At 37.5% G+C, this 57,671-nt stretch carries 44 protein-coding genes, 1 tRNA gene and 1 pseudogene (2 of these 46 only partly in view); 27 read left to right on the top strand and 19 right to left on the bottom strand.

All coding sequences use genetic code 11. The features are described from left to right. On the top strand, nt 1-369 hold the 3' portion of the coding sequence (locus AOLE_RS14010; RefSeq protein WP_005303451.1) for a GGDEF domain-containing protein. 894 nt of this gene lie to the left of the window's left edge; only the last 369 of its 1,263 coding nucleotides appear in the window; its start codon lies off the left edge, out of view; the stop codon is at nt 367-369. 62 nt (nt 370-431) lie between these two features. On the opposite strand, the gene argG is transcribed toward AOLE_RS14010, so the two are convergent. Continuing rightward, nucleotides 432-1,790: an argininosuccinate synthase gene (gene argG / locus AOLE_RS14005; protein WP_009390370.1), complete on the bottom strand. Its 1,359-nt coding sequence runs from the start codon at nt 1,788-1,790 to the stop codon at nt 432-434. Between the two features lie 263 nt (nt 1,791-2,053). Between argG and AOLE_RS14000 the strand changes: the two genes are divergently transcribed. The 5 genes from AOLE_RS14000 to AOLE_RS13985 all read left to right on the top strand — a co-directional run bounded on the left by AOLE_RS14000 (nt 2,054) and on the right by AOLE_RS13985 (nt 7,463). Then, nucleotides 2,054-4,084, top strand: a complete 2,031-nt coding sequence (locus tag AOLE_RS14000) for an NADPH-dependent 2,4-dienoyl-CoA reductase (protein ID WP_013198573.1) — start codon at nt 2,054-2,056, stop codon at nt 4,082-4,084. 85 nt (nt 4,085-4,169) lie between these two features. Continuing rightward, nucleotides 4,170-4,259: transfer RNA gene (locus AOLE_RS13995), tRNA-Ser, on the top strand. 743 nt (nt 4,260-5,002) lie between these two features. Continuing rightward, on the top strand, nt 5,003-6,454 hold the full coding sequence (locus AOLE_RS13990) for an FAD-dependent oxidoreductase (RefSeq protein WP_013198571.1): 1,452 nt from the start codon (nt 5,003-5,005) through the stop codon (nt 6,452-6,454). Further along, nucleotides 6,445-6,777, top strand: coding sequence for an aromatic-ring hydroxylase C-terminal domain-containing protein (locus AOLE_RS20920; protein WP_449682632.1), 333 nt, complete (start codon nt 6,445-6,447; stop codon nt 6,775-6,777). The genes AOLE_RS13990 and AOLE_RS20920 overlap by 10 nt, the downstream gene beginning before the upstream one ends. 368 nt (nt 6,778-7,145) lie before the next feature. Beyond that, nucleotides 7,146-7,463, top strand: a complete 318-nt coding sequence (locus AOLE_RS13985) for a hypothetical protein (protein WP_081399348.1) — start codon at nt 7,146-7,148, stop codon at nt 7,461-7,463. Nucleotides 7,464-7,616: 153 nt separating this feature from the next. On the opposite strand, the gene AOLE_RS13980 is transcribed toward AOLE_RS13985, so the two are convergent. Together AOLE_RS13980 and AOLE_RS13975 are read right to left on the bottom strand one after the other, a co-directional pair. Beyond that, on the bottom strand, nt 7,617-8,708 hold the full coding sequence (locus AOLE_RS13980; protein WP_013198570.1) for a M48 family metallopeptidase: 1,092 nt from the start codon (nt 8,706-8,708) through the stop codon (nt 7,617-7,619). A gap of 20 nt (nt 8,709-8,728) precedes the next feature. Continuing rightward, on the bottom strand, nt 8,729-9,817 hold the full coding sequence (locus AOLE_RS13975) for a YjgN family protein (protein WP_013198569.1): 1,089 nt from the start codon (nt 9,815-9,817) through the stop codon (nt 8,729-8,731). A 916-nt stretch (nt 9,818-10,733) separates the two neighbouring features. Between AOLE_RS13975 and AOLE_RS13965 the strand changes: the two genes are divergently transcribed. Together AOLE_RS13965 and AOLE_RS13960 are read left to right on the top strand one after the other, a co-directional pair. Next, entirely contained in the window at nt 10,734-11,300 is a 567-nt protein-coding gene (locus AOLE_RS13965) for a TetR/AcrR family transcriptional regulator (RefSeq protein WP_013198567.1), read from the top strand. 201 nt (nt 11,301-11,501) lie between these two features. Beyond that, nucleotides 11,502-12,425: a hypothetical protein gene (locus AOLE_RS13960; RefSeq protein WP_005303516.1), complete on the top strand. Its 924-nt coding sequence runs from the start codon at nt 11,502-11,504 to the stop codon at nt 12,423-12,425. 74 nt (nt 12,426-12,499) lie between these two features. Here the strand turns inward: AOLE_RS13960 and AOLE_RS13955 are convergent, their stop codons facing one another. Beyond that, nucleotides 12,500-12,970 carry a hypothetical protein gene (locus AOLE_RS13955; RefSeq protein WP_013198565.1) on the bottom strand — a complete coding sequence of 157 codons (471 nt, stop codon included), beginning with the start codon at nt 12,968-12,970 and terminating at the stop codon, nt 12,500-12,502. A 256-nt stretch (nt 12,971-13,226) separates the two neighbouring features. Between AOLE_RS13955 and AOLE_RS13950 the strand changes: the two genes are divergently transcribed. The 4 genes from AOLE_RS13950 (at nt 13,227) to AOLE_RS13935 (ending at nt 19,156) form a co-directional block, all read left to right on the top strand. Next, nucleotides 13,227-15,854, top strand: a complete 2,628-nt coding sequence (locus AOLE_RS13950) for a type VI secretion system Vgr family protein (protein WP_013198564.1) — start codon at nt 13,227-13,229, stop codon at nt 15,852-15,854. Further along, nucleotides 15,855-16,760, top strand: a complete 906-nt coding sequence (locus AOLE_RS13945) for a DUF4123 domain-containing protein (RefSeq protein WP_013198563.1) — start codon at nt 15,855-15,857, stop codon at nt 16,758-16,760. 288 nt (nt 16,761-17,048) lie between these two features. Then, complete coding sequence (locus tag AOLE_RS13940; protein ID WP_013198562.1) at nt 17,049-17,474, top strand: hypothetical protein; 426 nt, start codon at nt 17,049-17,051, stop codon at nt 17,472-17,474. Then, on the top strand, nt 17,474-19,156 hold the full coding sequence (locus AOLE_RS13935) for a T6SS phospholipase effector Tle1-like catalytic domain-containing protein (protein ID WP_013198561.1): 1,683 nt from the start codon (nt 17,474-17,476) through the stop codon (nt 19,154-19,156). The genes AOLE_RS13940 and AOLE_RS13935 overlap by 1 nt, the downstream gene beginning before the upstream one ends. Nucleotides 19,157-19,286: 130 nt before the next feature. Here the strand turns inward: AOLE_RS13935 and AOLE_RS13930 are convergent, their stop codons facing one another. The 9 genes from AOLE_RS13930 to AOLE_RS13890 form a co-directional block, all read right to left on the bottom strand. Then, nucleotides 19,287-19,646: a C1 domain-containing protein gene (locus tag AOLE_RS13930; protein ID WP_005303542.1), complete on the bottom strand. Its 360-nt coding sequence runs from the start codon at nt 19,644-19,646 to the stop codon at nt 19,287-19,289. 379 nt (nt 19,647-20,025) lie between these two features. Beyond that, nucleotides 20,026-21,384, bottom strand: coding sequence for an amino acid permease (locus AOLE_RS13925; RefSeq protein ID WP_081399183.1), 1,359 nt, complete (start codon nt 21,382-21,384; stop codon nt 20,026-20,028). A gap of 147 nt (nt 21,385-21,531) precedes the next feature. Further along, on the bottom strand, nt 21,532-22,977 hold the full coding sequence (locus AOLE_RS13920) for an NAD(P)/FAD-dependent oxidoreductase (RefSeq protein WP_013198559.1): 1,446 nt from the start codon (nt 22,975-22,977) through the stop codon (nt 21,532-21,534). An 18-nt stretch (nt 22,978-22,995) separates the two neighbouring features. Continuing rightward, a complete protein-coding gene (locus AOLE_RS13915; RefSeq protein WP_013198558.1) occupies nt 22,996-24,327 on the bottom strand; it encodes an APC family permease in 1,332 nt (443 codons plus the stop codon). Between the two features lie 187 nt (nt 24,328-24,514). Next, nucleotides 24,515-25,222, bottom strand: coding sequence for a cache domain-containing protein (locus tag AOLE_RS13910; protein WP_013198557.1), 708 nt, complete (start codon nt 25,220-25,222; stop codon nt 24,515-24,517). A 65-nt stretch (nt 25,223-25,287) separates the two neighbouring features. Further along, entirely contained in the window at nt 25,288-26,007 is a 720-nt protein-coding gene (locus AOLE_RS13905; protein WP_005303556.1) for a FadR/GntR family transcriptional regulator, read from the bottom strand. A gap of 55 nt (nt 26,008-26,062) precedes the next feature. Next, entirely contained in the window at nt 26,063-26,833 is a 771-nt protein-coding gene (locus AOLE_RS13900; RefSeq protein WP_013198556.1) for a nuclear transport factor 2 family protein, read from the bottom strand. A gap of 28 nt (nt 26,834-26,861) precedes the next feature. Further along, a complete protein-coding gene (locus AOLE_RS13895) occupies nt 26,862-28,292 on the bottom strand; it encodes a gamma-aminobutyraldehyde dehydrogenase (RefSeq protein WP_013198555.1) in 1,431 nt (476 codons plus the stop codon). Nucleotides 28,293-28,619: 327 nt separating this feature from the next. Further along, the gene (locus AOLE_RS13890; RefSeq protein WP_002001056.1) at nt 28,620-29,042 is read right to left on the bottom strand and encodes an Lrp/AsnC family transcriptional regulator; all 423 of its coding nucleotides are present in this window, start codon (nt 29,040-29,042) and stop codon (nt 28,620-28,622) included. A 136-nt stretch (nt 29,043-29,178) separates the two neighbouring features. Here AOLE_RS13890 and AOLE_RS13885 point away from each other — a divergent pair, with 136 nt between their 5' ends. From AOLE_RS13885 to AOLE_RS13845, 8 genes and pseudogenes are all read left to right on the top strand, one after another. Beyond that, entirely contained in the window at nt 29,179-30,414 is a 1,236-nt protein-coding gene (locus AOLE_RS13885; RefSeq protein ID WP_013198554.1) for an aspartate aminotransferase family protein, read from the top strand. Then, on the top strand, nt 30,411-31,505 hold the full coding sequence (gene astA / locus AOLE_RS13880; protein WP_013198553.1) for an arginine N-succinyltransferase: 1,095 nt from the start codon (nt 30,411-30,413) through the stop codon (nt 31,503-31,505). The genes AOLE_RS13885 and astA overlap by 4 nt, the downstream gene beginning before the upstream one ends. Before the next feature lie 399 nt (nt 31,506-31,904). Further along, complete coding sequence (locus AOLE_RS13875; RefSeq protein WP_023274294.1) at nt 31,905-33,368, top strand: amino acid permease; 1,464 nt, start codon at nt 31,905-31,907, stop codon at nt 33,366-33,368. Nucleotides 33,369-33,494: 126 nt separating this feature from the next. Continuing rightward, complete coding sequence (locus AOLE_RS13870; RefSeq protein WP_013198551.1) at nt 33,495-35,234, top strand: ShlB/FhaC/HecB family hemolysin secretion/activation protein; 1,740 nt, start codon at nt 33,495-33,497, stop codon at nt 35,232-35,234. A 24-nt stretch (nt 35,235-35,258) separates the two neighbouring features. Next, entirely contained in the window at nt 35,259-41,534 is a 6,276-nt protein-coding gene (locus tag AOLE_RS13865; RefSeq protein ID WP_013198550.1) for a two-partner secretion domain-containing protein, read from the top strand. Beyond that, nucleotides 41,535-41,870: a hypothetical protein gene (locus AOLE_RS13860; protein ID WP_013198549.1), complete on the top strand. Its 336-nt coding sequence runs from the start codon at nt 41,535-41,537 to the stop codon at nt 41,868-41,870. Nucleotides 41,871-42,018: 148 nt separating this feature from the next. Then, nucleotides 42,019-42,387, top strand: a pseudogene (locus AOLE_RS20515) (putative toxin); the annotation flags it as partial. A 619-nt stretch (nt 42,388-43,006) separates the two neighbouring features. Next, on the top strand, nt 43,007-43,324 hold the full coding sequence (locus AOLE_RS13845) for a LytTR family DNA-binding domain-containing protein (protein ID WP_013198545.1): 318 nt from the start codon (nt 43,007-43,009) through the stop codon (nt 43,322-43,324). A gap of 70 nt (nt 43,325-43,394) precedes the next feature. Here AOLE_RS13845 and AOLE_RS13840 read toward each other — a convergent pair whose 3' ends face one another. Continuing rightward, on the bottom strand, nt 43,395-43,889 hold the full coding sequence (locus tag AOLE_RS13840; RefSeq protein ID WP_013198544.1) for a GNAT family N-acetyltransferase: 495 nt from the start codon (nt 43,887-43,889) through the stop codon (nt 43,395-43,397). A 222-nt stretch (nt 43,890-44,111) separates the two neighbouring features. Here AOLE_RS13840 and AOLE_RS13835 point away from each other — a divergent pair, with 222 nt between their 5' ends. Both AOLE_RS13835 and AOLE_RS13830 read left to right on the top strand, forming a co-directional pair. Beyond that, nucleotides 44,112-44,417 (top strand): AHH domain-containing protein, encoded by a 306-nt coding sequence (locus AOLE_RS13835; RefSeq protein WP_013198543.1) that lies wholly within the window; start codon nt 44,112-44,114, stop codon nt 44,415-44,417. 9 nt (nt 44,418-44,426) lie between these two features. Continuing rightward, nucleotides 44,427-45,011, top strand: coding sequence for an imm11 family protein (locus tag AOLE_RS13830; RefSeq protein ID WP_013198542.1), 585 nt, complete (start codon nt 44,427-44,429; stop codon nt 45,009-45,011). Between the two features lie 147 nt (nt 45,012-45,158). On the opposite strand, the gene AOLE_RS13825 is transcribed toward AOLE_RS13830, so the two are convergent. After that, nucleotides 45,159-46,619 carry a coniferyl aldehyde dehydrogenase gene (locus tag AOLE_RS13825; protein WP_013198541.1) on the bottom strand — a complete coding sequence of 487 codons (1,461 nt, stop codon included), beginning with the start codon at nt 46,617-46,619 and terminating at the stop codon, nt 45,159-45,161. A 129-nt stretch (nt 46,620-46,748) separates the two neighbouring features. Here AOLE_RS13825 and AOLE_RS13820 point away from each other — a divergent pair, with 129 nt between their 5' ends. Then, nucleotides 46,749-47,819 (top strand): AraC family transcriptional regulator, encoded by a 1,071-nt coding sequence (locus AOLE_RS13820; protein WP_013198540.1) that lies wholly within the window; start codon nt 46,749-46,751, stop codon nt 47,817-47,819. Between the two features lie 15 nt (nt 47,820-47,834). Here AOLE_RS13820 and AOLE_RS13815 read toward each other — a convergent pair whose 3' ends face one another. The 3 genes from AOLE_RS13815 to AOLE_RS13805 all read right to left on the bottom strand — a co-directional run bounded on the left by AOLE_RS13815 (nt 47,835) and on the right by AOLE_RS13805 (nt 51,841). Then, a complete protein-coding gene (locus tag AOLE_RS13815; protein WP_013198539.1) occupies nt 47,835-48,731 on the bottom strand; it encodes a DMT family transporter in 897 nt (298 codons plus the stop codon). Nucleotides 48,732-48,856: 125 nt separating this feature from the next. Continuing rightward, a complete protein-coding gene (garD, locus tag AOLE_RS13810; RefSeq protein WP_013198538.1) occupies nt 48,857-50,404 on the bottom strand; it encodes a galactarate dehydratase in 1,548 nt (515 codons plus the stop codon). A 72-nt stretch (nt 50,405-50,476) separates the two neighbouring features. Beyond that, entirely contained in the window at nt 50,477-51,841 is a 1,365-nt protein-coding gene (locus tag AOLE_RS13805; protein ID WP_013198537.1) for an MFS transporter, read from the bottom strand. A 285-nt stretch (nt 51,842-52,126) separates the two neighbouring features. On the opposite strand from AOLE_RS13805, the gene gudD reads away from it, so the two are divergent. The 4 genes from gudD to AOLE_RS13785 all read left to right on the top strand — a co-directional run bounded on the left by gudD (nt 52,127) and on the right by AOLE_RS13785 (nt 57,214). Further along, nucleotides 52,127-53,461 (top strand): glucarate dehydratase, encoded by a 1,335-nt coding sequence (gudD, locus tag AOLE_RS13800; protein ID WP_005299387.1) that lies wholly within the window; start codon nt 52,127-52,129, stop codon nt 53,459-53,461. Between the two features lie 269 nt (nt 53,462-53,730). Then, nucleotides 53,731-54,642: a 5-dehydro-4-deoxyglucarate dehydratase gene (gene kdgD / locus AOLE_RS13795; RefSeq protein ID WP_013198536.1), complete on the top strand. Its 912-nt coding sequence runs from the start codon at nt 53,731-53,733 to the stop codon at nt 54,640-54,642. Between the two features lie 30 nt (nt 54,643-54,672). Continuing rightward, on the top strand, nt 54,673-56,259 hold the full coding sequence (locus tag AOLE_RS13790) for an aldehyde dehydrogenase (NADP(+)) (protein ID WP_013198535.1): 1,587 nt from the start codon (nt 54,673-54,675) through the stop codon (nt 56,257-56,259). A gap of 241 nt (nt 56,260-56,500) precedes the next feature. Continuing rightward, nucleotides 56,501-57,214, top strand: a complete 714-nt coding sequence (locus tag AOLE_RS13785; RefSeq protein WP_009387748.1) for a FadR/GntR family transcriptional regulator — start codon at nt 56,501-56,503, stop codon at nt 57,212-57,214. A gap of 65 nt (nt 57,215-57,279) precedes the next feature. Here the strand turns inward: AOLE_RS13785 and AOLE_RS13780 are convergent, their stop codons facing one another. After that, a protein-coding gene (locus AOLE_RS13780) for a tannase/feruloyl esterase family alpha/beta hydrolase (RefSeq protein ID WP_013198534.1) crosses the window boundary here: on the bottom strand, nt 57,280-57,671 show its final stretch. The gene runs 1,360 nt beyond the window's last position; only the last 392 of its 1,752 coding nucleotides appear in the window; its start codon lies beyond the right edge, outside the window; the stop codon is at nt 57,280-57,282.

Below are 57,671 nucleotides of genomic sequence, written 5' to 3'. Positions count from 1 at the left end.
CACCAGATGGGGGACAAGGTCATCTCGTCTATTGCCTCTGCAATTAAGAATTCGATTCGTCATGTGGATTTTGTTGCCCGATATGGCGGAGAAGAGTTTGTGGTTCTTTTGCCAAAAACACCTGCTCAAGGTGCATATGCTGTGGCTGCCAATATTTATAAAGCGATTGAGCGCCAAGCGATTCCTCATGCTGCATCTTTGGTCTCTACGCATGTAACGATTAGTTTGGGTTTTACTGTTTACACAGAGGGCTTGAAAGTTACTCAGGAAAATTTAATTCATGCTGCCGATCAAGCTTTATATCGGGCTAAGCAGCTTGGGCGTAACCAGATTTATTATCAGCCTTTACAAGTCGCCGAAATTGCCTAAATAAATTATTAAAAATAAAAAGGCCACCTTAATAGGTGGCCTTTTTTGACGCTATAAGAAAATTATTTTTTCTTACTGTCTAATTGAGGAATAGCAGAACCTTGACCGATTGAAAGTAAACCAGCATCTGTATAGATACCAAGTTTTGCACGTGTATCGGTAATGTCGAGGTTACGCATAGTCAACTGACCAATACGGTCCATAGGCGAGAACATTGAATCACCTTTTTCCATTGTTAAACGTTCAGCTTCGTACGTTAAGTTTGGAGATTCAGTGTTCATGATGGTGTAATCATTACCACGACGAAGTTCAAGAGTCACTTCACCTGTAACGGCTTTAGCAACCCAACGCTGAGCCGTTTCACGCAACATAAGCGCTTGAGAGTCGAACCAACGACCTTGGTAAAGTAAACGACCTAAGCGTAAACCGTTAATGCGGTATTGTTCGATCGTATCTTCGTTATGAATACCAGTAACCAAACGCTCATAAGCAATATGAAGAAGGGCCATACCCGGTGCTTCATAAATACCACGAGATTTCGCTTCGATAATACGGTTTTCGATTTGGTCAGACATACCTAAACCATGACGACCACCAATACGGTTTGCTTCAAGAATAAGCTCAACTGGATTGTTAAAAGTTTGACCGTTTAACGCAACAGGTACACCTTCTTCAAAACGTACAGTTACTTCTTCTGGTTTGATTTCAACTTCTTCTTTCCAGAAAGCAACGCCCATAATTGGGTCAACGATTTTGATACCAGCATTTAAGTATTCAAGATCTTTTGCTTCGTGAGTTGCGCCCAACATGTTTGAGTCAGTTGAATACGCTTTTTCTTTTGACATTTTGTAGTCAAAACCGTTGTCGATCAGGAACTGTGACATTTCTGCACGGCCACCGAGTTCATCGATGAAGTTTTGATCTAACCAAGGCTTATAAATTTTAAGATTCGGGTTGGTCAACAAACCATAACGATAGAAACGTTCAATATCGTTACCTTTGTAAGTTGAACCGTCACCCCAGATGTTTACGTCATCTTCTTTCATTGCAGTAACTAACATTGTACCTGTTACTGCACGACCTAATGGAGTCGTATTGAAATAAGGAACACCACCTGTACTGATATGGAATGCACCACACTGAATTGCAGCAATACCTTCAAGTGCAAGTTGTAAGCGGCAGTCAATTAAGCGAGCTTTTACAGCGCCGTATTGTTCTGCTTTCTTTGGAATTGCATCGTAGTCATCTTCATCAGGCTGGCCTAAGTTTGCAGTATATGCATAAGGCTCTGCGCCCTTTTGTTTCATCCATAATAAAGCAGCTGAAGTGTCTAGGCCTCCGGAGAAGGCAATCCCAACTTTTTTGCCTACTGGTACATGCTGCAAGATAGTTGCATTATCAGTCATTGCTAATCCTAACATTTATAAAAAAGACCCCGTTGAGGTGGTCTCGAGAATTCTGAATGGCGGCTATTGTAGCACTATTCATGGTGGTTTTTTTGGCAAAAAAAGCATTAATTCACTTGTTCTGATTGGTATTTATTATTTGAAGAAAATAAGGGATTGTCTTCTTTATATATAGATTGACCATAATCTCGAATAAAAAATAATTCTGGGTCATCCAAAATTATCAAAAAAGTATTAAAGTACTATGCAACAAGTTGCAAAAACTATTGGGACGCAGCATGACAAGTTACGCCAATTTATTAAAACCATTACATTTAGGCTTTACCACCATTAAAAACCGTGTGGTGATGGGATCCATGCATACGGGACTTGAAGACCGTTTTTTTAACTACCCAAAACTGGCAGCTTATTTTGAAGAGCGTGCAAAAGGCGGGGTTGGCCTGATTGTGACAGGTGGTATTTCTCCGAACCGTCAGGGATGGTTGGCACCTGCGGGTGGAACCATGAACAGTCTCTTTGATGTTCCTCAGCACCGTTTGGTAACCCATGCTGTTCATAAACATGGCTCTAAAATCTTAATGCAGATTTTGCACGCTGGCCGATATGGCTATCAACCGTTTGTTGTGTCTTCAACAGCCATTAAATCTCCAATTTCGCCATTTAAACCACGTCAGCTTTCTGAAAAAAATATTCTCAGCACAATTGAAGATTATGCTCAGTGCGCTGACATTGCCAAAAAAGCAGGCTATGACGGTGTCGAAATTATGGGCTCGGAAGGTTATTTAATTAACCAGTTTTTAAGTAGTCACGTGAACCAGCGTACTGACCGCTGGGGCGGTGGCATTGAAAACCGTATGCGTTTTCCGGTCGAGATTGTTAAAGCGATTCGTGCCAAAGTCGGCGAGAAATTTATTATTTGTTTCCGCTTGTCTTTACTGGATTTAGTTCATGACGGTAACACCATGCAAGAAGTGGTGACTGTTGCCAAAGCTCTAGAAAAGGCAGGTGTAACGTTATTAAATACAGGCATTGGTTGGCATGAAGCCCGTGTTCCGACCATTGTAACGTCTGTGCCTCGCGCAGCTTTTGTCGATTATACGGCTCATGTAAAACAACATATTTCTATTCCGATTATTGCGTCGAATCGTATTAACATGCCTGAAACTGCCGAAGAAATTTTGGCAACAGGTAAAGCAGATATGGTTCAAATGGCACGTCCATTATTGGCCGATGCTTTTTGGGTAAATAAAACAGCGACTAACCGCGTTGATGAAATTAATACCTGTATTGCTTGTAACCAAGCCTGTTTAGACCATGCTTTTAAAAATAAGCGTGTGTCTTGTTTAGTGAACCCACGTGCAGGCCATGAAACAGAACTGGTTTATTTAAAAACCAAGCAGCCTAAACGTATTGCTGTTGTAGGCGGTGGTGTAGCAGGTATGTCCGCGGCAACTGTTGCGGCAAGCCGTGGTCATGCAGTGACGCTATTTGAAGCAACTTCAGATGTGGGTGGTCAATTTAACTTTGCCAAAGTTGTGCCGGGTAAAGAAGAATTCCACGAAACGATTCGCTACTTCAAAGTACAACTCGAAAAAACAGGGGTGGATGTACGTTTAAATACTCGCGTGAATCGCGAGCAGCTTGAACGCGAAGGTTTTGATGAAGTAATTGTTGCAACAGGTGTAATTCCACGCGCATTAAAAATTGAAGGAAGCAATGCACCACAAGTTCTTTCTTATGCTCAAGTTTTAAAAGGGGCAGAAGTTGGGCAAAAAGTTGCAGTGATTGGTGCAGGCGGTATTGGTTTTGATGTATCTGAGTTTTTACTTAAACCTCCACATCAACCACAGCCTCAACCTTTAGCCGAGTGGCAACGTGAATGGGGTGTAGACCCAGATCCGAATTATGTTTCTGAAGGTGGTATGCAGCCACCAGTGGTTGAACCAGCAATACGCGAGATTTATTTACTACAACGTAAAACAACACCTCTCGGTATTGGCCTTGGCAAGACTTCAGGTTGGGTACACCGTGCACAGCTTAAAAAGCATGGTGTGCGTATGTTACGTGGTGTGCAATATAAAGCTGTCACTGATGAAGGGCTTTGGATTGAGCACAATGGTCAAGATCAGCTTTTACGCGTAGACACTATTGTAGTGTGTGCAGGTCAAGAGTCGGTAAAAGACTTGATGCCAAAAGAAGGTGAGTCGACTATAGCGAACTACCATATTATTGGTGGAGCAAAGCTCGCAGCAGAGCTAGATGCGAAGCGTGCGATCAAAGAAGGAGCAGAATTAGCTGCTCGATTGTAAAATTGATGAAACAATATGCACTTGAACACAAAGCAATGATATTTTTCTTGAATAAAATGAATAAGCTTTGTATTCTTACGCACATGGAAGCGTGGCAGAGCGGTTTAATGCACCGGTCTTGAAAACCGACGAGGGTGTGAGTCCTCCGTGAGTTCGAATCTCACCGCTTCCGCCAAATTCGAAAAGCCCCTGTTAAAAGCAGGGGCTTTTTTTATGTCTATATTTTCAATATTGATTAAATATAAATTGGTCAATATAAAACTTGAATATGGCTCTCTTCAGCAAATAGTTCTCTTTAATGAATCTGTAATTGTTAGAAGAAAGATCAAAAGAAAACCTTCTTCTACCTATGAGTGATTCACTAGATTATTTTGAACAATGAAATTATCTATATGTAGTTAATGTAAGAGAAGAAGGTCTAATGATGGATTAATGAATAATCGGATAATTTGTAACCTTTGTATTATTAAAAAATTAATATTATAAATAACTGCATTCATCATATTTTTAGCAGAATTTTTTAGTTTTATTTAATAATTATCTGATTTTAAGTCTAGTAATATCGAAAGAAATTTTAAAATTGATAATATAAATTTTATTTTTTCAAATTATAAAATATGCAGAGATTTGCCAATGCTACCAATAAAATATAAATGTTATATTTATTTTAGACTCTAGATCATTTGGTTTTTAAATTTTCCTTTATTTATTAGAATCTTGAACTGTGAAGATATATCAATTTTATTAAAAATCTGCTTTATAACTTTTATAGACTTATTTAATACTTAATGTTGTGAAGTTTTTACCTCCATGATCTAAAAGAGTTTTTAGAAGCAATATTATATTCAAAATGGTTATTTGCTTTAAAAAAACGTAATAACTATTTAGCTGTCAAAATATGTAAGTAATAGGATAAAAATGTTAGAAACTGATGTTTTAATTGTTGGAAGTGGTCCAGCTGGTTCTTCTGCTGCACTTATGTTAAGTAGTTATGGAATTAGAAATATCATAATAACTAAATATAGATGGCTGGCAAACAGCCCTCGTGCTCATTATATCAGTCAAAGAACTATGGAAATTGTTCGAGACTTGGGGATCTCAGATGAAGTAATCGCAAAAGCAGCACCAAAAGAAGTCATGGGAGATGTTGTTTATTGCACATCTTTAACGGGTGATGAAATTGGACGCTTTCCTTATGGAATGAATCATCCTGAAAGAATGTCAGAATATGCTAAAGCGAGTCCTTGTGAACAGTGCGATCTTCCTCAACACCTATTTGAACCTATTTTACTTTCAAATGCAGCATCACGAGGCAGTCATCCAAGATTTGATACGGAATACTTATCTCATGTACAAGATGAGGATGGCGTAACAGTCACTGTTTTAGATAGATTAACTAAACAAACATATTTAATCCGATGTAAGTATTTAATTGGAGCTGATGGTGCAAGTAGCCAAGTCGTAAAAGATTTAGATTTACCTATGGCAGGTAAAATGGGGAAAAGTGGCAGTATCAGTATTATTTTTAAAGCCGATTTAGCCAAATACGTCTCGCATCGACCTGGTTACCTGTGGTGGATTATACAACCCGGAGCAAACATTGGTGGGATTGGCCTAGGGTTGTTGCGGATGGTCAGACCTTGGAATGAATGGCAGATTGTTTGGGGGTATGACATTGAAAAAGAAGAGCCATCTCTTACCGATGATGAGGCGATTGCGATTTGCAAACAGCTTATTGGTGATAACGACATTGAAATAAACATAAGTAGTAAGTCGTTATGGACAGTAAATGAAATGTATGCAGAACAATACTCGAAAGGTCGAGTTTTCTGTATTGGCGATGCTGTCCATCGTCATCCTCCTTCGAATGGATTAGGTTCAAACTCATCTATACAAGACGCTTATAACTTATGTTGGAAATTAGCATTTGTATTAAATGGCAAAGCCGGTAGTGGTTTATTAGACAGTTTTAATGAAGAAAGAGCACCTGTTGGTGAGCGAATTGTTAAACGAGCAAATCAAAGTGTTAGAGAGTTCTCTACAATATTTTCTGCTTTAGAGTTAGATGGAAAGTACAGTACAGAGACGATGCAGGGAAGCATAAATGCCTTAAGCGAAGGTAATGAAAAAGGTGCTGTTAAACGCCGTGATTTAAGATCTGCAATTGAATATAAAGCTTATGAATTTGCTGCCTTAGGCGTAGAAACTAACGTAAGGTATCATTCATCTGCAATTGTTGGAGCAGAGTCTGCTATTGAAAATAAAATAGATTCTAGTAGAGATGAAGATCTTCATTATTATCCCTCATTTACCTCTGGTCATAAACTTCCTCATTTACCTCTGGTCATAAACTTCCTCATATATGGCTAGTCAAAAATCATAAAAAAATATCAACCTTAGACTTAATCGGAAATGGAAAGTTTACGCTTTTCTGTTGGCTACAAGGCGATAAATGGAAACTTGCTGTAGACAACCTGAATAAACAGCTTAACTTGGATATTAACGTTATACAGGTAGGTCCAAAAAGAGACGTTGAAGACTCTTATGGAGAACTTTCTCGCTCTTGGGGTAATGATGAAAATGCTTGCATAATGATCAGGCCAGACGGCTATATTGCTTGGCAAAGCAACAAAATTGAATCAGCGGACAATGAGTTGCACAAAGCCATATCATCAATACTTAGTTTGAATTAGAATTTCACTGCTTCACCAAATTCGAAAAGTCTCTGTTAAAAGCAGGGGCTTTTTTATTACTTAGCAATCCATATAAAAATTTGGATTGAGTTGGGTGGAATTAAGTTTCAGTTTAATTTTATATTTTGTAGTTAATTGCACTTTCATAATGGTCAATATCTTGTAATTGTTTGAAGAATTCTTTCGGGTCAACTGTTGCTGCTATATGTATAATTATGAGTAAAATGGCTACTTATAATATAAACCCCTTTGCATCACTAACTTGCAAAGTAAAATCGCCTGATATGTACCAAATTTAAATTAAGAGATATGGATAATTCATGAATTTAATAAAACCTAGTAGTAAGTTATTTCTTGCAATTTTTCTTATGATGAATCTTTCAAATACATATGCAGCAAAAATACAGGCTGTAGATGCTGAAGTACAAGAGAGTGCTGTAGATGTAATGGAAGCTGCTGGAGCAGAAGCTGTAGGTGGGCAAGAGGATATGTGCCGTGTTGACGAGGCATGTGATGTTGCATCTGCTGTTTCTGAGGATGAAATGTACGGTGGCATTCAACAAGAATATGTCGTAAAAGGCTGTAAGGTAACAATCTACAACGATGGGCCTGTGAAAATGGTCAATGTAAAGACGGATCAACCATGTGATGCTCCACTTCCTAAAGACCATAAATTTTCTAGATAGACTCTGTGAGCCTATAAATTATTTTGAGTGCCTTTAAAAAGTTTTAGTACTTGGCAACTCATATGGAAATTTGGATTGAGTTAAGCAGATTGAGATTTCAGCTTAACTTTATATTTCATCGTGTCTTAGGCATGAATCTTCATTTTCTACTATTTAATCTTTAGCATGTTGTTTTTTCTCAAAATCATGAACCATTCGAATACGCTCTTCAGTTGCAGGATGAGAGGATAAAGTATCAAGAACAGCTGTAGATAATTTATTAGCTGAAGATTCTTCTTGAGAAGTTGGTAGGTTGGACTGATTTTTTTTATCAATACCTTCTTCTGTTGTATCGCTTAAACGTTGTAAGAAATTTGCGAAGTGCGAGACTTCTATATGCTTCCTATCCATCAGCTGTAAAGCATATAGATCGGCTTCTGACTCAAATTTACGTGAGTAATTTGCACCTATCATAGCAGCAGGTAATGACGTAAATAAGTCTGAATTATCTCCGGTCATTGCAATGTATAATATACTTAAGCCTAAACTAGTTAACCCTTGTTGCAAACTATGGCGATAAACCAAATGGCCTTGTTCATGGGCTAATACGCCTAAGATTTCCTGATTAGTATGGGCCATTTTGATCAGTTCATCTGTGACGATAATTGTATTATTGGGTAGCGCTACAGCATTTGCCCCTAAATGATCGCCTTTACGGAAGACTAATTTGGCTGGTCTGTTTTCAGCAACAGTATTCAAATATTGTTTAGTAATTTGGTCTTTTTGAGTTTGTGCTAATTGGCTGGGTGCAGTCCAATTATTTAATACATAATTCTCGGCTTCATCACCTAGTTTCTTTAAAGTATTCTCAGGTAATTGAAAAGCAAGATAATGGGATGTGGCTGGAACACCCCATTTCACTAGAATGATCGCAAAAGTAATCACAAAAATTACACTAAAAAGAATAAGATTCGGAGAGCGTTCAAGTTTCCAAATCGAATGTTGAACCTTTTTAGTTGTGTAATTAAACCATTCTGGTAATGCACTATGAAATTCAATCCGTGCATCATCAGATAATTCAATCACTGGGTGTAACTGTCCCAGCGCACCAATCAATTTCATATCAGTATATTGATAATGACGTTGTTGTTCTAATTGCTCACCATACCGAATGAGAACTTCAGATTTAGATTGAGCTGAAATCTGAGCATGGTGAGGTTTAGACACTATGCCATCATAGAAAATGATATCTACTGCTTGGGACATAAATAAGTAAACTCAGATTATTATAGAGAGATGTCAATATCAAAAATGTCACTGATTTCTTCAGCTAAAGCACTTTGTTCTTGCTGAGCGAGATTCATCATTTGATCTGGATCATCTAATAAAATTAAACTCATCGATTCAATCTGATATTTGTGAATACGAACTGCAGCCCAAGCAGACATTAAACCTATGGTTAAGATTTTTACAATCCAGTTTGAAGCTACAATCCATGCAAAACGCCATTGATTACAGTCTGTTTTAAATTGACTGTTTCCAACTGTAGTATTGTTCCATGTCGTAATAAAAATACGTGCAGCAATTAATGGATAAATAAATAATCCAATAAATGCATATACCATAACTATTCCGAAGACTGCAACGTTCGGTGAGAACCCAGCAATTGTTCCTGCCATGGCAAAGTAAATGATTGAAAAAATAGCAATTATACCAATAGCAATAAAAACTGGTATATAAACTGCAGCCATATATGCAGACCATTTTGCGTTTAATTTAAAATTTAATTGTCCAGCATATAAGTTGTTTAGATAATATTTTTTATATAGCCAAATAGCTACAGGTGTAAAAATTCCTAATGTGAAAATATATACCAATATACTCAAAAGAAAGACTTTATAAGATTCTTTTATGGTTCCACCAAAATAAAAACGTGCGTTGCCGAACTTACTATTTCTTGCAGTAAAACGCAAAGTAGCGCGAATTAGCCAAGGTATTGCTGTATATAATGCAACTAGTCCAACCACAGTCGCAATCATTGAATACTGTGATGAAATTGCAAATACGGCGTAAATTCCTAATGCAATTAAACGTCCAATCAAAATCTTGGTTGGAATGCCTGTAAAATCAAAGCGACGTTCAAAAAATTCTGTATTGCCATAGAAATAGCGTAAGCGACGAACTTTAGCCCACGGTGCATATAAGCTTAAAGTAATAATAGTTAAAAGAATATTAACGATCCAGATTCCAAAATATTCTGAAGCTTTACCATGAAACTTAAAATGATAAATTCCTGATTGAGAAATTGGTGGGGACGTAATATTTTGATCCTCATTCAAATCTTGAGGAGATGAGGGTAAAGCTTGTTCTTGCATTTTATTCTCTTTATTGAAACTAAATGATCTTGATTGAATGTAATAGATAATTAGAAAGCTATTGAGAATATTATATATTTTTTATAAATAGAAAGAAATAGAATGAAAAGCAAACAACTATTTTTACTATTATATTCTTATTGAGTTGTTCGGAGCAGAAAGCAGATCGAGAGAAGTATAAATAATAGGTTTAAAGGCATATTGGTGAATTATTGCGATTTCTAACTGAAACTTTCTACTTCATTCATTTCATCATTTAGCATTTTATATTCTAGTCTTACCTGTCGAAACTAATATATCTATATAAATTTCAATACCGTTATAAACCCTTCTTTAACAATAACTCACTCATTATTTATCCTTACTTTTTAATGATCTATTTTAAAGCAAATGTCGTTTTGTGTGCTTGACTGCAATAGGGTAGAGCACTATCCTTTGCCTGCTGGCCACATTGCCAGCCGGCTTTGACAGGCTGATTCAAACGAGCACTAAAGGTTTTTACTTTTGGTGTGTGCACCCTCGTGCCCCCTCTGCGGTGGAACGGGAGGGGGACACCTTTGGGTGTGCTGGCCTCGTTTGACCAGTCTGTCAACCTTCTTCCGTTCTGCCACCATAATTTTAATGTTTTGGCAGAACTCCCAATAAAAAGGAGTTGGCTTTGCACATTCATTATTTCTTGGCAGCCTTTGTCAAAAGCTATAACGACACAACTTAAACTTTTAGAGCAGTTTGAAAGCCAATAGGGTTTTTCAGACTTTAACTCGTCTTAACTAAAAACTTAATCAACAATAAAACTTGAGATGTGCCAAGCACAGTCTTTAGGGGCTTTGCTATGCCTTTTTTTCTCCCAAAAAACGGCAGTGGTTTTTATATCTCATTTATATACAACAAGAATTTATTTTATAACGGTAAAACTATGCCACATTCAGATCTCCCATCTCGTGCTTTAAGTGTGCTTCACACTTCCCGATATCTGTTTAACAACTATGGCTTTCACAATGTCTGGGTAGACCGAATTATTGAGTCAGCGAAAATCCCCAAAGCGACTTTTTATAATTACTTTCATTCAAAAGAAAGGTTAATTCAAATGAGTTTAACCTTTCAAAAAGATGGGCTAAAACATGAGGTACTTTCAATCATTCATGATCAAAAAGAATTAACCCTAGTTGAAAAACTGCGTAAGCTTTACTTTTTACATGCCGATTTAGACGGACTTTATCATTTACCTTTTAAAGCTATTTTTGAAATTGCGAAAACACATCCAAAGGTCTATCAGGTGGTCGTTGAATATCGAAACTGGTTTATTAATGAAATCTATAATTTGCTTTTAACCACCAACACAAATGCTTCAAAACAAGATGCTCACATGTTTTTGTTTGTGATTGATGGAGCAATGGTTCAGCTTTTAGATCCAAACAAGCCAGATGAAAGAGAGAAGTTGTTGGATTATTTTTCAAACTGTTTGTCTAGTATGAATGAATAACTTATATGGCAAAATGAATAGATTACTTGGATTAAGGATATTACCTATAAATCTTAAGCACAATATTAAAAGCCGAAGTTAAATTTTATTTAAATTGCTTAAGTTATTGATTTGTTGTGTGTTAATAGGTTGAAAGATTATAGAATTATATATGTTTATAGTGTTATTTAATCTTATAGTTAGTGAAAATATACAATCTCAATGATTTATTTTATGAGTTTTAATAACTATAATTTAAAAAATTTATTTAATAGCAATGATATCATTATGTCAAAATTAGAAGTAAAAGCTGAAAACCATAAAATTTTTGTTTTTAAAAAAATATTTGAGTTTGATTCAGCAAAGCAACAAGCTGAAAAGAAGAAGGTTAATGCTTTTGGAATGTTAGCAAAATTTAATTTTTTAAAACGTCCTACGGAAGAAACAGTACACTTAAAAAATCATATATTACGTTATGAACCATTTTGGTTTGTCTCAAGCGAACGTAACCTTAATTACGATTGTGTTGTGACTTATTCTATTCCTGTACATAATCCACATGCGAAGCAAATTCAGGTTTATGAAGACCCTGAACAAAAAAATTATCCTGTTACACGCCAGCAGGATAAAGGAAAAGTAGAATTACAAATGAAGGAAGTCTGTAGCCGAAAAATAGAGTTCTCAAATTATTTTGATGGTCTACAGCGTGAACTCAAATCATCTCATTTAGCTGAATATATTAAAAAATTTGAACTTTCCGAAGTAGATAAAGTCGAATTTGAGAATGTACTTCAACCATTACTTTCTCTTGATTCTATTACTAGCATTGTCAGATCGGAACTACAAAATCAAAAAGTTCATGCGACTAATATTATTGAAGATTCAGAGGAAATAACCCAACTGTACCTATATTTTCGTCCAGTTTATGCATTTGAATATATTTGGTCTAATGCAGATAAAATTGGTGTTATTGAAGTTGATGGGCTTACTGGAGAAGTTATTGAACAAGGAAGTTGGTTCCGGAATACTTTTGATCAAGCTTTTACTAAAGAAAATTTAGTAGAACTTTCGGCGGAGTTAGCTAGTACGGTTGTTCCTGGTGGAGGTACTTTGGTAAAAGTCGCTTCCAAGGCTATTCCTCTTTAATATAGTTTATAGCCGTCCGATTCTTCTAGCCAAACTTATAGTTTGGCTTTCTATTTTTAGAATTTAACTTCGATTTATTGGGATTCATCTAAATCGCGTTCGCGGCATGATAATTCATAGTAATTACCTTTGGGTAATAAAGTGATTTTAAATCCATAGTAAGTTCTATCTTGTTCTATAGGAGAGATTTTGCATTGATTGGTTTTTGCAAATTGTTTAATCAATTTCAAATTAGAGGTTTGTTTAAATACTGCTCCCCAACCTTCACTAACACAGCAGCCCACATATTCAGACATGTATTCATCTGAGATTAATACAACATTTTGCCCCATAAATTGATAAGGCTTTTTCAGTTTGTATATATCATTATAATCAGCTCTTGAAATATTTGCTTTTTTTGCTATAAAGCCTTGTTTTTTTAGTATTTCAAACTTTAAAAAGTCATTAGTGCCAGTGCCAAGTCCACGGTAAATTGAACTATTGTCTTCAGCAAAACTATATGAGCTAAGAATACTTACTAAACTTAAAAATAATATTTTTTTCATTTTAACTTTCAGATGTTATATGAGGTAGCAATTTTTTCATGTCCTCTTGATAATGTAAAGTAAGTTACTGTTTTTGATTGCTTCTCTTCACTAAAGTTAGTTGTAAATATTTTGTTGTTAAAATTTAAGGTCAGTTTTAGATTTAAATAAAGCAAGTGAGAAGATACTAATATAAACAAAACATGAAATACCTTAAATTGAGACAGACTTGTCATTCTGTTAGACTTGTTTAATTAATAATAAGGTTTGCATCATAATGTTGAACAATATCTTTAGTATTTTGGAAAAAATAGGATTTGGCGCTCAAAAACGTGCGATTAGTATCCAGTTTTCAAATACTGAGCTTAATTCACAGATTATGTTGCAACGTATTGATGGTTATCATGGCATTAATGATGGACTATCGGCAGAGCTTATTTGCTTATCTACAAATCCATATATTGAATTAAAACAGTTTATTGGATGTCAGGTTGCAGTTGATCAAGTAACAGATGCAGGTCAGCTTTTTAGAACTACGGGTATTGTCACTGGTGCTAGCCAAGGTCAAAGCGATGGCGCTTTTAGTTTATATCGCTTGACTATGCAGGATGCTACAAGCTTATGGCATAAACGACGTAACAGTCGTGTGTTTATGAATAAAAGCATTGTGGATATTATCGAAGTCATCTTTAAGGAATGGCAGAATAAAAGTCCGTTGTTTGCGTCAAGTTTACTGTTAGATACGAGTGGTTTAACAAAAACGTATGATGTACGTCCATTTTCTATGCAGTCGAATGAAAGTGATTATGCATATTTAACTCGAATAATGCGTGAAGAATCGATTAATTGGCTTGTGGATGAGGCGAGTTATCTTGTAGCAAGTAATAGCCAGAACATTGAGGCACAAAAACTACGTTTAATTGATGATAATGGTCAGTTTCAATCGCTCGAACGCAGATCCATTCGTTATCACCGTTCAAATGCGACTGAACAATATGACAGCATCACTAGTTTTATTGCTCAGCGACAGTTACAACCAACTGCTATCCATGTACAACGTTGGCAAGCTGACAGTCTAAGTCAAGAAGATGCTAGTGGTTCAGTGGTCAGCTCACATCAACACAGTGCTCAGCGAGAAAATGAAAGCTTAAGTTTAGAACAGGCGTGGAATATATCTCCTGCTTGGATAAGCGATCTTAAAGGAGAGGATCAAGCCACCGCTTCAAGTAATTCTCAGTTAGAAAAACTGAATATGCACTTAAACCAATATCAGGCATTACAAGCCAAGTATTTTACTGCGCATAGTAGTGTACGAGATACTCAAGTCGGTTATTGGTTCCAATTGATTGACTATCCAGAGTTAGAAAAAAATCATAGTCAGCAAGATAGGGAGTTTTTGATCCTTAATAAGTACTTTTATAATCAAAATAACCTACCTAAAGATATTCAAGACCAAGTAGAGAAACTATTGACCTTAAGTCACTGGCAAAACAGTAAAGACAGTGAACAAGAGCGTCAGGCCAATGAATTTGTAGTTGTTCGTAGAAATATTAACGTTGTCCCTGAATATGATCCATTGAAGCATCGCCCTGTTGCTCATGTCCAACGTGCCAAGGTAGTCAGTGATGGTGAAGAAATTCATGTGGATGAATGGGGGCGAATAAAAGTCAGATTCCTATTTACGCGTACAGATGACCATGCCCATGATGGTGGTGCGGGGGCTAATAATAGTGATACAGATTCGGCTTGGGTAGACGTCCTCACTCCTTGGGCTGGTGAAGGTTACGGAGCACGTTTTTTACCTCGTAAAGATGAAATCGTAGTAATTGATTTCTTTGATGGCAACATTGATCGACCATTTGTAACGGGACGCATCCATGAGGCGCAGCGTTCTCCAACGAAGTTCGATATTAAAGGACAATTACCTGACACAAAAAAACTGAGTGGTATTCGTTCGAAAGAAGTCGGAGGTATGGGCTATAACCAACTTCGCTTTGACGACACAACTGGCCAAATTAGTGCTCAGCTACATAGTAGTCATGGTGCTACACAGCTTAACTTAGGGAATTTAAGTTATCCTAAAGAAACTGCGACGAGTGAGGGGCGTGGTGAGGGATTTGAATTAAGAACAGATCGTGCAGGTGCAATTCGAAGTAAAGGATTGTATATCTCAACATTTGTTCAGAGTAATGCAACGGATATACATTTAGAGGCAAAAGAAGCGGTTCAAAACTTCACGGAAAGTTTAGAAAGTATGAAAGCTTTATCTGAGTATGCCGTGAAACAGAAAGCAGAAGCTGCTGACATGCTTGAAAATATTGATCAGTATATTAAAACGATTGAATCTCAGTGGTCTGACTTAAAAGCGACTAAAGAAGCTTTGATGTTACTTGCCTCTCCAGATAGTATTTCTTTAGTTTCTGGAAAGAATATACATATTAATGCTTTGGATAGCGTAACAGTTGGCAGTGGGCAATCCATTAATGTCAGTACTGATGAACATCTAATTTTAAATGCTAAGAAAAAAGTAAGCCTGTTTGCAGGTGAGGAAGATTTAAAAATTTATGCAGCAAAAGGGAAGTTTGATCTGCAATCGCAAGATAATGTATTAGATGTTTCTGCAAGACTCGATGTAAAAATAACATCCTCTGAAGGTAAAGTAGAAATCCATAGTCCAACGGAAATTGTATTTAAAGCAAAAGATAGTGCTCTAAAAATTAATGGTGATGGCGTCACGGTCATTACACCAAATAAGTTTACTGCGAAAGCAGGTCAACATCTCTTTACAACAGGTGCAAGTGAAAGCCCAACGCTTCCGATCTTTCCAAATAATATTTGTTGGGAATGTCTTGCTCGACGCGCAGCACAACGTGGAGCTTTCATCAATAAAGGAGATGGAATGTAAATGATAGATAATCAAAGTCTCCAGTACTTATTTAAAACGTTTGAAAGATATCCGCTTGATCAAATTGGATTAAATATTTATGCAATCGCTGATGCAGCCCAAGATAAAAAGTTTTTAAAGGTTTTAGAGCATTTACGTCAAAAATGTCTACTTAAAGAAGCTAGTGGTGAAAAAGCTAAAGAGATTTCTCCACATTTAATTCAGCTACCTAAAAACTTTACATCACTTGAATGGGAGTGGATTGAAAGTAATATTGCTGGCACACCCAAAATGACAATTATTATTACGCCTTTAACTTTTGATTATCTATATAAGCACTTAAGAAATTTTTTAGATGTTGAATTTGACGGTGGTCTAGAAATGATGTTGGCATTTTGGGATCCCGCTATCTTAGCGACATTAGTTGGGCACAAAGCTGATAAAACTTTATATGTACAAGGCCCTGTATTTAATCCCCAGCAAATTGAAGCTTTACTAAAACCTGTTCAAAGCTGGTGGTATTGGGATCGATTAAGCAATCTGCAAAGTATATTTGGATTAAATGAGCGTGTTGAAGTACTGCCATCAATCGAAAAGCCTTTACATTTCACGGTGGAACAAGAAGAAATGATGGTCGAGGCTACTTTTCCTGACAATCTAATTTATTACCTTAAACTCAATAACTCATTTTTGGTTGATAAAATTGATGATGAGTCATTATATGAATTTGTAATTGAAAGTATCCCTGAAGCAAGAGATCACTATTTATCTGGTACTCGCGATATTTTAAATTTTATCTGCCTAAAATTGATGTACGGAGTCCAGTTTGAGTCAGATGATAACCTACAGCATTTGTTAAATAATTTGAAAGATAGAAAGCTAACAATGGATCAGATTATGAATAGTTTGATGTCTAAAGCTGGGTAATCACTTTTTTTAATTATGATTAATATGGCTTTAGTGAGAGTAAGTCAATATGAATTTAAAATGGAGAGAAATAATGAAATATAAAATGCTATTTATTTTACTTGTTATACCAGTAATTTTAACAGGTTGTAATTGGATGTATGGACAAATTTAAGTGATGGTAGTGAGCTTATGAATATTCATTTGTATATTTGTAGCCTGTTTATACATTAGAAACTACCACATCTAATAATTGAGTAAGTTCAGCTATAAAAGGTCCAAGATAGCAAGGAGAAATGAGGAAATACCATGAGTCTTAAAAAGTTTTTACTCTTACCAATAAGTTTAGCATTTAGTGCTGCAGGTTGTGCTGGTATTGGCCCAAACGCAACATATTATATGGGGACAACATCTGTTAATTATAATCCGTCATATAATACTTATGATGTGAAACTAAATAATCATATTATCGGTGGAGCACTAGGCTCGATGAATACTTCGCCAGTGATACTAGGTTTACAGAATGTAACTTGGAAAGATGCTAAAACTGGTGAATTACATACAGCGAAAAATCAAGTTTTTTTAAAAAAGAATGACGTTAAGGATATGAAATATCTTGTTGTCCATCTATACCCAGATGACACTATTGAAATAATTACATCTCTTAATTGGCCAAACCCAACTGAAAAGGGTTTAAAGTGGCAAGAAAGAATAAAAAAGAATGGGGCTAAATAATGTTTAAAAAAACAGTTATCAAACGAACTGTAGAAACTAATAGTGATGTTCCAAACACTTCACCTGTGGCAAAACAAGATTGTTCAGATGTCGTTCATATTTCTGTCTTTTTTGATGGGACAGGTAATAATAAAGATGCTGATGAAGAACTAAAGAAATGGTCAAATCCTGCAAGGCTATGGAAAACTGCTGATCAATATGCTCAAGAAAGTGAAAGTAACGGGATTAGAACAAATTACTCAATATATGTATCAGGTGTAGGAACGCGTTTTAATGGCCAGTTAAATATTTTCCAACGAGCACTTGCTATGATCCAAGATCATAGTGGTTTGGGACTTGGTGTAGGATCAGGCGGTACTCGGCGGCTCGATTATGGTGAAGATCAACTTAATGATGCTTTAAAACAAGTCATGATTATGAATGCGAAAAAAGCAGAAATAGATACGAGTAAATATGCTAGCGAAAAAAAAGTTTATAGTTTTGCTGAAGTAGAGAAAAGTTTAAGTCAACATCGTCTCATCAAAAAAATTAATATTTCTACGTTTGGCTTTTCACGTGGTGCTGCTTTAGCACGTGCTTTTACCAATCAGTTTATGTGGCAGTGTGAATCTGATTGCAATGGCTTGACTTATGGCACTGGAAAATATCCTATCGAATTTAAATTTATGGGGATATTTGATACTGTTGCCTCTTTTGGCTTACCTGCGACTAACTTAAATAATAATTTAACTTTTGAAGGCCGGGATATGGTCATTGATCAACGGGTAAAAATGTGTGTTCATCATATTGCAGGAAATGAACAGCGTTTTGCCTTTCCAGTTGATTTAATTCATAAAGAAAATGGTGAAATTGCGAACCCTAACTGGAAAGAAATTGTCTATCCGGGTATGCATTCGGATGTTGGGGGAGGTTATGCTCCGGGAAGTCAAAATGTAAATGATAACTATGCTCGCATTCCGCTGAAGGATATGTTGGAGGAAGCAGTAAATGCGGGTGTTCGTATGTTTGACTATAATCAATTAAAAGAAAAATACGGGGCTTTATTTGTTGAGCAGTTTGAAATTCAAGATAAAACCCTACATTTATATAATGCCGTGAAAGCAGAAATGCAATCTAGTGGAAAAATTCAAGATCAAATTATTGCCACAATGAAAGTCTATTATGCAGCTTACGGGGCTTTAGCTGAAAAGAAAATTATTTCTGTAAGTCAGCAAGCGCGTAATGACAATAAAATTCGTGAATATATTCCCATTGGTCCATCAGATATGGCAACTGAGATTAGTCGTTTAGAAAAACTACAGAAACTCACTGCTCCCAATACAACAGGGGGAATTAATATCTTTAGATTATTGTCACCTGTTTCGAAAGCTTACGAGTTTTATTTGGGTATTGATGATTGGGAGTTTGCAAGTTGGAGAAAAGGAGCAAGCCCAGAAATTATGGACTTTTATCAGAATTATATACATGACTCCAAATATGGTTTTATCAGTAATGCGGAACCATTCAGTTACTTCCGACAAAGAACAGTTTATGAATCGCGTCGTAGTGGAAAAGGTGAAGAAGTTGATAAAAAAGTTGCTGAAGATAAAGCTGTATGCAGTGTAGGTAGTCAAGAGGTTAAGCAAGAACAGCTTTTTGATCAATATCAACAAGTCCAGCAGGGCTTAAAAGCAGCTAGTTAGGTCAATAAGAGTCAGATAACAGTCTAAGAACTTTCCCATCCTTGAAAAATTAAGACTTATATTTGTAGAGTCCTGTGGTATTTATAATAGCAGGAGAGCTAGAGCAACTAGTTCTCCTACTTAATTGATTTTACTTCTTTTGCTTAAAACGATATTTACACTTTAGACAGCGATAATCCTGAAAGATATTTTTATCGATCATTACGCCTGCTTTTTTACCAAAAATATTGCCAACTACACCGCCAGTAATACCTGCGCTAATTGCACCGACAAAAGTTCCTACAGTTCCGCCAACAATCACACCTAAAGGGCCAGCAATCGTACCAATCGCTGCACCAACAGAAGCTCCAGTTGCAGCACCACCTACTGTGCCTGCTGTTGTACCAGCAGCTGTCAGTAAAACACCGCCAGTTGTTCTAAGTAATTTGTCATGGTCACGTGCTTCAATTTCTGTAGATCCACACTTAGGACATTGCAGAGCTTTTTCCATAAAATTTCCTGTCTTTCATCATTGAGTGACACAGTTGACGGTGCTAAATCAGTAAAGTGGGTAAAGAACCTGTCTTTCGATGAAGTGTCTTTTTCCTATTGAGTGATTGTAACGATAACTGGTCTGCTTTGATTTTAGCTGAACATTGACACAAATATTTATAGATCATGTAAACACTTGTACTTTAATAATTATCTCATTAAATACCGATGTTTAGAATGACTAAGGCTTACATATCAATGTGTCTAGCAGCGAAAAATTTAATAATGATGAATAAAATGTGAATGGTTTTTTTGAGTAGATTTTTTGAAGTTATTTAAGAGGACAAGCTATTTAATGATAAAAGGCTTATCCTGTTTGAATAAGCCTTTTTTGAAGATTAGAGTGATTTTTTCCAACTCAAAAATTTATATAATCCAAACATGAATGCAATCCAAATTGGAATTAAAATAACTGATTTTTCAAAGCCTTGAGTCCACATGATATATAAAATCATGCCAATAAAAATCAAAACGATATAGTTACTTAAAGGTGAAAATAGTGCAGGGAATTTGACAACTTTACCTTCAAGTTTCATGGCACGTTTAAACTTCAAATGAGTAAAGCTAATGATTGCCCAGTTTAAAACTAAAGCTGCTACAGCCATGTACATGAGATAGCTTAAAGCTTCTTCTGGGATAAAATAGTTCAGTAACACGCAACCAAAAATCAGAATAGAAGAGAAAATAACAGCAGGTGTAGGAACCCCTTGTTTGCTGACTTTTGTAAAAACTTTAGATGCGTGGCCTTGTACTGCTAAGCCGTACAACATGCGACTGTTTGCGTACATACCGCTGTTATAAACAGACAGTGCAGCCGTTAAAATAATAAAGTTAAGCAAATGCGCTGCCCAGCCAATCCCAAGCTGACTAAAAATCATCACAAATGGACTTTTATCTAAACCACCAAGGTCAAGCTGATTCCACGGAATGAGCGACATGATGATAGCAAGTGAAGCCACATAGAAAACTAAGATTCGAAAGATGACTTGGTTAATGGCTTGTGGAATACTTTTTTCAGGATTTTCGGCTTCAGCAGCAGTCATCCCAATCAGTTCAATACCGCCAAAGGCAAACATTAAAAAGGCGAGCATATAAAACAGGCCAGAGAATCCATGCGGGAAAAATCCGCCATGCTGCCATAGGTTTGAAAAGCTAGCGATAGAGTCACTACCTGCGGTGAGCAATAAATATAAGCCAAACACGATCATGGCAATGACCGCCGCGACTTTAATAATGGCTAACCAAAACTCAGATTCACCATAAAATTTAACGTTGCCTAAGTTCAAGCATGTGACTAAAACAAAGAAAAATAAGGCTGATATCCAAGCAGGAATATGAGGCCACCAGTAATGCACATATTTAGCAACTGCTGTCAGCTCGGTCATTGCGACCAAAATATAGACCACCCAATAGTTCCAGCCCGATAAAAAACCGGGGAATCTTCCCCAGTATTTTTGTGCAAAGTAACTAAAGGAACCGACCACAGGTTCTTCTACGATCATTTCACCCATTTGGCGCATAATTAAAAATGCGACCAAACCGACAATGGCATAACCTAAAATAATAGAAGGACCAGCAGACTGGATGACTTGTGCAGAGCCTAAAAATAAACCTGTCCCGACAGCACCACCCATAGCGATTAGCTGGATGTGGCGATTTTTAAGTCCGCGTTTTAATTGGGAAGATGAGTTGCTCAAAATATATGCGCTGAATAAAAAAGCTGATGCTATTGTAATAGATTGGCTAGGGATAACCTAATTTGAAAAGGATTTTACTCAGTTAAATAAAAAAGGATTCGTACAAAGCTATACGGATCCTTTTTAGAAAAACGATGTTTTTATAAATTAGAAAGACACCATTTTGCCCGGGTTAATCATTGCGCCGATGCCATACATACTTTTTGCGAGTGGAATAACAACGGGAGCAAGGGTACGACCAAACATAATATTTTGATGGTCAATTTTAGATAACATTTCAAAGTCATTAGATTGCCCAATAAAGTCATTTGCAATCGCTTTACCAATGCGTACCGTCTGTGCAACGCCGTGACCACTCCAGCCGTGAACAGCATAAATCGGGAATTTATTGCCAAACTTACGGCTATCGACTGCACCATTTACAGTTAAATCAGTCGTTCCACTCCAGACAAAATCCATCTCTAGATTTTTAATTTGAGGGAAAACCGTATGAATTCGATGTTCTAGATAATTTAAAGTTTTCTCTGGTCCCCAACATGTTCCTGTGCCTTGGCCACCAAACAGTAAACGGTTGTTAAACACAGGACGGTAGTAATCAATTTGGAACTGAGTGTCATAAACGGGATGCCCAAATGGCAAAAGCTCTTTTGTATCAAGCTCTAGTGGGGCAGTCGTCGCAACATAGGTATAAAACGGAATAGTAGTATTGCTTTGCTCTGATAAAAGTTTAAATGAAGCATGGTGTACTGCTAACACCACAGACTTTTTAGCTTTTACGACAGCATTTGCTGTTTGAACATAAATACCATCTGCTTTTTCTTCTATTGAAATGACTTCTGTTTGTTCATAAACAGTACCGCCATTTTGGCAAAAGCCATAAATTAAGCCACGGTTCAAAGCTAAAGGATGGATTTGTCCGCCTAACTCATCAATTAAACCACCTGTGTAATAATCAGACTTAATAAAGTCCATGAGTTCATGCTTACCTACAATGCGCGTATGGTCTTCACCTAAATATTTTCGTGCATCGGCGCCTTGTGTTAAACCAACTAAATGTCCTTCATGAACGGCGGCGGTAATGTGACCGTATTTTCGATCAAAGTTGAGCTGGTATTTTTCTGAGATGTCATCAATAAGTTGCATGGCTTCTGTAGAAGTAAAATGCCAGAGCTTTTTGGCATCTTCATAGCTTAAGCGATCGGCCATTTCTTGAGCTTCCCAGCGAGCTAAACCTGGGGTAAGTTGTCCGCCATTTCTGCCGGAAGCTGCACTACCAATGCGATTTTTTTCTAATAAAACGGTATCTACGCCTTGTTCAGCTAAATGTAATGCACTTGATGAACCTAATAAACCACCGCCAATAACCACCACATCGCATTCAATATCAGCTTGTAAACTGTCAAATGTATGCCAATCAGAAAGCGAGCTTTCATAGTAGTTTGCTGGGTTATCTACCGATGTGCCTTCTACAGTGGTTGAGTCAAATTTTGCATGTTTTGGATTTAACCAGCTCCACTCTTTGCCCACTTGTAGAGATTTACTTGGTTTATATTGCACGTCTTTTAAAAGTTGAGGTTTAGAAATAATATTCATGACGAAGTTCCTTAAAAATTAATAAGCATTACTAATCGCAATACTTTGTTTTTTAATCGTTTTATAGATAAATAAAAGAATGCCTAGCGATAACCAGAAACATCCGAAAGTGAGTGAAGATGAATCAAGGTTAAGCCACAGGCAAATAATGCTGATGACGGATAAAAGCGGTAAAAAGAGGTTTAGAAATTTATTTTTAAACCCTGAGCGCTGTTTATCTTTAATATAAAATTTCATAAAAACTGAGAAATTTACGGCTGTAAAAGCGACTAGCGCACCAAAGCTGATCAGGCTTACGACTTGTGCTAGATCTAGAAAAACCGCAGACATTGAAATAAGACCAACAAATAAAACCGAAAAAAATGGTGTACCTAAGGAGATGTGAATTGTCCCAAAATACTTTTTAGGAAAAATATTATCGGTGCCCATTATATACAGTAAACGCGAAGCGCTGGCATGAGAGGCAAGACCAGAGGCGACAGTGTTCATAATTTGTCCGCATAAGAATACGGATTGGAAGAATGCACCACCGACATAAAGCACAATTTCAGGCAGTGCTTCAGTAGGGTGCTGAAAGCGTAGATTATTTGGAAAATAAAGCTGAATAAACCAAGCGGCTGTAAAGAAAATAAGTCCACCAGCGAGAGTTGTTAACATGACTGCTCGGGGAATATTTTTAGTGGGTTGTTTGGTTTCATTTGAGAGCGTGGTAACAGCATCAAAGCCTAAAAATGAAAAGCACAAAACTGAGGCACCAGCAACGAGCGGTAGTATAGATTGGTGCTCATGCCAGAGTGGAGCTAACGTAAGCACATGCTCATAACCTTGAGTCGAGCCAATACCCTGAATCACTAAATAAACAAAAATGACCATGAGTATGATGGGTGCAAATACAAACACGAGGCTTAAATTGGCGAGTAACCGAATGCGGAAACAATTCACTAAAGTGACTAGGCCCGCCGACACAAACACCCAAAACCAATAAGGAAGACTTGGAATAAGGGCTGTGAGATAAATTGCGGCTAGCAAAACATTAATGAGGGGTAATAACAGATAGTCGAGTAGGGAACACCAACCGACAAAAAAGCCACTTTTAGGCCCTAAACTTTCAGCGGTATAGCTATATGCCGAGCCTGATTTTTCTGAATTTTTGCTGAATCTTGCATAGCTCCAAGCGGTGAGTAACATGGCACCAAGTGCGACTAAATATGCGAGTGGCACATGTCCATTGGTAATGCCAGAGACAATACCGAAAGTATCAAACACCGTCATGGGAGTCATGTAGGCAATACCGATAATTGTGACTTGCCAAAGAGACAGTTTTTTTAAGGAAGACGTTTTATTTTCCATGTCATTTCAACCTCAAATTTCGTTGTTTTGCTTTTCATCCGGAAAAGCGATGCTATTTTTGAGCCAAAACTTCCCCTAGACCTGAATAAACAAGTCTGTTTGAAGAAAGTTTGTACAAAAGCTAGGGGCTATTTCGCTTTGGTGATGCCCTAAAGCAAAGTCAAATATTTATATCTGTGACTTCGCTTTAGATCACGACCAGTTGAAAAGATTGACACGGTCGTGACAGAACCTGCTGTGGGCTTTGGCCTTTAAATAATGTGCCTGTTCTGATGGTGATGTCATTTGAAGTAATCACACGACAGGAATCGTTGATCACGATTGCTTTTTGTTTGATATTTTTAAGTTTCGGCATCAGTAGTTTTTCGAGTGCTGAAACTAAAATGTCGGTGGCAATTACACCGATAAATTGATCACGAATCATGACCGGATGGGCAAGGGTGATGGTATATGCACCATTGCAGATATAGTCGACATATGGTCCATGGATGCACGGACTTTTATTTTGAGCAGGTTTATGGAACCATTCAAAAGAGCGAAAATCTAAAAAGCGCTGAGCATTTTGATAGTTTTCAAGTTTGGCTTGTTGTAACTGATCTTCCTTTTTATACCACCATTCAAGTGTCCAATAATCTTGTTCTTCTTGGGTTGCAGGGCTATAACTTGCAAAGCCGATACCTTGACTGTAATGGCTTTCCTGTAAGGCCTTTTTAATTTCCTTTTGCAAAGCTGAACGTTCTGAACCTGAAAGCTTAATGTCTTTTGTTTTTTCAGGTTCATGTTTTGAGAGTATTTTGCTCGCTTTAGCTGCCAGTTTTTCTGTAATGGCTGTCGTTTCCTCAACCACCGTCTTTAACAAATTTTGAAGCTCTTCTATATCTAAATGTTGGGTCATTCCTATAACTCCTAAAATTCCATATTTCTCACTCGATATTTGATAAGTGCTCTGTTTTATTATTTTTATTCGATAGATAACTTATATCGAAGCATTTGATCCGTTAGCATCGAAATAATTTTTCGTGCTTGAATAACAGCATCATCTTCATTGGCTTGAACAAAAGATGATAAAAGTTGGTGATATTGAGCTACGACCAGTTGATGGAATTGATCATCTTGGTAAAGCACAGCAATGAGCGGTGCCCATTCGGCTTGTATAGTTAACTCTTGATTTGCTAGACGAGCTGATTGAGCAAAAGAGGTGAGGGTCAGCAAACAACGTAAATCAAGTTGGGCACGCGTGTCTGCTTCAACGGCCTGTTCAAATTGTTCAATCAGCTCTTTGATTTTGTTCAGTTCATATTCAGTGGTTCTTTGTGCTGCCAAATATGCACCGTGGCTTAAAATTGCACTATGAAACTCGCCTAAATCAGCTAGATATTCGTTGGAAGCTTGACGTAGAGGATGCTTGTTTAAGAGTAAATCGGAAGGTAACTCACAAACAAAGCTTCCGCCGTTTCGCCCGCGTCGTGTATCAATCAGACCCTTTACGCGTAAAGTATTTAAAGCTTCACGAACGGTAATGGGTGACACTCCCATTAAGCGAGCTAGATCCGCCTCGTTAGGAAGTTGTTCATTGCTTTTAAGCAATCCAGAGATAATTGCATTTTCCAAGCGTTCCACAACTTGTTCCGATCGAGTTGCCTGAGCGATAGGTGCAAAAATTATCGTATATGCTGACATGGCGAATTCTCTAAAAGCTAAGTCAGTGACTTAGCTTAATGAAACGGATAAATGATTAAAACACGCCATATTGATGGACTGCCTGTTCATCTTCAGGCACGGCTGGTATTGCATCCCAAAGTTCAACAATTTTGCCGTTATCTACACGCCACAGTTCAAAATAAGCATGTCGATTTCCAGCAATATTTCCTTCGGAATGTGTCAATACAAATTGACCATCAGCAATGGAGCGATGAGTTTTGGAGTATACCAAACCTTGTCCTTCATTACGGATATTGTTCAAAAAATCAATGACGGCTTTAACTCCATCGCCAATATCTGGGCTATGTTGAATGAACTGATCGTTGTGGGTGTATTCTTTAAATGCTTCGTAATTGCCATCAATTAATGACTTCTTAAAGAAAGAGGTCACAATCTCACGATTTTTCTCCGAATCATGAGGAGTCACGATTTCGGTTGGGCCGTCTAATTGGGTTCTACCACTCACATTCGGCGCAGCTTCTGCTACAAGACCATCCCAATGTTCCACAATTTTGCCATCTTTCACTCGGTAAATATCAAAACCAACCAATGGGTTTTCATCTAATCCCTGAAAGCGGCCATGAATTGCGACCAAGTCGCCATCTGCAAGTACACGTACAGCTTCATGCTGCATGTCGGGACAGTCTTCTACCAGTTGGCGAAGGCCTGAAAGACCATTTGCAACGAGTGGTGAGTGCTCTATAAAGTCTTCAGAAAAATAACGGTCCAGAGCAGTGGTGTCGTGCAAATTAAATAGCTCGTGATGGGCTTTGCTCACCAAGTCTTTCATTTGTTGTTTATTCATTTTGATCTCCTTTCAAAGTTCATTTTTATTATTCGTTTGAACTCATCACATGTTTAACGCGGGTATATTCTTCAAAACCGTAGCCAGATAAATCTTTACCATAACCTGATTTTTTGAAGCCGCCGTGTGGCATTTCTGCGGTTAAAGGAATATGGGTGTTAATCCAAACTGTACCGAAATCAAGTTCACGAGACAGACGAGTTGCACGGGCATGGTCTTTGGTCCAAACACTTGAAGCTAGGCCATATTCAACATCGTTGGCTTTTTCAATCGCATCATTTTCATCTGTAAATTTTTGAACAGTGATGACTGGTCCAAAAATTTCATTTTGAATGGCTTCATCTTGTTGTTTTAAACCACTAATAACAGTTGGTTCAAAATAGAAGCCTGGACGGTCTGCCTGTTTTCCGCCTGTTTCAACTTTGGCGTGAGCAGGTAAGTTATCAATAAAGGCTTTAACATTTTTCAATTGATTGGCATTGTTGAGTGGACCATAAAGTGCATCTTGATCATCGGGTTCACCAAAGCGGGTATTTTTTGCTGCTTCAACTAACTTGCTTAAAAACTCATCATGAACGGCTTCAGACACAATCACACGTGTTGCCGCAGTACAGTCTTGTCCTGCGTTGAAATAACCAGTTAATGCAATCATTTCAACTGCTTTATCGATGTCGGCATCTTCAAAAACCACGACAGGCGCTTTACCACCAAGCTCAAGATGAGCTTTTGCTAAATTTGCTGCGGCAGAAGCTGCAACCTGTAATCCGGCACGAACAGAACCTGTAATAGAAACCAGAGCAGGTGTTTTATGAGATACAACTTTTGAACCTACCTGAGCCTGACCTAACACCACGTTAAATGCGCCTTTAGGGAAAAAAGGTGCAGCAATTTCTGCCAGTAAAAGCGTACTTTCAGGGGTGGTATCACTTGGTTTTAGTACCACTGTGTTACCCGCAGCCAAAGCAGGTGCAATTTTCCAAACAGCCATCATAAGTGGATAGTTCCAAGGCGTAACTTGACCAACTACACCGACTGGTTCGCGGCGAATAGAAGAGGTTAAACCTTCTAAATATTCACCTGAAGCTGTGCCATTGAGTAAGCGGGCAGCGCCTGCAAAGAAACGCACTTGATCTGCCGATGCACCTACTTCTTCCGATGCAATTAAGTGTTTTAACTGACCTGTATTACGACTTTGCGCCTCAATTAAACGCTCCGCATTTGCTTCAATAGCATCTGCCAAATTCAATAATGCTTTTTGACGAGTTGAAGGTGTGCTGCGTCCCCAAATTTTGAATGCTTCTTTTGCAGCAGCATAAGCTGCATCAACTTCGGCCTCCGTTGCATTCGGTGATTGTGCATAAACTTCACCAGTCACTGGGCTTACCAAGTCGAAATAATCATTTCCTTTGCTAGCAACATATTCGCTGTTAATAAAGTGTTGTAGTTGAGTTTTAGCCATTTTTTATACCTTGTCCTTAGGTTTTAACATATAACATATAATACTATATGTATTATGTTTTAAATTTTCTGTCAAATGCTTTGATGAGGGGAGTGAGTGAAAAAAGTTGGGATTTAAATCAAATTAGAAATTAAGTTTTTGATTTGATTATTTAAAAAATTAAAAATTTATTGAAGATTTTTAGAAGAGGCTCTTTGTCGTACTCGTTCAGTAGATTTGATGAAAAATAATAGAATAATTTTTCTAATTGAGAGCAGCTTGATGAGCCAGATCTTGTGCTTAGCTCATCAATTTCGAGTTCTTATTTATTGAAATTAAAATGAATAATTAGGTCTTATGACTCGCAAGCAGAATGCTAGTTTCACTGTTATAAATACCTGAAATGTTCCTGATTCTCTCTAAAACTTTGTCGAAGTTTTCTAAGGTATCAGAGCGTAGCTCGACCAAAATATCCCATTTGCCATTGGTTTTATGCAAACATTCAACGGCACTTTCTAGGCGTAGTTCTTTAATCACAGACTGAGCTTTGGTCCCTTCAACCATAATGCTCATCCATGCACGAATAACGTTGCGTTCAGCATTGGGTTTAAACCGTACTGTATATCCGGTAATGATGCCTGAAGACTCTAAATACTCCATTCTCTTTTTAATAGTTGCTCTTGAAACGTGAACTTTTTCGGCTAACTCGGTAACAGACATCCGTGCGTTATCTTTAAGTAAACCTAAAATAATTTGATCAATGTTATCCATATTGTAATTGTCAATTATCAAATTGGTAAAAAATAATTCATTTTTTGCTGAATTACAAATTTTGTGAATCAATTTGATTTTGAATAATAGGGTCATCAGCTAACCCTCATAATTTTAATTTAATGGACTAGATAAAATGAATAATTTTGCAGTTTCACGTAGTGACTTTAACGAGTGGATGGTTCCAGTTTTTGCACCGGCAAATTTCATTCCGGTACGTGGCGAAGGTTCACGTATTTGGGATCAAGAAAATAAAGAATATATTGATTTTGCAGGCGGGATTGCAGTAAACGCATTAGGTCATGCGCATCCAGTGGCAGTAAATGCTTTAACAGAACAAGCAACAAAACTTTGGCATGTAGGTAACGGTTATACCAATGAACCCGTTCTACGCCTTGCAAAACAACTCACCGAAAATACATTTGCAGACAAGGTTTTCTTCTGTAACTCAGGTGCAGAAGCGAACGAAGCTGCATTAAAACTGGCTCGTAAAGTTGGTTTAGATAGCGGCGTTGCTGGTAAAAGTGGCATTGTGGCATTTAATAATGCTTTCCATGGCCGTACCTTATTTACCGTTTCAGCGGGTGGTCAACCTAAATATTCACAAGACTTTGCACCACTTCCAAACGGAATTAACCATGTTGCCTTTAACGATTTAGAAGCTGCAAAAGCGGTGATTAATGAGCAAACATGTGCAGTCATTGTTGAACCGATCCAAGGTGAAGGCGGCGTTATTCCTGCTGACATCGAATTTTTAAAAGGTTTACGTGCACTGTGTGATGAGTTTGGTGCCTTACTTATTTTTGATGAAGTGCAAACTGGTGTAGGCCGTACAGGCGCACTTTATGCCTACATGAACTCTGGTGTTATTCCAGATGTGTTAACGACTGCAAAAGCATTAGGCGGTGGCTTCCCGGTGGGTGCAATGTTAACAACTGATAAATTTGCTCCGCATTTTTCAGTGGGTACACATGGTACAACTTACGGCGGTAATCCGTTAGCAAGTGCGGTTGCCGGTGCAGTATTTGAATTTATTAATACGCCTGAAGTGCTTGAAGGTGTGAAAGAACGTCATGATTACTATAAAAACGCTTTAAATCAATTAAATGAAAAATATGAAATCTTTGAAACGATTCGTGGTGAAGGGTTACTGATTGGTTGTGCCTTAAAAGACAAATTTGCTGGTAAAGCAAAAGATATTAATAACCTTGCAGGTGAAGAAGGTTTACTGAGTCTTATTGCAGGTCCAAATGTTCTACGTTTTACGCCGTCTTTAATTATTCCATTTGCTGATATTGATGAAGGCTTAAAACGCTTTGAACGTGCGCTTGCTCGCTTTGTGGAAATTCAAAAGGACGAACAAGCAGCATGATGATTATTCGCTACATCGAACCTAATGATGTTAATGACCTTTACCTGTTGGCGCAAAAAGCGGGTTTTGGTTTGACATCTTTGCAGCCCAATATGGAAAAACTTGCTGCTCGTATTGAGCGGGCTTGTAAAACTGTCGCAGGAGAATTATCAAAAGCAGATCAGGTCTATTTATTTGTTTTAGAAGATACTGAACTCAACAAAGTCGTTGGTGTTTGCGGTATTGAAGTCGCACTTGGTTTAAAAGAGCCTTGGTACAACTTTCATGTAGGAACCCAAGTTCATGCGTCAGAACCGTTAAGTGTTTATAACGCTTTACCTACTTTGTATTTGAGTAATGACCATACCAACTGTAGTGAGCTTTGTACTTTATTTTTAGACCCTGACTATCGCTTAAATAAAAATGGCAAGTTTTTATCTAAAGTTCGCTTCTTGTTTCTGTCAGCATTTCGCCAATATTTCGAAGAAACGATTGTTGCTGAAATGCGTGGATACTCTGATGCAAATGGACAATCACCATTTTGGAATGCGGTAGGTCATAAGTTTTTTAATATTGAATTTACCAAAGCCGATTATTTGAGTGGAGTCGGGCAAAAGGCTTTTATTGCTGAGCTAATGCCAAGACATCCACTCTATGTCGATATGTTACCTGACGATGCTAAAGCTGCGATTGGTATTGTTCATCCAAATACTCGACCAGCTTACAACCTCTTGCTTGAAGAGGGACTACGCTATAAAGGCTATGTCGATATTTTTGATGGTGGTGCGACGCTGCAAGCTGATATCGAAAATTTACGGGCAATTAAAGAGAGCCAGTCTGTAACGGTTCAAATCGAACAGCCTCAAAATATCGCTGTAGGTGATGAAGCTTACATTGTGGCTAATGATGACTATGAAAATTATCGCTCGATTCTTGTGTATAGCAAACCTCATGAGAACATATTGCAGTTAACGAAAGAACAAGCAAAACAATTGAATGTTGAAAATGGCTCTTTAGTTCGGGTGCTAAGTGTTCAAGTTAAACAAGTTTCGAGTCCTGAAGTGGTCAATAAACTCAAAGCGACTGAACATTTTCGAATGGCTGTTAATTAAGCAGAAATTACTATACATTTCACCAAATTTAAGAAGGAATACTATATTATCGCTAGCGCAAGATGGGCATATGGATAAATGCAATCTTGCTCACTGAGCTGGGATTAATTAGCCTGATTTTCTATATAAAGAGTAAGTAAATAAAATATTTAATTAAATTATATATTTTAAATATTTATTGAAGTTATATTGAGGAAAGCGGGCTAATATAATAATGAAGGAAAGGATTAATGATTAATGATTATTGTTATAGGTAATAGCTTTTAAAAAGGAATTTATAAGGTTTTAAGTGGTTTAATAATATTTTTAACATGATTTAATGGACTAAATTAATAATCATATAATTTATTTATTATTAAAGCATTTACGACGGTTGCTATAAATTGGAGTAAATATTACATGAGTAAGAATAACGGAAAGCAGTTCCTGGAAGGAGATCTTCTTGGTAGTCAACATATGACTGAACAAGAAGAAGAGAAATTGCAGCGCTCATTAACCAATCGTCATATTCAGATGATCGCAATTGGTGGTGCAATTGGTACAGGATTATTTATGGGTTCCGGGAAAACATTAAGTGTTTCGGGTACTTCAATTGTTTTAACCTATTTAATTATTGGTTTCTTCTTTTTCTTCGTAATGCGAGCAATGGGTGAATTGTTGCTTGCGAACACTAATTTTAAAACCTTCGCCGATTTTGCAACGGCTTATCTTGGTCCGTGGGCGGGTTTTTTCCTTGGTTGGTCGTACTGGTGTAACTGGATTATTACTGCGATTGCCGATGTGATTGTGATCGGAGGGTACATGCAGTTTTGGTATCCCGATTTACCCGTTTGGATTCCTGCATTTACTTCATTGGCCGTCTTAACCATACTCAACTTTGTGGCCGTTCGATTGTTCGGTGAACTTGAGTTTTGGTTCTCACTCATCAAAATTACTGCAATTATTCTGTTTATTTTGGCTGGTATTTATTTAATTGGTACTGGTTTTACTTCTCCAAATGGGGTTAAGGCCTCAATGAGCCATTTGTTCGAAACACAATCAATGTTTCCTTATGGTGTAACAGGTTTCTTAGCTGGCTTCCAAATTGCCATATTTGCGTTTGTGGGTATTGAGCTAGTTGGTACAACTGCTGCTGAAACTAAAGACCCGCATACCTCACTTCCAAAAGCAATTAACTCTATTCCTTTACGTATTTTATTATTCTATGTGGGCGCATTGGTTTGTATTATTGCAGTTACATCTTGGGCTAAGGTTTCACCAGAAAAAAGCCCATTTGTAGAAATGTTTACATTGGTAGGGTTACCAATCGCGGCAGGTTTAATCAACTTTGTTGTTGCCACTTCGGCACTATCTTCGGCAAACAGTGGAATCTTTGCGACCAGCCGTATGTTATATGGCTTAGCTTTAGACAACGATGCACCTAAAAGCTTTAGTAAGCTGTCAAAAAGAAAAGTTCCCATTCGCGGCCTCGTATTTTCAATGGCTTGTGTAACTCTTGGAACATCAATTCTATTCATTGTTCCAAATGTTATGACGGCATTTACGATTATTTCAGCGCTCACTTCAATTTTATGTATTTTTACATTCATGCTGATTGTACTTTCATATATTTATTATCGTAAGAAAAGCCCTGAATTACATATCCAGTCAAAATATAAAATGCCAGGTGGTTTATTTATGGCATGGATGACAATGTTATTTTTAGTCTTTACTATAGTAATTTTAGCTTTAGATCATGACACGTTAATTGCTTTAGAGTTTTCACCAGTATGGTTTATTGGTTTGTTTATTGCCTATAAATATAAAAAGAAAAAGATGTTGCAGCTTGATATTTTAAAAGCACAAAAGGTTGATTATATTTAAGTCGAGTATAGTTATTTTTATATTAAAGCTAGGTGAGTGCCTAGCTTTTTTTATTCTCTTAAATATTGAGATATATATTGTGTTTATGTAAAATAGTGTGACTATACGTACAATTCTGTATATGAGATGTTAACTAAAAAATTTATAACTTCTTCCCTTATTCTTTTTGCGGGTTTTCACCAATATGTCTATGCGATTGAAGATGTTTCTTTACCGAGCCAGGTGCTTCAAGATCAACGTTTAAAAGAGCTTAACCAGCAAATACAAGACCAGCTTGCCCAGCAAACTCCTTACCAAAACACCAAGCCATTACAGGACTTTAAGCATCTGGTTGTTGAAGAGAGTCCATGTGTGGCGGTTAAACAAATTAGTCTTGTCCCTTTAAATGACCAGTCAGAGTCTGAACTACAGCAATTTAACTTTGTGGTTAAAGCTATAAAAAAACACCCACAGAATGTTTTGGGTAAATGTATTGGAACCCAAAGTTTACATAACATCGTGAACTATGCCCAAAACGAACTTTTAAAAAAGGGTTTTATTACCAGTCAAATTGTCGTGAGTCCGCAAGACTTAAATCAGGGTAATTTAAACCTGAGTGTGCAAATCGGTCGCCTGAATAAAATCATAATTCAGGAAGGGAAAATTTCCTCATTACAGCTTAAGACAGGCTTGCCATTTAAAGCAGGTGACATTGTAAATCTAAAAAGGCTCGATCAGGGGTTGGAAAATCTCAAACGTGTCTATGCGGTAGATATGCAAATTGCCCCTGCAAATAGTCAAGATAAAGAATTAACGGGCTATAGCGATTTAATACTTAAACTTCAGCCACTACAAAAAGTTAATTTTAATTTAAGTGTAGATGATTCGGGTAATCAGGATACTGGTACCTATATGGGAAACATCGGGTTAGGCGTCAATAACCCATTTCATTTAAATGATATTTTATCGTTAAACGTGAGTCACTCATTAGATGACTTTCATGAAGACTTAAACCGAAGTTACTTTATTAGTTATCAATTGCCTGTTGGTTATTATGATTTAGGTCTTAGCTACAATGACTATCAATATAAGCAAACAGTCTTAGGTGCGAATGGTCCACTGCTTTACCATGGTAACAGCCAACAAGCCAACCTGAATTTGTCTCGTGTGATTAGCCGTAGCGGGCAGCATAAAACTAGTCTGTATGGAAAACTTTATCATAAGGAAAGCCAAAGTTTTATTGATGATGTTGAGATTAATGTCTTACACCGTAGAACCTCAGGCTGGAATTTAGGGTTTCAGCATCGTCAATATTTAGGAAATGCAGTATTAGACGGCAGCATCGATTACCGTCGTGGGATGGGGGTAGGTGCCCGAACTGCACCAGAAGAAAATATTACCAATATTGAGGGGAAACATCTTCCTGTTGAAGGTTACTCCCGTGCGCCACTTTTAAGTGCCGATCTGCGTTTTAGCACACCATTCCTTTTGCTCGAAAAACCAGCTCAATATCGCCTTAACTGGCGTGGACAATATGCACCAAAAATTTTAGTACCGAATGACCGCTTTTATATTGGTGGTCGCTATAGCGTGCGTGGTTTTGATGGTGAGCTCATGCTTTCCGGAGATAACGGGCAGTATGTACAGCAAGAAATTAGCTTGAATGCACCAATTCCAAATACCCAGTTTTACATGGCGGTCGATCAGGGCTGGGTTAATGGGCGTAATAGCATACCGGGTCAGCGTTATTTACTCGGGAGTGTTTTAGGGCTACGCACCTATCAAAATAGTTTTTATCTGGATGCCTTTACAGGTCGAGGGCTAATTGCACCTGACAGCATAAAAAAAGACTGGGTTACCGGTTTTAGTATCAACCTTTCTTATTAATTTACTTTAGAAAAGACTTAATTCATGAACAAGAATAGTTATCGCATTATTTATAGCAAAGCACGTCAAATGTTTGTGGCGGTGGCCGAAAATGTACGAAGCCAAACCAAGGCATCAGGCCAAAGTGAAGCAAGTACCCAGAGCAATATTAATAACACTGAATCTCAGGCATTTCATCAACTCTGGCAAGTGAAAGCATTGGTTGCCAGTATAAGTTTGTGGATGCCTTTAGCACCTGTCTATGCGGGTATTGTGGCGGATAGTGCAGCAAATGCTGCGAATAGAGCAGTGATTGGTGCTGGTAAGAACTCGGCTGGTACAGTTGTTCCTGTCGTTAATATTCAAACTCCCAAAAATGGGATATCTCATAATATTTATAAACAGTTTGATGTACTGGCTGAAGGTGCCGTCCTGAATAACAGCCGCCAAGGGGCTACGACACAAACGGTAGGAAACGTTGCAGCCAACCCGTTTTTAGCTACAGGTGAAGCACGAGTTATTTTAAATGAAGTAAATTCATCAGCGGCTTCACGCTTTGAAGGGAACTTGGAAGTTGCAGGGCAAATGGCAGATGTGATTATTGCCAACCCATCTGGTATTAGTATTAAAGGTGGTGGCTTTATTAATGCCAACAAGGCAATTTTCACCACAGGTAAACCTCAGTTAAATGCTGATGGTAGTATCAAGCAGTTTACGGTTGACCAAGGAAAAATTACGGTTTCAGCAAACCCTAATTCTAAATTTGGACTAGGTGGAAATAATAACGATGCAAATTATGTAGACCTCTATGCGCGTGCATTAGAACTTAGTGCTGAACTACGTGCTAAAAATGATATTCAGGTCATTGCCGGGGCGAATAATGTCAGTGCAGATTTACAGGATGTTACTGCTAAAACTGGTACTGGAACCGCACCGACATTGGCGGTAGATGTTAAAGCGCTGGGTGGGATGTATGCCAATAATATTTACTTGATGGGAACTGAAAAAGGTTTGGGCGTGACTAACGCAGGGACTATTCAGGCAGTAAATAATCTGGTGATTACCAGTGCCGGAAAAATTGAACACAGTGGCACAATCAGTTCGACCAGTAAAACCCAAGGTTTAGTGAACATACAAACAACGGGTACTGATGCAGCTGCCGATATCAACTCATCAGGCAGTATTAACAGTAATAGCATGCTAAATATCGATTCAGGTAATAATCTGAATGTAAATGCTAAAGAAATTCTTATTAATGTCGGTAGCCTGGCTTCATCACCTTTAATCGTTAATGCCAAAGGTAATATCAATCTGGCTGCTGATACCCGCATTATGGATGACTCACAAGGTGGAGATGTCTATATTGATGCAGCGAATATCAATCTTGCCGCTGGATCAGAACTCAAAAGTAACCGTGGTACAGCAACCATACAAGTACAAAAAGACTTGGTTGCAGCAAAAGGCGCAAAACTGATTGCTGCCAAAGATTTAAATGTTTTAAGTAACGGTAAGTTATCACTTACAGAGAACCATATACAGGCATCATTAGGTTCAATCAATCTACAAGCAAATTCGGCTAATACCCAAAACTTGATTGATCTTCAAGGCGGAACGATTTATGCGGGTAAAGATCTAAACCTGTATAGTTCAGGAGATCTGAATCTAAAGAATCTTGGATTTTCACTTGAAAATGCTGCAACCAGAGTTAAAAACATTAAAGCCTATAGTGGACGTGATCTGGTCTGGAATAATGCTGACAAGGCACTTCCCCTTATTACAGGTATGGTTCAACTTGATGCAGCCAATAATTTAACCGTTACAGCAAAAGAAATTTCCAATAAAGACAGTATCCAACTCCATGCCAATCAAATAACACTCAATAGTGCACTGACGTCACAAAAAAATATTGATGTGAGTTCCGAAATTGCTGATCTTGTTTTAAGTCAGGCACTCAAGGCTCAAGGTGATATTAATCTAACCGCACTTGCTGGTGGAGTTACTGCAAATAGCTTAAAGGCCACATCTTCGGCTGGAAAGATTTCTATACTTGCTAATAAAAATATAAATTTAAACTCGACCCAGACAACCAAGGCGATGCCTTCAGCTGATAAAGATGAATTAACAACTGATCAGACGGTTATTAGTGGTTTAAGAGGCGTAACGCTTGGCTCGATTGGTGATGGCACCGTTAACTTGCAATCAGTACAAGTTAATGCGAGTCAGGGCGATATATTAGTTTCGAGTAATAATGGAATCAATCTAAAAGTTAATAATGATGTAGTTGTTACTGGGGATACGGGCCGATTTAAAACGGTAAATAATGTTCTAAAGGGACAAACTGTTTCGATAGAAAATAGTAAATCTGATATTAAAATCCAAAATACAGACCTCAGCTCTACGGTTGGTAAACTTGCGATCAATAGTAGAGCAGGTATGAGCACAATTATCGACAGTGTATTAACATCAAAAGGTAATACCGAACTCTATGCAAAAGATTTACTGACTTTACAGGGGGTGAATGCTACATCAGACCAGCATCTGGCAGTAAGCTCTGGTCGTACGGTTTATAGCAATGCTGAGTATACGCCAGCGACCAAATGGATTGCGGATAAAGTAACCAATTTAACATCTAAAGGGGTGACCTCTGTAACGGCTACAGGAAACCAAGTATTACAAAATACAAATTTAACAGGTGGGGCTGTTTTATTAGAGGCGGGTGGTTTTATTGCAGGTCAGACTGGATTGAACTTAAATGCGGTCGGAAGTGATTTACTCAAGAATGATACAAAGTTAAATAGTTTAAATGGTGACCTAACAATTCAAACCAATTCTAACTTAACGATTGATCCAAAAGTTTATAGTTTAAAAGCAGTGGGGGATATTGAACTTGTTTCTAAAACGGGTACTTTAATGTTAAAAGGCTATGGTGGAACTGCGGGGAATGGCTCGGAACAAGTTGTTAAGTTGGATACAGCAAATGGCGGTATCAATTTAGAAGGTGCTAAAGTTGATATTCAAGGTTCACAGTTAACAGCACTAAAAGATATTAAGATCGTTTCAAGTAAAGATGATGTGCTAGTTGATGGTGTAAAAAATAATTTTTCTAGTATACAAAAATTAAATTTAGCTCAAGATTATTCTCTAGAGTTAGATAGGATAAATAAAGAACGTGTAAAGTTACAATCACAAGAATATCTTAATGATTTTTCTAATATGCAAAAGAAATATCAATATTATAATCAAGTGCTTAATAAATATTGGGATCGTAGTACTTTAGATCAAAGTAAAAATGAAAATGCAGTACTTTGGGTTAATGCATATAATGACTATCATAAAAATTATAATGAATTTAAAAGTAAGTATATGGTGAAAATAAATTATCCAATCCTTGGAGAACCTCCTATATTAATTAGCTTAATGGATGGCTCTCCATTTTCGGCAGATTACGTTTTTAGTTTTAAATATGATGATGATTATATTAATGATGTCAAAAGAAATGAGATTTTTTATAAATCAAATCTAAACGGATCTGAACATGCTGAGACTAAGTTAACTTCTAAATCAGGAAATATAAATATTACTTCTGCTAAAGGATTATCTATAAGTGGTGGAAATATTTCTGCTCAAACGGGACAGGTGAATTTAGAAGCAAGTGGTATTTTAGCCGAACAGTATAAATCTACAACCACTACAGAGACTAATCCACAGCCAAGAATATTAAATGCAAGTATTATTGTTGATGGTCATACAGATTTCTATGATAAAGGAAATGAAAATGATGACAACTATAGCATGCGAACGTTAGTCAGTCCTACCATTATTAATGGCGATAAAGGGGTTAATATTAGAACTGTAGGTAAAAATAACGGTGATAATTTGGTATTACAAGGTACTGGTATTATCTCAAAAAATGGTGACGTAAAAATAGAATCAAATAAAAGTATTTTATTTGATGCCGCTGTTGAACAAAGTTATGACCGTACAATAACTACTGAAAAGAAAAAATCTTGGGGTGGTTTAAAGAAAAAATATATTACGACTGTAGCTGAGAATAATGAAACAAATGCAGCTTCAGTTGATATTTCTGCAAAGAATATTTCTATTGAGACAAAGAAACTAGATCCATCTGTAGATGCTAAAACCCCAGATAATAATATTGATATTTATTCTGGGCGCTTTACTGCCGAGGGTGGAACAATTTCTATTAACTCTGGGGGGAATCTTAACCTTTATACGGTGGAAGAGAGTTCTAGGAGTGATGTGGATATTACGAAAAAATCATCGTTTGCAGGTATTAAATATAACACGTCTAAAACTAATGCAACGCGTACTCAAGTTACTGAAATACCTGCAACCTTAAAAGCAGATTATATTGGGACAAAATCAGTTTATGATACAAGACTTTTCGGAACAGAATTTGAATATTTAATCGGTTCTACACTTGAAGCTGGTGGTAAGTTAGAACTCATTGCAGCAAAAACGTCTATTACTGACTTATTAAAAAAAGAAAAAAATTCTGTAGTTTGGCAGTCAATGCAGGATAAAGGCTCAATTACTGAAACTGCTCAATTACCGAGTTTTAATGGTCCACTTTTACCTACCTTTAAAGCGGCAGGTGGTTTAAGTGTACAAGTTCCAATTAGTGAAAAAGACGTTAATAAAGTTGAATTGCGTAATGAAATTCTAAAACTGGCAAATCAGCCAGGAAATGCTTATCTCAAAGAATTAGTTAATCGAAAAGATGTAGATTGGCAAACAGTTCTATTAACTCAAAAAGATTGGGATTATAAGTCACAAGGTTTAACAGGTGCTGGGGCAGCAATTATTGTCATCATTGTAACAATTGTTACGATGGGTTCAGGTACGGCGGCGGCGGCTGGTGCGGCAGGAGGGGCTGCTGCAAGCGGTACTACTGTTGGACTTGGCGCAAGCATGCTCGGTGCTGCTGGCGTTACTACAACAGCAGCAGGAGCAATCGTTCCATCAGCTCTAGGTGCCATGGCAAATGCAGCAATCACCAGTCTGGCAGCTCAAGCAAGTGTAGGATTGATTAACAACGGCGGAGATATTGGTAAAACGTTAAAAGATTTAGGAAGTAAAGATTCTATTAAGAATTTAGCAGCATCTGTAGTTACTGCCGGTTTAATGAGCCAAGTTAGTTCTGCATTAAATTTAAAACCAGATAGTACACTTCTACCAGACCGATTGGCTAATAATTTTGCATCGTCCGTAGGATCAACTTTAGTACAAACTGCGATTAAAGGGGGAGATCTCGGAGATAACTTACAGGTTGCATTACTAGCAGGTTTAGCTGGAGCATTACAAGGAGAGTTGGCTAGCCAGATTGGGACGAGTTTAGATAAAGTCGATCCTAATGTATTTGAATATACACTTCATAAAATTGCACATGCTGTCGTCGGATGTGCAGCAGCGGCGGCTACAAAACAGAGTTGTGAAGCGGGTGCAATTGGGGCAGGGGTTGGTGAAATAGTTGCAGAGCTTATGATTCCAGCAGGTAAAAATGCACTCGATCTAACAGATGCCGAAAGAACAAAAATTAAGGATACAAGTAAAATCGTTGCTGGAGTAACAGCAGCCTTTGTTGGCTATGATGTTAATACTGCTGCGAATAGTGCGAATGTGGCTGTTGAGAATAATAGCTTAGGTAAATTAGCAACAACAGCAGGAAAAGCGGCATATAGAGTAGCTAAAAGAATTACTGATATGCCAGCCTCAGTAAGAGCAAATCTTAAACCCGACGATGTTATTAAGATTTTTAAGGAAGAAGGTGTTCAGGGAGTAATTGATATTGGGGACAATATCAAAACTTTGATTAGCCCTACATCCACACCTGGGGATAGAGCATTTGCAGCAATTGATTTGCTAATAGGTATTGATTTAAAAGCAGGGAAGAATGTTGATGTATTGAAAGTTGATAAAAAAATAATAGGAAAAAACTTCCCAGCTGAAAATTTATCTTTCGATGAAAATAAGTTTAAATATCTCTTTGGAAAAGCAGCTTATGATCCTCATAACACGCCAAGAAGTTTACAAAACAAAGAACAATTGGCTTCAGTAGGCATTTTTGATGATAATAAGGGGCGCGAGCGTATCATTATGCATTTAACTGATACTGTAAGTCGATCTGATAATATTTCTGAGACTTTTATAAAGAAAATTAATGGAGTTGATAGAAAATTTGAAATTAGAGACTCTCTGCTTTCTGGCCCTATGGGAGTAAGAAAAGCAGAATCGACATTTGAAATTATGCCAGATGGGCAACGTAGATTTTCTACTATTATTATTAAAGGAGGTAAGTAAATGTCTGAATATTTGATCCCATCGTGTGATGAATTATCTTCCATTTTTGGATGTGATTGTTGGGTAGATGATAATCATATTCAAATAATGAAATTCATTGATGAAGATGAAAATGAGTTGAGTATCTATATTGGACAGGTTGATGATAGCGTCAAAGTAATTCTTAATAGCGATTCTTTGAAATTAACAGATATTTATATGGAAAATCTTAGAGAGTTTTTTTTAGATGAAGATAAACAAACTATAAAAATGATATTTAATGAACCTTATAGAGTAATTGTTGAGATAAAACTATGGAGTAAATTTTTAATAAAAATAAGTGCTATGGATTCTTGATGTACTAAGTTTATAAACTATTTTGTGTAAGATTCATCTTTATATTAGATTTTTTGATAAAATAATAATGCTTCTGCTTTTTAAGGCAGAAGCATTATTATTTTATGTTATTTATTTTTTATGCACCATAAAACTTGGCCCAATCCTCATAGTTGTTGGAACAGATTTGAAATCTGGCAAGGGAGAATCATTGAGGCTTCCAAAGAGTGAACTAGATAAATTAAAATAGATCGTTCTTATGTTCAAACTATTTACCAAATAGAGTAGATGTTATTACACGTAATAGGATAAATGGAAAGGAGTTCGAAACCAGTGTTGCAAGTAAATTTGGACTAAAGCGAAATACTGATCGACAAATGATTACTATAAAAACTGAGAGAGATGGGCAAATTAATATTATTCCAGATGCATTCGGTAATGGTGGCACATTAGTTGAGTTCAAAATGTTCAATATCTTACAGATACTAAACAGCTTAGAGGCTATGCGGCAAAACCAGCTAGACCAGTTCATCTGCTTACTTTTGCAGACTGCCAACAACTACTGAAAATTTGCCATTATGTTGACTATCTGCATAGCAACCTAAGTGAATCCCTGATTGATTTAAGCTAGCCATTTACTGAAAGAATGTGCTAAATTTTTATAATATATATATCTGGAAACGCAACATGATACTGATCTGGAAAGATTATTAGAAGGTGAGAGGATGCATAGATTAATATTCTTATGCTATATAGTGAGTACTTGTGTTTTTGCAAAACCTCAAGTGCTTAAATTTTCTCAAGAAGATCTAACCGAACATAGAAAAATAAAATTATGTGCATTATTCCCAGAAGACTGTATTAATAGCAATATTTGGGCATTGAAAAGAATAGAAGGTAATGAATATTATTTTATTTCACAAGAAAAAGTATATTTCCTTCAGGAGTAAAATAATAATTTTAGAATCATAAATCATTGGGATTTTTTAAACTACATACCCAAAGAATCTAGACCTAATTGGTTTGGTAATGGAAAAGTATTAGGTGTATCTGTAAATAATGCTCTATACCCAATTGATAAAAATAATTTTGCTATTGGAGTACGTTATGGTTGGGGAGATAATATACAAATTCAGGGACTAGTTCAAGAAAATAAAATGGATTTTGTAAAGTTGGAAAAAGATGGAGGATATACATCGCTTATAGATAATGTCCCTTATTATTATTTTTTAATGACATGGCATTGTTTAAATGGTGAACTAGACTCAGATCCAAAAGCGAAGTGTATTGAGAATGAGGAATTTAATCTTGATGTCAAATACCTTGAATCAAAAAAATGGGAAATGACAATGAAATTTGAAAGAGATCCTTCACCATTCTCTAAACATAAAGCATTTCAGGTTCATAAGTCTTTCATTGTCAATTTAAATAATTTTAACGAAATAAGGGTTCCTGAGGAGTGGTTAAAGTATTAATAGGGGAAGTGCTGCGCGCCATAAGTTTAGTTTGAGGAGCAGAGTATTCAAATAAATTAAATATTAGAATTTAATTGACTTTTTCCTGCTTTGAAAGCTCATATTTTTGAATAGATTTTTTCAACTGATTAATTGGAAGATAGAACTGATCTTTAAAACCTAACTTTTTCATAAAGGCTTGGCAATCTGGGTTCGGGCATTCTACTTCTAAATATTCATATCCAAATTTTTCCCCGAAATTGCAGAGTTCTTTGAGTAAAGTGGTTCCATAACCATGTTTCTGTTTCCTAAATCCGATACGAGCGACTACAATATATTTCTTGTCTTTATGATCGGCGAATGCATATTTTCCAAATCTGAGATAGAGATCATCATACCTTTTACTAAATGCAATATTCACGTTCATTTGAGGTTTCTTTTGACTTAATTGCATAGATGAAACCCGTGCCCGTGAATATCCTAATTTTTCTATAGCAAATCTTCGGATTAAACATGAGATTTCATTTTGTTCTTCAAGTTCAATAAGTCCATCTTCTTGTGAGGATTGGAATGATTTTGTATTCATTTTTACTCCAAAAATTAAATTTTAATAATTAGCTATACAGGTCAAAGTGTGAAGGGCTTTGCCATCATTTCCAACTATCACGATTGTAATTGAATACTTTTTGTTCTCTTGTCTAAATAGTTCGGCTCTACACCAATTTTACACCATGATTTTTATTTTTGTTATTAAGTATTTGATATTAAATTGTATTTAATATTAGTTGATCCTATCCATCATATTTGTATGAACAAAAATTGTTTGAGTACAGCGAGAGGAGGGCCATGGACACCACAATTTCAAAAATATTTCGACGGTGCTGGCTTAGATATTAATAAATCTGTTGAAAATTTAGTGGCACTAGCTGACCATAAAGGTCCTCATCCGAAAGAATATCATGCTTATGTTGAGAAAGAATTAAGATTAGCTGTAATTGGAAAACAAGCTAATACAGCAGAATATCGAAATGCAGTGATAGCAACATTATCCAGAATAAAATCAGAAGCCTTAGTATCTGGATCACAAGTTAATAAATGGCTAACCAAAAAATAGGATGACGTAATGACTTACTATGAAATGAAAGCTGATTTCTATGAGTTTCCTCACCAATATTTTATTACTGAGATTGTAGGATTCGATAATCCTAGAGCTCAGATAGATTGGGATGAGTTTTTGTTAGAAAATAGTGTCAATAAGGGGAAGAAATATATTGCTATTATTGATAGTGGAGACCAAGAAGTCGATTTTACTACAACCTTTTATGGTTTTTGTGTCATTAGCTATAGATTCAAGCTTTTATTAGAGGAATATAAGCTTACTGATTGTATGGTTGTCCCATTAGAGTTTAATAAGCAATTGTCTCAGCAGTTTTATCTCTTAATTGATCCCTTACGATATGACTGTGTAGATGAAACTAATTCTGATTTTCAAAAGTTTATTGAAAATGATCCTGTAAGGCCCGATCTTGCGGGGCACTATAGGGCATTCTTTAAGTTAATTATTGATGCCAAAAAAACTGATAATGCTGATTTTTTTCGAATTGAGAAAGAAAATGCTACTATCATTGTAAGTCAGAATATAAAGGATATTTATGAGAAAAATCATCTTACAGGGGCATGTTTTAATAAGGTGACTGTAGGCCAGTAATTTTAGATAGTAAATTTTATATTATTTTTTAGAATAAATTAGTTCAATATATGAATGACTAGATATATAACTAGTGTGATTAATATTAATTGTTGATTAATTAAAAGCCGATAAAAAAGCCTCATGACGAGGCTTTTTTCATAATCTTTATTTAATATTGGGATCGCCTTTTTTTAAGAAAAAGCGAATCGCTAACTTTTGTAGGAATGTTCCATAAGGAGGGTGGAAAAGCTGAGTCGGGAAAAACCGATGACGAATAAATACAGTTTTTGCATGAGAAAGTTCACGAAAACCTTCTTCGCCATGATATGACCCCATGCCTGAGTTACCGATACCACCGAAAGGAGCATCATGGTTAACTACATGCCAACCCCAATCATTAATGGTCACACCACCCGAATGAGTTTCACGTAAAATACGATCACGTTCTACTGAGCTATGTGTAAAGAAGTAAAGTGCTAAAGGTCGTTCATCCGATTTCACATAGGTAATCGCATCATCTAAAGAATCATAAGCCACGACAGGTAAAATAGGGCCAAAGAGTTCTTCTTTCATAATGCGCATGTCTGGCGTGCAATTCAGCACAATCTGTACAGGCATTCTGCGACCTTGTTGGTCAAAGCTATACGTGTCGCAAGGAATAACACGAGCACCTTTTTCTTGTGCATCGGTCAAGATATCTTGAATACGTTTTAAATGACGGTCATTTACAATCGATGTGTAATTCTCATTGGTTGTAATGTTTTGACCAAACATTTTTATAAAGCTGGATTTTGCTGCATCCACAAACTCATCAATACTTTCTTTCGGAACCAACGCATAGTCAGGTGCTACACAGATTTGCCCACTATTTGTTGCTTTACCATGAGTAATACGTTTTGCAGCATCGGCAAGAGGGTAGTTGCGGCTTACAATTGCAGGTGATTTACCACCTAATTCGAGTGTAACAGGTGTTAGATTTTCAGCAGCAGCTCGCATGACGACTTTGCCAATCGCAGGAGAGCCAGTAAAGACAATATGGTTAAACGGTAAAGATGTAAATCTTGCTGGGTCTGTAATTTCTTCACCAAATACGGCCACTTCATCTTCATTAAAGACTTCGGCAAGCATGCGTCTTAGCATGGCATTAGTATTCGGGGTAATTTCAGGGAGTTTAATCATGACTCGATTGCCCGCAGCCAAAGCAGCAATCAGTGGGCCAAGTGCTAAATAAACGGGGAAGTTCCAAGGAACAATCACACCAACCACGCCTTTAGGTTGGTATTGCACACTTAAACGGTTTGATAAAAATAAAAGCTCGGTACGGCGTTTACTTGGGCGCATCCAGCGGCGTAAGTGATGAATTGCATGATCAGCCTCTAACACAGAGCCAAGTAAATCTAATAGTTTAGATTCATCCAGTGATCTTGAACTAAAGTCAGTATTAATCGCAGTAGCTAAAGCATCTTGATAGCGAATAATTTGTTTTTTAAGTTGATGCAGTTTTGTTCGACGTGCCTCAAGACTTGGATATGGATCTGCCTCAAAATTGGCACGTTGTTTGGAAAAAATAAGTTCCATATGTTCGGTGGCAGAGCCGCTATATTCTTTTAAAGTGGAGCTTTCCATTATTGTTCCTTCCATACTTTTGCTTATCATACTTTATGCTTGAAGCATTGTATGGTCGATGTTAAATTGAGACAACAAGAGGTAGTTTAGTGCCATTATGCACGTCACTCTAGGGATGGTGTGAGTTAAATGCCTAAAAATCTTTATAAAAATGCAAATAGTGTTATTGAAGGAAATTATGATAATACAGCTTTTGGTTCGAATACATATTTGCTAGGTTTGACCAGTTTATTTGATGAAATGGGTTTGCAAGGCCATTCAATATCAGAAGTTCTGTCTGGCACAAATATTTCGCTAGATACGATGAATCAATCCTCTTTATATATTTCTCAAGTCCAAAAAATCCAGCTATTTCAAAATATTCAAAAACTATCTCACGATCCCTTAATTGGTTTGCGTGCAGGGCAAAAGCAGCGGCTGTCAGATTTTGGGGTGTATGGTTACGCACTTTACTCTTCTCGTAATTTTAGACAAGCGGTAGAGCTTGGCATTCGACACATTAAGCTTGCAGGACCTATTTTAAAGAAGTCTTTTTATATTCGAGATGATGTTGCCATTTTTGAAGGGCAGGACATTATTGCACTGGGTAAGCTTCTACCTTTAGTGTGCGAGTTTTGGTTTAGCTCCATGCAAACCTTAATTGAACGGGTGCTTGAAGGACCGTTTCAAGCGAAGAAGCTTTTATTACCATACCCAGCGCCTGACTATGCAGAAGAATATGAAAAAGTGTTTCATTGCCCAGTTCAGTTTAATGCTGGGGTAATGCAATGGCACTTTGATTTAAAGTGGCTCGATGTACCTTGCCCAAATGCCAACCCGATTACCGCAGACATGTGTAAGTCATTTTGTGAGCGGATGCTTGGTGCAGCTGAACTTGAAGAGCCTGAGTTGGTGAAAACAATCCGTTTAATATTATTGGATGGAACAGAACTTTTCCCATCAGCTCAAGAAATGGCTGAACGGTTACATATGTCAAAGCGTACCTTACATCGGCGTTTGGCAAGTTTTAGTCTGACTTATCAAGAGTTATTAGATGAAACTCGGCGCCGTCTTGCGGATGAATATTTGCGAGAGACAACTTTAACCATAGACGAGATTGCGGAGAGAATTGGCTTTTCGGACACTTCTAACTTTCGAAAAGCCTATCGTCACTGGACGGGCATTTCACCAAATGAGTATCGAATACAGTACCTAAATTAGAATCAGGTTTGTCGGTTATTTAAATCGAGAAAGTAACTTTTTCTGCAAAAATGGATTGCAGAGCAAGATGGCAAATAAAATAATAAATATACCGATAATGCTAAACAGATCCGGTAATTCATGCCAAAAAACAAATCCCCATATTCCTGCAAAAATAATGGCAATGTAATTCATGGGGCCAATTTGTCCTGCTGGCGCTAAGCTATAAGCATAAGACATAAACAATTGGCTAATATTAGCTAAAAGTCCTGCGGCAATGAGTAGGCTTAATTCATGCCAAGTGAAAATACGCCAATGCCAGAACATTGGAATAGAGGAAATCAAACTACCAAAAATACAGAAATAAAAAACGATACGTTCAGGCGGCTCTGTACTGGTTAAAGCTCTTACGGTGACAAAGGCCATTGCTGATAAAAAGCATGCACCCAAGCCAATAAAAGATAGTGCGTTAAATAAACCTTGGTCGGGTTTAGCAACAAATAAAACCCCAACGAGCCCAATAACTGCGGCAAAAATCATCGATTTGGTAATTTTTTCTTTTAAGAAAAGCCATGCAATGAGTGGAATAAAGATAGGAGATGAATAACTAAAAACCATGGCATTTGAGAGTTTTAAGTTCGCGATGGCATAGAAAAAACCATACATTGCGGCAAGACCCACTAAGCTTCGCCAAGTGTGCATCCAGAGTTTATCGGTTTTAATAAAGTCTAAACCCTGTTTAAACAGCATCGGAATAAAAATAAATAAACCTACTGCATTTCTAAAAAACACGACGGTCGCGTTGTCCACTGTTTGCGAAGCAAAACGAATGCATACCCCCATAATGGAAAATAATAATGCCGATGTCATAAGACAAAGCAGTGCTTTTCCAAGTTGAGTTGAGGGGAGATTTGGAGCAGTCTGATTTTGCATAGAGAAATACAGTTCTTAATTTTCGATGTTATTTTAGCAGTGATGTTAAGTTTTGGTGAAATGTGTCGTAATTAATATGGGAAATAAGAAAGATGAGGGGGATATGCCTCATCTTTTAAACCTTATTAGGTCACTGGTGCTGGGTTAAATATAGCGAGTGAGTTATGAATACCCCAACGGTCTGACCACGTTTGTTTTTCGCCACTCGCCACTTGTAAAATCAGTTCAAAAAGTTCCCAACCTACTTCTTCAATAGTTTTCTTTCCAATGGCAATATCGCCAGCACTGATATCAATCAGGTCATACCAACGGCTTGCAATATTGTTTCGGCTTGCCATTTTAATGACCGGCACTGCTGCCAGTCCATAGGGTGTACCCCGGCCTGTAGTAAAGACTTGAACCGTAATTCCAGATGCCATTTGCTGCGTACCACAGATAAAGTCACTCGAAGGCGTTGCCGCAAAAATTAATCCTTTTTTAGTCGGTCTTTGGCCTGGTGCGAGAACTTCTACAATCGGTGAGCGACCCGATTTGGCAATCGATCCCATCGCTTTTTCTACAATGTTATTCAGTCCACCTTTTTTATTACCCGGTGTGGTATTGGCACTTCGGTCTACTTGGCCTGCTGCTAAGTAGTCATCGTACCATTTCATTTCCCGAATTAGATCTTTGGCAACTTGTTCATTTGCTGCACGTGGAGTAAGTAGGTGAATACCATCGCGGACTTCCGTAACTTCAGAGAACATGACTGTACCGCCACATTGCACAATCAGGTCAGCTGCGAAACCAACGGCAGGGTTAGAGGTGACTCCAGAAAATGCATCACTCCCACCACATTGCATGCCTACAACTAAATTAGAAGCTGGAACTTCTTCTCGATTACGTTGATTAAGCTTTTCAAGATGTTGTTCTGCCACAGTTAAAATATGGTTCACCATACTTTCAAAACCATTATGACGTTCATCTTGTAACTGAATAATATCTTCATTTGCTAGAGGAATATATTTGTTTTCTTTAGGAATGTTTAAAAGTCGTTCGGGTTGCATTTTTTCACAGCCCAGACTCACAACCATAATTTCTCCACCAAAATTAGGGTTGAGTGCAAGATTATGAATTGTACGAATAGGAACAATTGCAGCGGGGGCATCGATTGCCACACCACAACCATATAAATGGTTTAATCCGACTACACCATCTACATTTGGATATTTTGGAAGTAAATCACGTTCAATAATTTTAACGACATAATCGACAATACCTTCAACACAGTTAACACTAGTTGTAATACCTAAAATATTCTTTGTGCCGACACTGCCATCTTTATTTTTATAACCTTTAAATGTATATCCGCTAAGCGTAGGGAGCTTTGGATCAGGACGAGTTGCTAACTCAAGATCATCTAGCTCAGGTGCCTCAGGCATTTGGGTAACGGCTTCATTTACCCATGAGCCTGCGGATAAATCTTTATTTGCATAACCAATAATTTCCCCATAACGAACAATTGCTTCACCTTGCTTTAATGACTTTAATAAAACTTTATGTCCCTGTGGCACATGATCAACCAAGATGAGTTGGTATTCTTCAATATGTGTAGAAGGTGGTAAACCGCCGTCATTCACTACAATGGCTACATTATCAAGAGGACTAATTTTTATGAGGAGAGGCTTCAGCATGATCGTTCCTTGTATACATTTGAAGAGAGGGCTATAACGCTTAATTTGTTTAAGCGTTATAGTGAAGCATTTTTAAGAGGTAGGTTTTAACTCGAAGCGCTGGATTTTGCCCACCATACAGAGGTAGCAAATAATTGCGATGACTGCATGTATGCCTACAAAAACCAGTGCACCATTGAAAGAACCTGTTGAGTTGATGATATAGCCAATCACAATAGGGATAACAATGCCCGCAGTATTGCCGAAGGTATTAAACAACCCACCCGATAAACCCACCATTTCTTTTGGTGCGACATCAGACATGACTGCCCAGCCTAATGCACCAAAACCTTTGCCAAAAAAGGCGAGCGACATAAACAACAAGATGGCTGTTTGCGAATCGACATAGTTACAAACCACAATACTGGTTGATAACAACATGCCAAAAATAATGGGAAATTTACGGGAAAAGGTTAGAGACTTGTTCATCTTGATAAGTTTATCGGAAATTACTCCCCCTAATACGCCACCAATAAATCCGCAAAGTGCCGGTAATACAGCCGCAAAACCAGCTTCTAAAATTGACATGTGGCGTTCTTTTACAAGGTAGACAGGGAACCAAGTTAGAAAGAAATAGGTTAAGCAGGTAATACAATACTGAGCGATAAAAATACCTAGAAGCATACGAGAAGAAAGCAGCTTTTTAATATTTTTAAAATTCATCTTGTTGTTTTCATCAGCAACTTTAAGCTGATTTTCACCCATGCTAGTAATAGCACCGCCTGCTTGTAAATATTTGAACTCATTTGAGTTAATAGTAGGGTGTTTTTCTGGGCTATAGATGACTTTTAACCAGATAAAAGCAATCACAATACCTAGTCCACCCATAATCCAAAACACAGATTGCCAATGAATATGGGCAACCAGCCATCCCATGAATGGTGCAAATATGACAGTTGCAAAATATTGAGCTGAGTTAAATATTGCTGCGGCGGTCCCACGTTCTTTGGTTGGGAACCATGCTGCTACAATCTGACTATTTCCTGGAAATGCTGGGCTTTCAGATAATCCAACCAAAAAACGTAAAAGAAATAATGAGGCGATAATGAGAGGAATAGAACCTAAAATATCAACAAAACCCAAGAGAATAGTGAAAAAAGACCAGAGCATGATGCTCCAGAAATAGACTCTTCGAGCACCGAACTTGTCGAGTAACCAGCCACCTGGAATTTGGCCAATAACATAAGCCCAGCCAAACGCAGAGAAGATATATCCCATGGTCACTGAGCTTAATCCCAGCTCTTGAGACATCGGGGCAGCAGCCATAGAAAGTGTTGCCCGATCACCGTAATTTAATGAAGTAACTAAAAAAATCATCGCTAAAATGTAATAGCGGGTTTTATTATGCTTCGCTCGTTGCTGATTTACAGCAGCAAGATTTGTTTGCAGATTATCCATATACAAACTCTTTTTAATAATCGACCTATTTGCATATCCGTGAAATAGGTGACGTCATGTCAAATTCATCGATAGAATAGATGAGAAAACGGAATTTTGTATCTACTCTATAGTCCTAGTTCTAAAACCGCGTCTTTAGATGTATGACATCATATGATTAAAAATATTATTTTGGCAAGTGGGACCGAAAAATAATTTTTATGTGGGTTTATATTGACAAGTTGTATGATGTCTTATAAGTTTTGGTGATGAAAAAATAGTATCAGAATGCCAAGGAGTATTTTAATGGCGACCTCTACACCTATCGTTAAATCAATTCGAGCAATTCCTGTTGCTGGACATGACAGCATGCTGCTCAATTTGAGTGGTGCCCATGGACCTTATTTCACTCGTAATATACTCATTATCGAAGATAACTCTGGAAATATTGGGGTAGGCGAAATTCCGGGCGGAGAAAAAATTTTAGCGACATTAAATGATGCTAAAGCCTTGATAGAAGGGCAACCGATTGGTGAATATAAAAATCTGCTTAAAAAAATTCAGCAAACTTTTGCTGATCGTGACAGTGGCGGACGAGGCAACCAAACCTTTGATTTACGGACCACAATTCATGTTGTAACGGCTTATGAGTCGGCTTTGCTTGATTTGCTTGGTAAGCATTTAAATGTGAATGTCGCAAGTTTGCTTGGTGAGGGTCAGCAACGTAGTGAAGTTGAGGTTTTAGGATATTTATTCTTTGTTGGTGATCGCAAACAGACATCTCTTGATTATGCGACCTCACCACATCTGAACCATGACTGGTACAAAGTCCGCCATGAAAAAGCGTTAACACCTGAATCAGTGCAGCGTTTAGCAGAAGCATCTTATGACCGTTACGGTTTTAAAGACTTTAAATTAAAAGGTGGTGTATTACACGGAGAACAAGAAGCTGAAGCTGTTACAGCTATCGCTCGCCGTTTTCCAGAAGCACGTGTGACGCTTGATCCAAACGGAGCATGGTTTTTAGATGAAGCAATTGCTTTAGGCAAACATCTTAAAGGCGTGTTGGCCTATGCAGAAGACCCGTGCGGTGCAGAACAAGGTTATTCAAGCCGTGAAATTATGGCCGAGTTTAAACGTGCCACAGGTTTACCCACTGCGACCAACATGATTGCTACCGACTGGCGAGAAATGTCACATAGTATTCAATTGCAAGCCGTTGATATTCCTTTGGCTGATCCACATTTTTGGACATTGGAAGGCTCGGTTCGAGTTTCACAGCTCTGCAATATGTATAACTTAACGTGGGGTTCGCATTCTAATAATCACTTTGATATTTCACTGGCCATGTTTACCCATGTTGCTGCCGCCGCTGTAGGTAACGTTACGGCAATTGATACACACTGGATTTGGCAAGAAGGTACAGATCAGCTAACGAAAGCGCCGCTTGAAATTAAAGACGGTAAAATTCAGGTGCCAACAGCACCGGGACTTGGTGTTGAGCTGGACTGGGACCGAATTAATCAAGCCCATGAACTCTATAAATTAAAAGGTTTAGGAGCTCGTAATGATGCTGATGCGATGCAATTTTTAATACCAAACTGGTCATTTAATAATAAAAAGCCGTGTTTGGTTCGTTAATATTTTATCGATATCTTTGAAAAATTCGCTTTTTTAAGTTTTCTTAATGCTTTGCTGTCCATACGGGCAGCTTTTTTTTTATGTCTAAAGATTAGCTATAAAATTAAGAAATTTTAACTATATTTTATAAAACAAATAGTTAAGTTATTTTTGATAAAGAACTTTTATCTTTTTAAAAATTTTAGATTCCCAGAGGAAAAATATATTGATTAAAATAAAATTTATGATGTAAGATGTCTGACAACATAAACATGTATGGATATTTTCTAATGGATGCTCTTGAGTTAAAAAACATTGTTTCTGATGGCCTTCTTTCTTTTCCGGTTACTGACTTTGACCAAAATGGGGACTTTAACAAATCTTCTTATGCAAAACGTCTTGAATGGTTAGCGCCTTATGGTGCAAGTGCATTATTTGCTGCGGGTGGTACAGGTGAGTTTTTCTCGTTAACTGGAAGTGAATACTCTGACGTGATTAAAACAGCTGTCGATACTTGTAAAGGTAGTGTACCGATTATTGCTGGGGCAGGTGGTCCGACACGTCAGGCGATTGAACAGGCAAAAGAAGCAGAGCGCTTAGGTGCACACGGTATTTTGTTAATGCCGCATTACCTAACTGAAGCAAGCCAAGAAGGTTTGATCGAACACGTTAAGCAAGTATGTAACTCAGTAGACTTTGGTGTAATTTTTTATAACCGTAGCGTTTCAAGATTAAATCTCGATTCAATCCAAAAGTTAGCCGAGATGTGTCCGAACTTAATTGGCTTTAAAGACAGCTCTGGTCAAATCGATATGATGACGGCAGTGACCCAAACTATGGGCGATCGTTTGTCGTATTTAGGTGGCCTGCCAACAGCAGAAGTTTTTGCAGCGCCATATAAAGCCCTAGGTTGCCCAGTTTATTCATCAGCTGTATTTAACTTTATTCCAAAGACTGCAATGGAGTTTTATAACGCGCTTCGCAGTGATGACTTTGAAACAACCAATCGTTTGATTAAAGATTTCTTCTTGCCATTGATTAAAATTCGCGACCGTAAATCAGGTTATGCGGTAAGTATGATTAAAGCAGGTGCCAAAATTGTTGGGCACGACGCAGGTCCAGTGCGTCCACCATTAAGTGATTTAACTCACGCAGATTATGAAGATTTGGCTGCGCTCATTGCGACACTTGGCCCGCAATAATTCTATCTCTTTAGGCATTGGAGCTTTAAAATGAGTAAAAATAATGGTCAGCAATTTATTAATGGTCAACGCGTTGCTGCAAATACACCCGCTCTAGAAAGTGTGGGTGCAAAAGACTATCAACCAACTGGTTATGTTTTTAGTCAGGCAACAGTTGAAGAGGTAGATCAAGCTGCTCAAGCTGCGCATAACGCTTTTTTAGTTTATAGCCAAACTTCTCAAGAACAACGTGCCTCTTTTCTTGAAGAAATTGCTAGTCGAATTGAAGCATTAGGTGCGAACTTACAAGAAGTCGCTTCACTTGAAACAGGCTTACCACTTGCTCGCCTTCAAGGTGAAACCGGCCGTGTTACAGGTCAGCTACGACTGTTTGCTGAACTTTTACGCCGCGGCGATTTTTACGGTGCTCGTATTGATGTGGCATTGCCAGAACGTAAACCTTTACCGCGTGTTGATTTGCGTCAATACAAAGTAGGGGTAGGACCAGTTGCTGTGTTTGGTGCGAGTAATTTCCCTCTTGCATTTTCAACAGCTGGCGGTGATACCGTGGCTGCTTTAGCTGCAGGATGTCCAGTTGTGTTTAAAGCGCATTCTGGACATATGGCGACTGCTGAGCTTGTTGCAGAAGCCATTGAAAAAGCAATCGAAGTTTGCGATATGCCTAAAGGCACATTTAATATGATTTTTGGTGCTCGTATTGGCGCAAACTTAGTAGAACATCCACTCATTCAAGCAGCTGGTTTTACAGGTTCTCTTGAAGGCGGAATGGCGCTTTATAACATTGCGCAGAGTCGTCCTCAGCCAATTCCATTCTTTGCTGAAATGTCGAGTGTGAACCCAGTCGTGGTTTTATCTCAAGCGCTTAGTGCTCGTGGTGAACAAATCGCTCAGGATACGGTTGCCTCATTTAATATGGGATGTGGCCAGTTCTGTACAAAACCAGGGTTAATTTTAGGCGTACAAGGTCCTGAATTTGACAGTTTCGTAGCAGCTTTAGCTGAAAGCACAAAAAAAGCTGTGCCACAGGTCATGTTGAATCAAGGTACTTTAAAAAGCTACTGTCAAGGTATTGAAGCTCTAAACAGTGAAGCTGGTTTTGAAGTAGTTGCGACAGGTCAAGAGGCCGAGCTAGTTTCTCAAGCAAAAGCACATCTATTTAAAGCGGAACAATCTGTTTTACTATCAGGCAACCCAAAACTACAACATGAAGTTTTCGGACCGATGTCAATTGTGATTGGTGTAGAAGATGAGGCAACCTTATTAAAAGGAATTGACGCTTTAGGTGGCCAGCTTACGGCAACCATTATTGGTGATGACGCTGAATTATCTCAAGCAGGTGAGCTTCTTCATTTGTTAACAGGCAAAGCGGGTCGTGTATTGTTTAATGGCTTCCCGACAGGAGTTGAAGTGTCTGACGCTATGGTGCATGGTGGTCCTTTCCCTGCAACCAGTGATGCACGCGGAACTTCGGTAGGTACGGGAGCAATTGAACGCTTCTTACGTCCGGTATGTTTCCAAAATACGCCACAAGTATTATTACCTGATGCACTAAAAGACAGTAATCCGCTACAGATTACTCGTTTGATCAATGGGCAGTTAACTCAGACTCAAATTTAAAAATTGTGCAGCTCAATCAAAGGTATTGCGCTGCATATTTTTTAGCTTATTCAACGCATTATTAAATATTGAAATAAGCACAAGTTGCTTACTTTTTAAATATATGTGAGTGTTTGAAAAGGAAGATAAAATATTTTAATTTTAATAGCTTAGAGGCATAAAAACCGAATATGACTATCGTCTAAGTTTATAGTAAAATGAATTTTCTAATTTTTTCAACATTTCATGAGTTCTTCAGATTATGTCTAGTGCAATTAAACCTAGATCAACAAAAAAACTAAGCCAGATTATTGTAGAACAACTGATCGAAAAAATTCAGTCTGGAGACTTCCAAGTTGGAGAGAAAATTCCGACCGAACTTGAATTAATTGAAACTTTTGAAGTAAGCCGTTCTGTTATTCGAGAAGCAATCACTGAGTTGCGCTCTTTAGGGTTTGTCGAAACTCGTCACGGGATTGGTACTTTTGTAAAAGAGCAGACTATTGAACAGAATTTTTTGCTATCTAATGCCAGTTTAGAAACTATTAACGATATTGTTTCTTTACTTGAGCTTCGAATTAGCCTTGAGTCTGAAGCTGTTTTTTTAGCCTCTGAGCGCCGTAAGCAAATCCACATCGATAAAATGAAAGCTGCACTTGAAGACTTTGAACGTCATATTTCATCAGATGCAAATGATGGCACAGTAAAAGCTGATTATGATTTCCATATTGCCATTGCTGAAGCTTCTGAAAATCAATATTTCGTTGATTTTTTAAAGTATCTGGGTGAAAAAATTATTCCACGTGCACGCTTAAAATCTATTGAGCAAAGCCCTGAAAACCGTGAAGAATATTTAAAAGCGGTTCACCATGATCATGTCAATATTTATAACGCAATTGTCGATCAGGATGGTTTGTTGGCTCGACAAATGATGCGAGCTCATTTGTCTAAAAGTATTAAAAAGTTTAAGCAGTAAAACTTGAGCTAAGATTAAGATAAAAAAAAGAGAGCTTATTTAAGCTCTCTTTTTTTTATAGGATGTTATTTACAGCTAAAGTTTTCAGCCTTTTCACTATCGCCTTGACCATTGTAGCGGGCAATGAGTGGGTAAGGACAAAGTGGGCGGGTGCGGTCTGGTGCCCAGTCTTGTGGAAGTTCAGTATTCACTTGACCACTCGGGTTACCTGCGCCGCGTGCAGTTGCAATGATTTTGTCAGGTGATTGACCATATTCCACCCAGTTAACTAAAGCAGTCAATGCATCAAATTGGTCGGTCGCTATGCCATCACGGGTATGGTTCATGCCCGGAACTCTAAAGAAACGTGCGAATTCAGGTGCTGTACCTTTTGCATCATTTTTATAGTGTTGTAGCAGTTGATCGTACCAATTTTGAGTGTCATCTACAGAGAAAACACCGTCTGCTGTGCCTTGTA

The sequence above is a fragment of the Acinetobacter oleivorans DR1 genome, from assembly GCF_000196795.1.
GTDB lineage: Bacteria > Pseudomonadota > Gammaproteobacteria > Pseudomonadales > Moraxellaceae > Acinetobacter > Acinetobacter oleivorans.
This window is presented reverse-complemented; position numbering and strand designations above follow the sequence as displayed.

Bases quoted from the DNA above. Each gene is read 5' to 3' on its own strand.
- AOLE_RS13890 (WP_002001056.1), bottom strand. From the start codon at position 29,042: ATGGATAACATTGATCAAATTATTTTAGGTTTACTTAAAGATAACGCA.
- AOLE_RS13935 (WP_013198561.1), top strand. From the start codon at position 17,474: ATGTTTAAAAAAACAGTTATCAAACGAACTGTAGAAACTAATAGTGAT.
- gudD (WP_005299387.1), top strand. From the start codon at position 52,127: ATGGCGACCTCTACACCTATCGTTAAATCAATTCGAGCAATTCCTGTT.
- AOLE_RS13825 (WP_013198541.1), bottom strand. From the start codon at position 46,619: ATGGAAAGCTCCACTTTAAAAGAATATAGCGGCTCTGCCACCGAACAT.
- AOLE_RS13960 (WP_005303516.1), top strand. From the start codon at position 11,502: ATGATTTATTTTATGAGTTTTAATAACTATAATTTAAAAAATTTATTT.
- AOLE_RS13830 (WP_013198542.1), top strand. From the start codon at position 44,427: ATGACTTACTATGAAATGAAAGCTGATTTCTATGAGTTTCCTCACCAA.
- AOLE_RS13905 (WP_005303556.1), bottom strand. From the start codon at position 26,007: ATGTCAGCATATACGATAATTTTTGCACCTATCGCTCAGGCAACTCGA.
- AOLE_RS13990 (WP_013198571.1), top strand. From the start codon at position 5,003: ATGTTAGAAACTGATGTTTTAATTGTTGGAAGTGGTCCAGCTGGTTCT.
- AOLE_RS13955 (WP_013198565.1), bottom strand. From the start codon at position 12,970: ATGAAAAAAATATTATTTTTAAGTTTAGTAAGTATTCTTAGCTCATAT.
- AOLE_RS13870 (WP_013198551.1), top strand. From the start codon at position 33,495: ATGTTAACTAAAAAATTTATAACTTCTTCCCTTATTCTTTTTGCGGGT.
- AOLE_RS13895 (WP_013198555.1), bottom strand. From the start codon at position 28,292: ATGGCTAAAACTCAACTACAACACTTTATTAACAGCGAATATGTTGCT.
- AOLE_RS13815 (WP_013198539.1), bottom strand. From the start codon at position 48,731: ATGCAAAATCAGACTGCTCCAAATCTCCCCTCAACTCAACTTGGAAAA.
- astA (WP_013198553.1), top strand. From the start codon at position 30,411: ATGATGATTATTCGCTACATCGAACCTAATGATGTTAATGACCTTTAC.
- AOLE_RS14000 (WP_013198573.1), top strand. From the start codon at position 2,054: ATGACAAGTTACGCCAATTTATTAAAACCATTACATTTAGGCTTTACC.
- AOLE_RS13875 (WP_023274294.1), top strand. From the start codon at position 31,905: ATGAGTAAGAATAACGGAAAGCAGTTCCTGGAAGGAGATCTTCTTGGT.
- AOLE_RS13865 (WP_013198550.1), top strand. From the start codon at position 35,259: ATGAACAAGAATAGTTATCGCATTATTTATAGCAAAGCACGTCAAATG.
- AOLE_RS13930 (WP_005303542.1), bottom strand. From the start codon at position 19,646: ATGGAAAAAGCTCTGCAATGTCCTAAGTGTGGATCTACAGAAATTGAA.
- kdgD (WP_013198536.1), top strand. From the start codon at position 53,731: ATGGATGCTCTTGAGTTAAAAAACATTGTTTCTGATGGCCTTCTTTCT.
- AOLE_RS13940 (WP_013198562.1), top strand. From the start codon at position 17,049: ATGAGTCTTAAAAAGTTTTTACTCTTACCAATAAGTTTAGCATTTAGT.
- AOLE_RS13785 (WP_009387748.1), top strand. From the start codon at position 56,501: ATGTCTAGTGCAATTAAACCTAGATCAACAAAAAAACTAAGCCAGATT.
- AOLE_RS13920 (WP_013198559.1), bottom strand. From the start codon at position 22,977: ATGAATATTATTTCTAAACCTCAACTTTTAAAAGACGTGCAATATAAA.
- AOLE_RS13835 (WP_013198543.1), top strand. From the start codon at position 44,112: ATGAACAAAAATTGTTTGAGTACAGCGAGAGGAGGGCCATGGACACCA.
- AOLE_RS13790 (WP_013198535.1), top strand. From the start codon at position 54,673: ATGAGTAAAAATAATGGTCAGCAATTTATTAATGGTCAACGCGTTGCT.
- AOLE_RS13950 (WP_013198564.1), top strand. From the start codon at position 13,227: ATGTTGAACAATATCTTTAGTATTTTGGAAAAAATAGGATTTGGCGCT.
- AOLE_RS13965 (WP_013198567.1), top strand. From the start codon at position 10,734: ATGCCACATTCAGATCTCCCATCTCGTGCTTTAAGTGTGCTTCACACT.
- AOLE_RS13860 (WP_013198549.1), top strand. From the start codon at position 41,535: ATGTCTGAATATTTGATCCCATCGTGTGATGAATTATCTTCCATTTTT.
- AOLE_RS13945 (WP_013198563.1), top strand. From the start codon at position 15,855: ATGATAGATAATCAAAGTCTCCAGTACTTATTTAAAACGTTTGAAAGA.
- AOLE_RS13805 (WP_013198537.1), bottom strand. From the start codon at position 51,841: ATGGATAATCTGCAAACAAATCTTGCTGCTGTAAATCAGCAACGAGCG.
- AOLE_RS13885 (WP_013198554.1), top strand. From the start codon at position 29,179: ATGAATAATTTTGCAGTTTCACGTAGTGACTTTAACGAGTGGATGGTT.
- AOLE_RS13975 (WP_013198569.1), bottom strand. From the start codon at position 9,817: ATGCAAGAACAAGCTTTACCCTCATCTCCTCAAGATTTGAATGAGGAT.
- AOLE_RS13985 (WP_081399348.1), top strand. From the start codon at position 7,146: ATGATGAATCTTTCAAATACATATGCAGCAAAAATACAGGCTGTAGAT.
- AOLE_RS13910 (WP_013198557.1), bottom strand. From the start codon at position 25,222: ATGACCCAACATTTAGATATAGAAGAGCTTCAAAATTTGTTAAAGACG.
- AOLE_RS13980 (WP_013198570.1), bottom strand. From the start codon at position 8,708: ATGTCCCAAGCAGTAGATATCATTTTCTATGATGGCATAGTGTCTAAA.
- argG (WP_009390370.1), bottom strand. From the start codon at position 1,790: ATGTTAGGATTAGCAATGACTGATAATGCAACTATCTTGCAGCATGTA.
- AOLE_RS13915 (WP_013198558.1), bottom strand. From the start codon at position 24,327: ATGGAAAATAAAACGTCTTCCTTAAAAAAACTGTCTCTTTGGCAAGTC.
- AOLE_RS13845 (WP_013198545.1), top strand. From the start codon at position 43,007: ATGGATTTTGTAAAGTTGGAAAAAGATGGAGGATATACATCGCTTATA.
- AOLE_RS13900 (WP_013198556.1), bottom strand. From the start codon at position 26,833: ATGAATAAACAACAAATGAAAGACTTGGTGAGCAAAGCCCATCACGAG.
- AOLE_RS13840 (WP_013198544.1), bottom strand. From the start codon at position 43,889: ATGAATACAAAATCATTCCAATCCTCACAAGAAGATGGACTTATTGAA.
- garD (WP_013198538.1), bottom strand. From the start codon at position 50,404: ATGCTGAAGCCTCTCCTCATAAAAATTAGTCCTCTTGATAATGTAGCC.
- AOLE_RS13820 (WP_013198540.1), top strand. From the start codon at position 46,749: ATGCCTAAAAATCTTTATAAAAATGCAAATAGTGTTATTGAAGGAAAT.